This is a genomic window from Caldimonas thermodepolymerans, assembly GCF_015476235.1.
Lineage (GTDB): Bacteria > Pseudomonadota > Gammaproteobacteria > Burkholderiales > Burkholderiaceae_C > Caldimonas > Caldimonas thermodepolymerans.
On sequence record NZ_CP064338.1, the window covers coordinates 3,527,535 to 3,583,679 of the forward strand.

The window sequence follows — 56,145 nt, forward strand, 5'->3', positions numbered from 1 at the left end:
GCTCGGTGGTGGCGTAGACCACCGTGGCGTCGCTGCTGGCGAACAGGTGCGCCAGTTCCTCGCGCAGCTCCTCGCGCAGCTTGTAGTCCAGGTTCACCAGCGGCTCGTCCAGCAGCATCAGCGGCGCCTGCTTGGCCAGCGCGCGGGCCAGCGCGACGCGCTGCTGCTGGCCGCCGGACAGCTCGGCGGGCAGGCGCTGCAGGAAGGGCTCGATGTGCAGCCGCGCCGCCAGCGCGCGCACCTGCGCATCCACCTGCTTCTCGCCGCGCAGGCGCAGCGGGGAGGCGATGTTCTCGTACACCGTCATCGACGGGTAGTTGATGAACTGCTGGTAGACCATCGCGACGTTGCGCTGGCGCACCGGCATGCCGGTGACGTCGCGCCCGTCGACGCTGACGCGCCCGCGCGTGGGCGCGTCGAGCCCGGCCATCACCCGCATCAGGCTGGTCTTGCCGGCCTGCGTCGCGCCGAGCAGCACCGTGACGGCGCCCGGCTGCAAGGCCAGGTCGATCGGATACAGGTGGGTCTGCGCCCCGACCTGTTTTTCGATGCCTTCGAGCACCAGCTGCATGTCCCTCGTCTCCTCCTCTTGTCGCCGGGCCGTCTCGTCGTCCTATCGCTGGAACGCCGCCAACGTGACCGGCTGGGTGGTCTCGTGCGCGCGCTCGAACCAGCGCGCCACGGCCTCGCGCTCTGGCGGGCCCATGTGCAGGCCCAGCTTGGTGCGCCGCCACAGCACGTCGTCGCCGGTGCGCGCCCACTCGTGCTGGCCCAGGTAGTGCAGCTCGGCCTCGTAGAGCTGCGGCGCGACCTCCTCGCCCAGGTCCGACAGGCGCTGCGCGCGGCCGAGGATGAGGTCGACGCGGCTGCCGTAGCAGCGCGCCAGGCGCCGGCGCAGCGTCGCGGGCAGCCAGGGGTGGCGCGCGGCCAGCGCCTGGTCGAAACGCTCGAAGTCCGCGTCCGGGCGCTGCGGCGCGCCGATGTACGCGCTCAGGTCGCCGCCGGGCAGCGTCTCGTGGCGGGTCCAGCCGATCGACGGGTGCCTGAGCGCGGGGCACAGCAGGTCGGCGGCTTCCTCGGCCAGCTTGCGGAAGGTGGTGATCTTGCCGCCCCACACCGACAGCAGCGGCGCGGCCGGGCGCCGCTGCCCGTCGTCGCCGGCCTGCTCGGCGCTCAACTCGAGCAGGTAGTCGCGCGTGACCGCCGAGGGGTCGCCCGAGGCATCGTCGAGCAGCGGGCGCACGCCCGAATAGGTCCACACCACGTCCTCGCGCGTGACGGGCCGCGCGAAGTAGCGGCTCGCCTGCTCGCACAGGTAGGCGATCTCGCTGTCGTCGATCTGCGCCTGCCCGACCGGCCCGCGGTGCTCGACGTCGGTGGTGCCGATCAGCGTGTAGTCCTGCTCGTAGGGGATCGCGAAGATGATGCGCTTGTCCGGGTTCTGGAAGATGTAGGCCATCGGGTGGTCGAACATCCTGCGCACCACGATGTGGCTGCCCTTGACCAGCCGCAGGCTGCGCGTGTCGTGCTGGCGCGCCTGCTCGCGCAGGAACTGCTCGGTCCAGGGACCGGCGGCGTTGACCAGCGCGCGGGCGCTGACCGTGGTGCGCTGCCCGCCCGGGCCCTCCAGCACCGCCTGCCAGCTGTGCGTGCAGCGGCGTGCCTCGATGCAGCGCGTGCGGGTGAGGATGCGCGCGCCGCGCTGCTGGGCGTCGAGCAGGTTGAGCACCACCAGGCGCGCGTCGTCGACCCAGCCGTCGGAGTAGACGAAGCCCTTGGTGTAGGCCGGCTTGAGCGGCTGCCCGGCCTCGTGGCGGCGCAGGTCGATGGTGGCCGAGCCCGGCAGCACCTCGCGGCGCGCCAGGTGGTCGTAGAGGAACAGGCCGAGCCGGATCATCCACACCGGGCGCAGCGAGCGGTCGTGCGGCATCACGAAGCGCAGCGGCCGCATGATGTGCGGGGCGCTGCGCAGCAGCACCTCGCGCTCGATCAGCGCCTTGCGCACCAGCGAGAACTCGTAGTACTCGAGGTAGCGCAGCCCGCCGTGGATCAGCTTGGTGGACGCCGAAGAGGTGTGCTGCGCGATGTCGTCCTTCTCGCACAGCAGCACGCGCAGGCCGCGGCCGGCCAGGTCGCGCGCGATGCCGGCACCGTTGATGCCGCCACCGACGACCAGCACGTCGCAACTGGCGTCAACCGCTGCCGGGGCAGGGCCCGCGGACCGCGTCTGCTTGACGGAAGGCTCGCTCACCTTCGCACTCCTTGTGTCGCCCATGCGCCCGACGGTGCGGCAGCCGGCCCCGCCCGCAGTGCGCTCCACGCATTCGTTTGTGTTCGATTTTGATCTATTTTTTTCGTTTTAGTCCAGCCTTGTGACAAGTTCAACGCATGGGAAACCCTGATTTGTTTTCGTTTGGGTTCGCTTAAGGTCGCGTCCGGAAGGGACCGGGGGAAATCGGCTACAACGCCGGCCATGAGCGTTTTTCCCCGGCCGATGCCCGCGATGACCCCCAACCCCCGACAGTCCCAGTTGCTCGAGGAAGTGCGCGCCAACGGCGTGGTGTCCGTCGAGGCGCTCGCCGAGCGCTTCGGCGTCACGCTGCAGACGGTGCGGCGCGACGTGAAGATGCTGGCCGAAGCCGGCCTGCTGGCGCGCTTCCACGGCGGGGTGCGGGTGCCCAGCTCGACGGTCGAGAACATCGCCTACCGCCAGCGCCAGAGCCTCAACGCCGAGGCCAAGCAGCGCATCGCCCGCGCGGTGGCCAAGGCGGTGCCCGAAGGCTGCTCGCTGATCCTCAACATCGGCACCACCACCGAGGCGATCGCGCGCGAGCTGCTGCGCCACCGGGGCCTGCGCGTGATCACCAACAACCTCAACGTGGCGGCGATCCTGAGCGACAACCCGGACTGCGAGGTGATCGTCGCCGGCGGCGTGGTGCGCCACCGCGACCGCGGCATCGTCGGCGAGGCGACGGTGGACTTCATCCGCCAGTTCAAGGTCGACATCGCGCTGATCGGCATCTCGGGCATCGAGGCCGACGGCACGCTGCGCGACTACGATTTCCGCGAGGTGAAGGTCTCGCGCGCCATCATCGAGCACGCCCGCCAGGTGTGGCTCGCGGCCGACCACAGCAAGTTCAACCGGCCGGCGATGGTGGAACTGGCCCACGTCAGCGAGCTGGACATGCTGTTCACCGACGCCCCGCCCCCCGACCCCTATCCCCAGCTGCTGGCCGACGCCGGCGTGCAATGCGAAGTGGCCTGAACCGGGAGCTATCGATGACCTACCTGCTCGCCCTCGACCAAGGAACCTCCAGCTCGCGCAGCATCGTCTTCGACGCGCAGGGCAACCTCGTCGCGATGTCGCAGCGCGAATTCCGCCAGATCTATCCCCAGCCCGGCTGGGTCGAGCACGACCCGCGCGAGATCTGGAGCAGCCAGCTCGACACCGCGCGCGAGGTGCTCGCCAAAGCCGGCCTGAAGGCCGACGACATCGCCGCGCTGGGCATCACCAACCAGCGCGAGACCACGGTGCTGTGGGACCGCCGCACCGGCGTGCCGGTCTACAACGCCATCGTCTGGCAGGACCGCCGCGCCGAGCCGATCTGCGCCGCGCTGCGCGCGCAGGGCCTGGAGCCGCTGGTGCGCGAGAAGACCGGCCTGGTGATCGATGCCTATTTCTCCGGCACCAAGATCCAGTGGATCCTCGACCACGTGCCCGGCGTGCGCGAGCGCGCCGAGCGCGGCGAACTGGCCTTCGGCACGGTGGACAGCTGGCTGGTGTGGCAGCTCACCGGCGGGCGCCTGCACGTCACCGACGTCACCAACGCCTCGCGCACGATGCTGTTCGACATCCACCGCAACCAGTGGGACGACGAGCTGCTGGCCGCGCTGCGCATCCCGCGCAGCCTGCTGCCCGAGGTGCATCCGTCGGCGCACGTCTACGGCGAGACCGACGCCGCGCTGCTCGGCCGCAGCCTGCCCATCGGCGGCATCGCCGGCGACCAGCAGGCCGCGCTGTTCGGCCAGGCCTGCTTCCAGGCGGGGCTGGCGAAGAACACCTACGGCACCGGCTGCTTCATGCTGATGCACACCGGCACCCGCACCCAGCTGTCGACCAACGGCCTGGTCAGCACCTCGGCCGCGCAGCCCACGGCCACGCCCGAATTCGCGCTGGAAGGCAGCATCTTCATCGGCGGCGCGGTGGTGCAGTGGCTGCGCGACGGGCTGCGCGCGATCAAGGCCTCCAGCGAGGTCGAGGTGCTGGCCGCCTCGGTGCCGAATTCGGGCGGCGTGATGTTCGTGCCGGCCTTCACCGGCCTGGGCGCGCCGTACTGGAAGCCGCACGCCACCGGCACCATCGTCGGCCTGACGCGCGGCAGCGGCGCGGCGCACATCGCGCGCGCGGCGCTGGAGTCGATCGCGTTCCAGAGCGCGGCGCTGCTGCAGGCGATGAGCCGCGACGCGGTGGCCGCGGGCGGCTCGCCGGTGGCCGAGCTGCGCGTCGACGGCGGCGCCTGCGTCAACAACCTGCTGATGCAGTTCCAGGCCGACCTGCTGGGCATCCCGGTGGTGCGCCCCAAGGTCATCGAGACCACGGCGCTGGGCGCGGCCTACCTGGCCGGGCTGAGCTGCGGGGTGTACCGCAGCCTGGACGAGCTGAGCGCGCAGTGGCAGGTGGAGCGGCGCTTCATGCCGACCATGCCGCGCGAGCGTGCCGAGGAGCTGATGCAGCGCTGGGAGCGCGCGGTGCGGCAGGCCACCGTGGAGTGACCACCGCACCGGCGGCGGTCTTGCCCGGCACTGCCCCTGTCAGGTTCCTGCCACCACGCTGTCAAGAGCCTGTTCGCACCATGGCGACTCCATTCACCTGACCCGAGGAGGCTCACATGGCTCAGACCCAAGGCAGTGCCATCAACTGGTTCGAGATCCCGACCCGCGACATCGAGCGCGCGCAGCGCTTCTACGAAGCCATCCTCGAGACCCGGCTGACGCGCAACGACATGGGTGGCTACAGGATGGCGATGTTCCCGGCCGAGCCACCCGGCGTGGGCGGCTGCCTGGTCCAGGGCGAGACCGCGATCCCCGGCGCGCAGGGCGGCACCATCGTCTACCTGAACGCCGAGCCTTCGCTCGATGCGGTGCTCGCGCGCGTCGAGCGCGCCGGCGGCCGCATCGTGGTGCCGCGCACCGAGATCGAAGGCGGGCACGGCTTCTTCGCGATCATCGCCGACCCGGAGCACAACCATGTCGGCCTGCACGCCATGAACTGACGCCCCGGCACCCGCCGCGAGACCGCCATGCGCCGCGCCGAACGCCTGTTCGAGATCGTCCAGCTCATCCGCAGCCGGCGTCTTTCCACGGCTGCCTGGCTGGCCGAGCGGCTGGAGGTGTCGGAGCGCACCATCTACCGCGACATCAGCGACCTGCAGGCGCAGGGCGTGCCGATCGAAGGCGAGGCGGGCATGGGTTACCGCATGCGCGCCGGCTTCGACCTGCCGCCGATGATGTTCACCAGCCAGGAAGCGCAGTCGCTCGCCGCGGCGGTGCGGCTGGCGCAGGGCTGGCTGGACCCGGTGCTGGCGCGGCACGCGGAAGTGGCGCTCGGCAAGATCATGGCCGTGCTGCCGACCGCCGCGCGCGTGGCCGCCGAAAGCGTCGCGCTGTATGCGCCGCCGGTCGGCGACCCCGCCGCGCGCGACCGGCTGGCGCGCGTGCGCGAGGCGATCGAGTCGCGCCACAAGCTGCGCATCGACTACGAAGACGTGCAGGGGCGCGTCACGCAGCGCGTGATCCGCCCGCTCGGCTGCTTCTACTGGGGCAAGGTCTGGACGCTGGGCGCCTGGTGCGAACACCGCGGCGACTTCCGCAACTTCCGCATCGACCGCATCCGCGCCGTCGAGACGCTGGACCAGCGCTTCCAGGACGAACCCGGCCGCACGCTGGCCGACCTGTTCCGCAGGACCGAGGCGGAGGCCCGGGAGTACGAGCGCAGCCTGCGCAGCTAGGCGGCCGGGCAGGCCGGCCGGCACGGGGCCCGCGAACGACCCCGCCCCATGCACGCACCTTGGGTCATCCACCATGACGCGCATCATCTATTTCGTCGCCGCTTCGCTGGACGGCCGCATCGCCGGCCCCGAGGGCGAACTCGACTGGCTGCCCCCGGTGGATCCCGCCGGCGAGGACGACTGCGGCTACCGCGCCTTCCTCGACGGCGTGGACGCGGTCGTGATGGGACGCCGCACCTACGAAAGCTGCCGGCGGCTCCCGGCCTGGCCCTACGCCGGCAAGCCGTGCTGGATCATGAGCCGGCGCGCCGACCTCGGGCCGCTGCCGCCGGCCGCACACCTGGGCGCCGAGGGCCCGGCGCAGCTGTACCGGCACTGGTGCTCGCTCGGGCTGCGCCGCGTCTTGCTGGCCGGAGGCGGCGAGGTCGCGCGCGCCTTCCTGGACGCCGAGCTGCTGCACGAGCTGGTGCTGTGCACCGTGCCGGTCGTGCTCGGCGGCGGCACGCCCGTGTTCGCGCCACGCCCGGGCACCGGCGCCAGCTGGCGCCTGAAGCACTGCACCTGCCTCGCCAACGGGCTGACGCAGGCGCGCTACGTACTCACGGCAGCCTGGCAGGTCGCGGGCGAACAACGCACTTGCGTGGCGCCGCACTGACGCGGCGTTGTGCCGGCGAGACGGCCGGCGCAGGCGGGCCCGGACAGGGATTTCCCGGTCTGTCACAAAGTCGGGCACTGCCCCTATAGTTCGCCCCAATCTCGAACGATCGTTCGTTCTTTTCGGAAAGGACCCCCATGCATCTGCCCCGACTCCACCCGGCCGCCCAGGCCGCCGCACTTGCCGTCTCCGTGCTCCTGGCCGCCTGTGGCGGCGGTGGCGATGACGATCCGCCGTCGCAGCGCGGCGCGATCCTCTCCGGCCACCTGGCCGGCCATGCCGACGCCGCGGTGATCGACGCCGGCACCCAGGCCAGCGGGCTGCAGGCCTTGTCCGGCCCGGCGCGCTGCAGCGTGGACGTGCGCTACGTGATGTACGTGACCCGCGATCCGGCTGGCCAGCCGGCCACCGCCTCGGCCGGCGTGCTGGTGCCGCAGGGCGAGGACGCGGCCTGCCAGGGCGAACGCCCCGTGGTGCTGTACGCGCACGGCACGACCACCGCGCGCTCGAAGAACATGGCCGACGTGGTGAACGACACCGAGGCCAGCCTGGTGATGGCGATGTTCGCCGCGCAGGGCTACATCGTGGTCGCGCCGAACTACCTCGGCTACGACCGCTCCAGCCTGACCTGGCACCCCTACCTGAACGCCGAGGCGCAGGCCACCGACATGATCGACGCGCTGCGCGCGGCCAAGGCGCACCTGAACGAGCAAAGCCCGGTCAAGCCCTCGCAGCACCTGTTCATCACCGGCTACTCGCAGGGCGGCCACGTCGCGATGGCCACGCACCGCGAGATCCAGACCCGCTACGCCGACGAGTTCACCGTCACGGCCTCGGGCCCGATGTCCGGCCCGTACAACCTGCTGCAGTTCGCCCAGGTCATCAACGGTCCGGGCCCGATCAACGCCGGCGCAACCATCTTCACGCCGATGCTGCTGACCTCCTACCAGCGCAGCTACGGCAACGTCTACCGCGCGCCGGCCGAGATCTACCAGGCCCCGTACGCGGCCACCGCGGAGACGCTGTTCCCGACCGACACCCCGGTGGCGGACCTGGTCGCGCAAGGCCGGCTGCCGGCCGACCCGACCTTCACGGCGCTGTTCGGCCCCGGCGGCCTGCTGACCGACGCCTTCCGCAACGACTTCCTGACCAACCCGGACAACGGCTTCGTCCAGGCCCTGGAACGCAACACGCTGCTGGGCTGGACGCCCACGCGGCCGATGGCGCTGTGCGGCGGCGCGGAGGACCCGACCGTGTTCTACGGCGTCAACACCCCGGTGGCGCAGGCCGACTTCAACTCGCGCCTGCCGGCGCAGCTCGCGGTGCCGGCCTTCGACCTCGAGGACCGCAACACCCTGCCCGCCGGCCAGGCCGGTGACCAGATCTACGGTGGCTTCCAGCTCGCCAAGAATGCGGCCGGCAGCGACGTGCTGGCGCAGTACCACGGCGGGCTGGTGCCGCCGTTCTGCACCGCGCTGATCCGCGGCTTCTTCGAGCAGGTCATGCAGCAACCCAACCAGTAATCCGGCCGCCTCGCGACAGACAACCTTCAACTGACCATGACGCAACCCCTGACCACCGCCCTGGCGGCCGCCGTGCTCGGCCTGGCCAGCACCGCCGCCCTCGCCCAGAGCCAGTCCGTCTACATCGGCGGCGGCTTCCTGGAAATCCACTCCAAGGCCGATCCGCTGCGCGGCCCGGCGACGCCGGACGACGCACGGCTGGACGTCGGCGACGCCCGCACCATCGTGTTCGGCTACCAGCGCTACTTCACCGACAACTGGGGCATGGACCTGGTGCTGGGCATCCCGCCCAAGCACAAGGTCTACGGCCGCGGCGCGCTGGAAGGCTTCGGCCAGATCGCCTCGTCCAAGCAGCTCGCCCCGACCGTGTTCGCGACCTACCGCTTCGGCCAGGCCGGCGACCGGTTCCGCCCCTTCGTCGGGCTGGGCATCAACTACACCCACTTCACCGACACCAGGAGCACCACGGGCGGCAACTGGGCCAGCGGTGGCCCGACCCGCCTGAAGCTGTCCGACTCGATCGGCCCGGCCGCGCAGGTGGGTGCCAGCTACATGCTCGACGAACGCTGGTCGATCAACGCCTCGGTCGTGGCGGCCAAGGTCAAGAGCGACCTCAAGGCCACGACCGACACGCCGCAAGGCCGCGTGGTGCGCCGCACCGAGATCGACTTCCGGCCCCTGGTGTTCACGGTGACCGTGGGGTACCACTTCTGAGCCACCCGCCTGGCGGCTGACACCTGCGGGACCTCCTGCACGGCGGCCCCGAAGGGGGCCGCGCCGGTCCTGAGGCCTTGCGCAGCCAGAGGCGGGGCAAGAACCGCTTGCGGGTAACGCACCGGGTTGCAGTGGCCCTGCAACCGCACGGTTCGTGGTGTCGTGGTGCGTGGGTGACCTGGGTGCGGATGCACCCAGGTCTTTTTTGCCTGCGTGGACACCGCAGGCGGGGTCAGCGCAGCCCGGCGCAGTTGGCATAGAAGGTGGTGGTGGCCGGCCAGTCGGAGAACACGCCCAGCACGCCGATCTGGCGACCGAGGACGTCGAGCACGCGCATCACGTCGCCTTCGCGGCCGATCGCAGGGTCGATCGTCTGGTAGTAGAAGCCGTTGTTGCCGTCGGCCAGGATGCCGGAGCGTTCCAGCGTCCAGGTGATGATGTCCAGCCCCGCGGCCCTGGCGTTGCGGGCGTAGGCCGAAGGCACGATGTTGCCGTTGCCGTCGTGCGACAGCAGCGCGAACAGCGGCGGGGCGACGATGCGGATGCCCTGCGCACGGTAGGCCTGCAGCTCGCCGAAGCCGGGCAGCTCGCCCACGGTGTTGGCGTCGTCCAGGTACACCGCCTGCCGGCCGTAGGCCGGCTCGTGCCTCACCCAGTACAGCACGTCGCGGATGTCGAACGATTGCGGGTAGACGTCGCGCGGCGGCACGCCGGCCTGCTTGTACTCGTCGATCAGCTTCTGCGCGAAGTCTTCCTGCGTGAAGCCGTCGAAGGGCATGGGCACGACCGGGGTCTTGAGCTCGGGCGTCATCTTCACACCCAGGCGCCTGAACAGCTCGATGCTCTCGCGGTGCGTCAGCAGCGTGCCGCTGGTCGGGCCCGCATAGAGGTCGGTGCGCCAGGGCGTGCTGCTCTGCAGGTACTCCTCGACCGTGCGGGCGCGCGGGTTGAAGTCGTCCATCTTGCCGCGCAGCGTCTTGAACTCGGCCAGCGTGATGTCGGTGGTGCGGCACTCGGCGCTCGCCGGTGTCACCAGGTTGCCGTCCGCATCGAAGGTGGCCGGCGTGAACGGCCGGGTGCACTTGGCCGCCAGCGGCGTGGCCAGGATGTTGGTGGTCGTGTGCAGGTCGTTCTGCGCATGGCGGCAGACCAGTTCCTTGTCCTTCGTGAAGGTCACGTCGCATTCCAGGATGCCCGCGCCCATGCGGGCCGCGGCCCGGTAGGACTCCAGCGTGTGCTCGGGAAACTGCAGCGCCGCGCCGCGGTGGCCGATCGAGAACTCGGCGCTGCGGAAATGGCCGCGCCGCGCGCAGGCCTGCAGCTCGCGCTTGAGCGGGCCGTCGGCCATGTCCTCGACCAGGAAGAACGGGCGCGGGCCGAGCTGCACCGCGCCGCCGGCACCGGGTCCGTGCGCAGGGGGATGGCCATGCGGCGGATGCACGCCGTGCGGGCCGCCGGCATGGGCGGACAGGCTGACCAGACAGGCCGCAAGGCCTGCCACCAGGGGAAGCAGGGCTGGACGCATGGGGGTGTCTCCACTGGGTTCTGGTGGGTGGATGTCGTCGGGTGCGGGTGGCGGCGCCACCCTGCTGCACAAGGTAGCGGTGCAGGATGTCCGGAACGTGACGAGCGGTAAACGCCAACCTGTCGCACACTGCGGCCCATGCCCGTCCCCCACCTGCTGCTGGCCCTGGCGGTCGTGTTCGTCTGGGGCACCAATTTCGTCGTCATCAAGCTGGGCCTGGCCGAACTGCCGCCCTTCCTGTTCGCGGCGCTGCGCTTTGCGCTGTCGGCGTTTCCGTTCCTGCTGTTCATCCGCCGGCCCGCCACGGCCTGGCGCACGCTGGCAGCCTTCGGCGTGCTGCTCGGTGCCGGGCAGTTCGGGCTGCTGTTCCTGGCGATGCGCGCGGACATCTCGCCGGGGCTGGCCTCGCTGGTGATCCAGGTCCAGGTGTTCTTCACGATCGGGCTGGCCATCGCGTGGCGCGGCGAGCGCGTCCGGCCCCTGCAATGGGCCGCGCTGGCGCTGGCCGTGGCCGGCATGGCCGTCATCGCCTGGCGCACCGACGGCTCGGTCACGCCGCTCGGCCTGGGCCTGGTGCTGGCCGCCGCGTTCTGCTGGGCCTGCGCCAACCTGGTGGTGCAATCCGCCGGGAAGATCGATATGCTGGCCTTCATGGTCTGGTCCAGCCTGTTCGCCGTCCCGCCGCTGGCGCTGCTGAGCCTGGTCTTCGAGGGGCCTGCCGCGATCGGCACGGCCCTGCAGTCGGCCAGCCCCGCGGCCTGGGGCGCGGTGGCCTGGCAGGCGGTGGGCAACACGCTGTTCGGCTATGGCGCCTGGAACTGGCTGCTGTCGCGCCACCGGGCGGCCACCGTGACGCCCAGCGCGCTGCTGGTGCCGGTGTTCGGCATGGCGGCCTCGGCCTGGTGGCTGGCCGAACCGCTGCCGGGCTGGAAACTGGCCGCCGCCGCGCTGGTGATCGCCGGGCTGGCACTCAATGTGCTGGCCGGACGCAGGGCCGCCGCGCAGGCGGCCGTCGCGACCACCACGTCCTCCTCCCCTTCCCCGTGACCCTGTCGAGGCTGCCATGATCGAGCTGTACCACTACCCCAGCACGGCGAGCATGGTGCCGCACCTCCTGCTGGAGGAACTGGGGGTTCCCTACCGCCTGCAGCTGGTGGACCGCCAGCACAACGCCCACCAGTCGCCCGAGTACCTCAAGCTCAACCCCAACGGGCTGATCCCGGTACTGGTCGACGGCGACCTGGTGCTCTACGAAACCGCCGCGATCTGCCTGCACCTGGCCGACACGCACCCCGAGGCGAAGCTGGTGCCGCCGCTCGGCACGCCCGAGCGCGCGCATTGCTACAAGTGGTTGATGTGGCTGACCAACACGCTGCAGGCCACGCTGAACGTGTACTTCTATCCGGAACGCTGGGCCGAGACGCCCGGCGCGGTCGCCGAGGTCAAGGCGCAGGCGCAACGCAAGGCGGGCGTGCTGCTGGACCGGCTGAACGCCGAGTTCGCCCGCCATGGCCAGCCCTGGCTGCTGGGCGAGCAGTACACGCTGCTGGACCCCTACGCGCTGACGCTGTGCCGCTGGACCCGCCTGTTCCCGCGCCCGGCGCGCAGCCTGCCGCACCTGGGCGGCTTCCTGCAGCGCATGCTGGCGCGGCCGGCCGTGCAGCGCGTGTTCGAGCAGGAAGGCATCCGCGAGATGCTCGTGTGAGCGCGGCGATGCACCTGGTCGCCCAGGTGCCCCGCGGCCCGCTGGCACGCCCGGGCACGTCCTGAGCGCGCCTTCCGGTTCCTGCAAGACCGCTGTCCCGGCACGCGGCACGATGGGTGCTGGACACGGGGATCGGCACCGGGCCCATGCCACGGCCTGGTTCCCGTCGTGAACGCAACGCAAGGAGACGACATGCCTGCTGCAGCCTACCGGCCCGAGGGCTGTCCCGACGTGTCACCGTATCTGATCGTGCACGGTGCGGCCGCCACCATCGGGTTCCTGAAACAGGCGCTGGGAGCCACCGAGCTGCGCCGCCACCTGGCCGCCGACGGCCGCATCCGCCATGCCGAGGTGCGCATCGGCGACGGCGTGGTGATGCTGGCCGACGCCGCGCCGCAGCAGCCACCGGTCCCCGCCCACGTGCACGTCTACGTGCCCGACGTGGATGCCGCCTACCAGCGCGCCTTGCAGGCCGGAGCCGAACCGCTGCAGGCGCCGATGAAGAAGGCGGACCCGGACCGGCGCGCCGCCGTCCGGGACGCCGGCGGCACCACCTGGTGGATCGCGACGCTGGCGGGGTGAGGCTCAGTCCAGCCGCACGCCGAGCCGCCCGGCCCAGTGACGGGTCAGCGGCGTCACCGGCTTGGCCAGCTGCCGCTCGTGCACCAGCGCGCGCCCGCCCGAGGTGAGCCCGCCGCGCGCGGCGGCGGCCAGCAGCGTCTGGTCCACCACGTCGCGCTGCGCATGGCTGCCGCCGAGGCGCTGCAGCGCCGGGCGCAACGGGTACAGCAGCCGCCAGGCCGCCTCGTCCTCGCCGCGCGCGTAGGCCAGCAGCCCGCGCAGCAGGGCCAGCCCGGTCGCGGCGGCCAGCTGCCGCTCCTGCGGCAGCGCCTGCGCCGCGGTGCGCTGCTCGACCTGGTCCAGCCATCGTGCCGCCGCGTCCACGTCGCCGCTGCCGGCCAGCGCCAGCATCACGTGCAGGTCGTTGAAGGCCGACCAGCCGGCGGCCTCGGGCGAGCGGTCCCAGCCCTGCGCCAGCGCGGTCCAACGGTCGCCGCCGTCGACGCCGAGCAGCTGCAGCCGCCACAGCAGTGCGGTGGCGTCCAGGCGCTGGAAGGCGATCTGCACCGTCTCGCCGCTGCAGCGGGTGTCGTACAGGCGCAGCGCGCCCTCGGTGTCGAGCCGCTCGAGGCGGAACAGCCCGAGGTGCCACCACAGGTGCACCGCCAGCCCGTTGTCCACCCATTGCGGCTGGTGCCACGCGAGCCAGGCCGCGCCTTCGTCGACGCGGCCCTGCATCTCCATCACGTGCGCGACCGCATGCACCGCCCAGGTCACCGGGGTGCCGCCTTCCAGCGCGCGACGCCCGACCGCCTCGGCCTCGGCATGGTGGTGGCTTTCCTCCAGCCCGAAGGCGCGCATGCCCAGCACGTAGGGGTACAGCGGGTCGGCCGCGTCCCACTGCGGCAGCACGCGCGCGACGCGCTGGCGCAGCTGCCAGGCGTCACCGCGGTGGAAGTCGAACAGGTGCGCCCACAGCAGCGCGAGCAGGTCGCGCGGATGCTCGAGCAGGATCTCGTCCCAGCGCGCGCAGGCGCCGGCCCAGTCGCCTTGCCAGCCCAGGCGCACCGCGTCCAGGTGCGCCTGCTCGCGCGGCGGGGCGCCCTCGCGCCGCGCCAGCGCGCGCTCGAGCAGCGGCTGCGCCTGGGCACGCAGCGGGGCCTCGGTCAGGCTCAGCAGGAAGCCGGCCTGCATCACCGGCGGCAGCATCCAGTGCGGGTCGGCCTGCGCGGCGGCCTCCAGGTCGGGCAGCGGGTCGCCGAAGAAGGACACCATGCGCCACAGGCCCTGCTCGGCATGGCGCAGCGCCTCGGCCGAGCGGGTGCCCACCGGCACGCCGCGCGGGTCGCGTGCCGGCGCGCTCATGCCGGCGGCTGCGGCCAGGGCCGTTGCGCCGGCCGCATGCGTTCCCAGGCCCGCGCCACCTGCAGCACGCCCAGGTCGTCGAAGCGGCGCCCGGCGATCTGCAGGCCGATCGGCAGGCCTTCGCGGGTGTAGCCGCAGTTGACCGAGGCCGCCGGCTGCTCGCTCATGTTGTAGGCCAGCGTGAAGGCGATGTGGTCGAACGGCCGCGTCACGTCGTTGGTCGGGCACGGCAGCTCGGCCGGGAAGGCCGGCATCGGCGAGGTGGGCGACAGCACGTAGTCGTACGGCTGCGTGGCCGCCACCGTCGCGGCGCGGATGTGCAGCGTCTGGCTGTAGCCCTCGAACACGTCCTCGCCGCTCAGGCCCGCCGCGCCCTCGGCCCAGGCGCGGATGAACGGCAGGATGCGGTCGCGCCGTCCGGCCGGCAGCTTGCGGATCTCGATCAGGAAGCGCATGCGCCAGAAGCGGTCCACGCCCTCGATCATCGAGCGCTCGCACCACGGCCGCATCGGCTCGACGATCGCGCCGGCGGCCTCGAAGGCGCGCGCGGCCGCCTCCACCGCCTCGCGCACGTCGGGCTGCACCGGCGTGCCCCAGCCGGCGTCGAGCAGCAGGCCGATGCGCAGCCCGCGCACGTCGCGGTCGAGCCGCATCCAGTCGATCGGCTGGTACGGCAGGCTCATGTGGTCGCGCGGGTCCGGACGCGACAGCACCTCCATCAGCCGCGCCGCGTCGGCCACGCTGCGCGTCATCGGCCCGGCCACGCGCGCCGGGTACGGCGGGTCGATCGGGATGCGGCCCAGGCTCGGCTTGAGCGTGAAGATGCCGCACCAGCCGGCCGGCAGCCGCACCGAGCCACCGATGTCGGTGCCCACGTGCAGCGGCCCGTAGCCGGCCGCCACGCCGGCCCCCGCGCCGGAGCTGGAGCCGCCCGGGTTGCGCGTGAGGTCCCACGGGTTGCGGGTGAGCGGATGGAAGCTCGACAACCCCGAGGACAGCATCCCGTAGTCGGGCATGGTGGTCTTGCCGAGGAACACCGCCCCGGCCTCGCGCAGGCGCGCCGCGGGCGGCGCGTCCTCGGCGGCGGGCACCAGCTCGGTGGCGGCGGTGCCCAGCGGCACCGGCACGCCGCGCGTGGCGATGTTCTCCTTGATCATCGTCGGCACGCCGTCGATCGCGCTGGCCGGCTCGCCACGCCGCCAGCGCGCCTCGGAGGCGCGTGCCATCTCGAGCGCGGCGTCCGCATCCAGCGCGTAGGTGGCCTTCAGGTGCGGTTCCCAGCGCTCGATGTGGCGCAGCACGGCGCGCGTGGCCTCCACGGGCGAGACCTCGCCGCTGCGGTACAGCGCGGTCAGCTCGTCCGCGCCCAGTTCGTGCAGTTCGGCCATGCGCGCTCCTTCACTGCCAGTGGACCACGCTCATGTCGTTGGCGAACACCGGCGAGCTGCTCCACAGCCCCTTGAGGCGCTTGTTCGACACCGACACCTGCGGCAGCTGGAACAGGAAGGCGTTGACCGCGTCCTCGGCCAGCATGCGCTGCGCGTCGGCGATCAGCTTCGCGCGCTCCTTGGGGTTGATGCTGGCGTTGTACTTGGCCATCAGGTCGCGGAAGGCCCGGGAGTCGTAGCCGAAGTAGTACTCCGGGTTCGCGTAGATCATGATGTCCAGCGGCTCGACGTGGCTGATGATGGTCAGGTCGAAGTTGCCCTTGAAGGCGCCGGACAGCCACTGCGCCCATTCGACGTTCTCGATCTTCACGTTGATGCCGACCTTGGCCAGCTGCGCGGCGACGATCTCGCCGCCCTTGCGCGCGTACTGCGGCGGCGGCAGGGTCAGCGTGAAGTTCAGCGGCGTGGTCACGCCCGCTTCCTTGAGCAGCGCCCTGGCGCGCTCGGGGTCGTAGGGGTTGACGCCGGTGAGGTCGACGTAGCCCTCGTCGCTGGGCACCATGTGGCTGCCGATCGGCGTGCCGAAGCCGTCCATCGCGCCGTCGATCAGCGCCTTGCGGTCGATCGCCGCGGCGATGGCGCGGCGCACCCGCACGTCGTCCAGCGGCTTGCGCCGGTTGTTGATCGCCAGGATGGTCTTGCCCTCGGTGCCGCCCACGCGCACCTCGAAGCGCGGGTCGTTGCGGAACTGCTGCACGCTCTGCGTGGCCTGGAAGCGCGGGATGGCGTCCACGTCGCCGGCCAGCAACGCCGCGACCTGCGCGGCCGGGTCGTTGATGAAGCGGAACGTGACGCGGCGCAGCTTGACGTTGCGCGCGTCGCGGAAGCCGTCCCACTTGGTCAGCGTCACCGCCGAGCCCTTGGCCCAGCTCTCGAAGCGGAACGGGCCGGTGCCGATCGGCCGGGTCGCCGCGCTGTCGGAGCTCTTGGGGTCGAGGATCACCGCGGTGCTCTCGCCGAGGCGGAACAGCAGCGTGCCGTCAGGCTGGTCGAGCGTCAGGATCACCGTGTGGGGATCGGGCGTGTCGATGCGCGAGATGTTGTCGAACACCGCCTTCTTGGCCTTGTTGGTCGAGCCCTCGGCCTTGGCGCGCTCGAAGCTGAACTTGACGTCCGAGGCGTCGAAGTCCTCGCCGTCGTGGAACTTGACCCCCTTGCGCAGCTTGAAGGTGTAGCTCCTGCCGTCCGGCTCGATGTGCCAGCTCTCGGCCAGCAGCGGCGAGACGGTGCCGTCCTCGTGGATCTTGGTCAGGCCTTCCAGGACGTTGTAGTGGACGATCTCGCCGATGGCTGCCGCGGCGCCGGTGGTCGGGTCCAGCCCCGGCGGCTCCAGGGTCATGCCGATCACGGCGGTCGTCTTGCCGGCCTGGGCGTGGGCGGCCGGGACAGCGGCCGCCAGCGCGACGACGCCGGCGGCGATGAGCGGGATCAACTTCATGGGTGCGGTCTCCTCTGGGAAGGGGGTGACTGGGGCGATTGCACCATGTTTTGCGCCCGGCCGGCACCGGAGCGGTGCCAGTGACCGATTGCGCCATTCCGGTGCCCGCCGACGTGAAGAACAGAAACCCGGATCGATTTGTGTGCGTTTCGCACCCTAAAATGTGCATGTTTTGCCCATCGACGCCCCTTCTTGGTGCGTTTTCTTCAGTCCTGACCTTCCCCTCTGACCGGAGACTTCGTTGAGATACGGTTCCGTTGCCGATTTCCTGCGTGCCGTCGAAGCACGTGACCCCCACCAGCCCGAGTTCCTTCAGGCCGTCAAAGAGGTCATGACGAGTCTCTGGCCCTTCGTGCAGCAGCACCCCCGCTACGCCGACCAGGCGCTGCTGGAACGCCTGGTCGAACCCGAGCGCGTGATCCAGTTCCGGGTGTCCTGGGTCGACGACAGCGGCCAGGTGCGCGTCAACCGCGCCTGGCGCGTGCAGCACAGCTCGGCCATCGGCCCGTTCAAGGGCGGCATGCGCTTCCACCCGACGGTGAACCTGTCGATCCTGAAGTTCCTGGCCTTCGAGCAGACCTTCAAGAACGCGCTGACCACCCTGCCCATGGGCGGCGGCAAGGGCGGCTCGGACTTCGACCCCAAGGGCAAGAGCGACGGCGAGGTGATGCGCTTCTGCCAGGCGCTGATGCTGGAGCTGTACCGCCACCTCGGCTCGGACACCGACGTGCCCGCCGGTGACATCGGCGTGGGCGCGCGCGAGGTCGGCTTCATGGCCGGCATGATGAAGAAGCTGTCCAACGACGCGTCCTGCGTGTTCACCGGCAAGGGCATGTCCTACGGAGGCAGCCTGATGCGCCCGGAAGCCACCGGCTACGGCACGGTCTACTTCGCCCAGGAGATGCTGCACCGCCAGGGCCGCGACTTCGAAGGCCTGCGCGTGTCGATCTCCGGCTCGGGCAACGTGGCGCAGTACGCTGCCGAGAAGGCCCTGGACCTGGGCGCGCGGGTGGTCACGCTGTCCGACTCGGACGGCACGCTGGTCGTGCCCGGGGGCATCGGCGAGGACCTGCTCAAGCAGATCATGGAGTGGAAGAACGTGCAGCGCGGCCGCCTGGCCGCCTTCGCCGACAAGCACGGCCTGCAGTTCGAGGCCGGGCGCCGTCCCTGGCACGTGCCGGTCGACGTCGCCCTGCCCTGCGCGACGCAGAACGAGCTGGACGGCGAGGACGCCCGCACGCTGGTCAAGAACGGCGTGGTCTGCGTGGCCGAAGGTGCCAACATGCCGAGCACGCTGGAAGCGGTGGACGTGTTCCTGGAAGCCGGCACGCTGTACGCCCCGGGCAAGGCCAGCAACGCCGGCGGCGTGGCCACCTCGGGCCTGGAGATGACGCAGAACGCGATGCGCCTGTCGTGGACCCACGCCGAGGTCGACGAGCGCCTGCACGCGATCATGAAGGACATCCACAGCCACTGCGTGCGCTACGGCACCCGCCCGGACGGCACGGTCAACTACGTCGACGGCGCCAACATCGCCGGCTTCGTGAAGGTGGCCGACGCGATGCTGTCGCAAGGCGTGATCTGAGCGCCATGCGCGCTGCGCCCCCAGGCGCCGGGAGCCGCTGGCCCCGGCGCCTTTTTGCTGGCGCCCGCCTCAGGCCCCGGCCGCCTCCAGGCGCGGCACCGCGGCGAGCAGCGCCTGCGTGACCGGGTGGCGCGGGGCGCGGAACACCTCGGCGACCGGCCCGTGCTCGACCATGTGGCCGTGCTGCAGCACCAGCACCTCGTCGCAGACGTACTCGACCACCGCCAGGTCGTGGCTGATGAACAGGTAGGTCAGCCCGAAGGCGTCCTGCAGGTCACGCAGCAGGTTGAGCACCTGGGCCTGCACCGAGACGTCCAGCGCGCTGACCGGCTCGTCGGCGACGATCAGCCGCGGCCGCGTGACCAGCGCGCGCGCGATCGCGATGCGCTGGCGCTGCCCGCCGGAGAACTCGTGCGGGTACTTGTCGGCATCGCCCGGGCGCAGGCCCACCGCCTCCAGCGCCTCGGCCACGCGCGTGCGGCGCGCCGCGGCATCGATCTCGGGCAGCATCGCCAGCGGCTCGGCGACGATGCGCCCGACGCGCTGGCGCGGGTCCAGCGAGCCGTAAGGGTCCTGGAACACCATCTGGAAGTCGCGCCGCGCCAGCCGCAGCTCGCGCGGCGACAGCCGGTGCAGGTCGCGCCCGAGCAGCGTCACGCGGCCCGAGGTCGGCGCCTCCAGCGCCATCACCAGGCGCGCCAGCGTCGACTTGCCCGAGCCGGATTCGCCGACCACGCCCAGGCTGCGCCCGGCCTCCAGCGTGAAGCTCACCCCGTGCAGCACGCGCTGCGTCTCGGGCGCGCGCCACGGCGCCTCGCGCGGCAGGCGGTAGTCCTTGACGAGGTGGTCGACGTGCAACAGCGGCATGGGCGCCTAGCTTACCCAATGCCGCGCTCGTTCACCCGCCGTGGTCCCAGCCGCCGCCGAGCGCCCGGATCAGGCCCACGGTGGATGCGTACTGCGCGCCGCGCAGCTGCACGGCCAGGCGCCGGTTGCGCAGCTCGCTGCGCTGCGCGTCCAGCAGTTCGAGCTGGCTGACCAGGCCGTTGCGGTAGCGCGAGGCCGACAGCGCGGTCGCGCGTGCCGCGGCCGCCACCGCGCGCGACTGCGCCCGGGCCTGTTCGGCCAGCAGCCGCAGCGTGGCCAGCTCGTCCTCCACCTCGCGCAGCGCGACCAGCACCTGCTCGCGGTAACCGGCCACCGCGGCGTCGAACTCGCCAAGCGCCGCCTCGACCGCCGCCGCGCGCCGGCCACCGTCGAAGATCGGCAGCGCCAGCAGCGCCCCCACGCCCCAGGCACGCGCGGACCACCGGAACAGGTCGGACACCTCGGGCGACGCCACGCCGCCGGAGGCGGTCAGCGCGATGCGGGGGAACCAGGCCGAGCGCGCCACCCCGACGCGCGCCTGGGCGGCGTGCAGGCGCGCGATCGCGGCCGAGACGTCCGGCCGGCGCGCCAGCACCGTCGCCGGCACGCCGGGCGGCACCCCGGGCAACGCGGCCGGCAGCGGTCCCGGCGGCAACGCGAACTGCGAGGCCGGCTCGCCGACCAGCACCGCGAGCGCATGCTCGAGCAGCACGCGGCGCCGCGACAGCGCGTGGTCCTCCGCCTCGGTGGCGGCCAGCTCGGCGCGGGCGCGCGCCACCTCCAGCTCGGCCACGTCGCCGGCGCGCTGGCGGCGTTCGGTCAGGTCCAGGGTGTCGCGGTAGGTGCGCACCGTGTCCTGCACGATGGCCTGCTCGGCCTCGGTGGCGCGCAGCGCCAGGTAGGCCTGTGCCACCTGGGCCTGCACCAGCAGGCGGGCGCTCTGCAACAGCGCGGCCTGGGCCTCGGCGTCGAGGGCGACAGCGTCCTGGGCGCGGGCGAGGCGCCCGAACAGGTCCACCTCGTAGCTCAGGTCCGCGCCCAGCCGGGTCAGCGTGGCGGCGCGCCCGCGCGCGCCGGGCTCGGCCTCGCGCACCACGCCCGCGCCGGCGTCGAGCTGCGGCGCGCGTTCGGATGCGGCGCTGCGCACCAGCGCACGGGCCTGGCGCAGCCGGGCCGCGGCGACCGCGATGCCGGCGTTGCGCTCGTCGGCACGCGCGACGAGGTCGTCCAGCACCGGGTCGCCGAAAGCGCGCCACCACTGGCCGCGCGGCTGGGCTTCGGCCGGCGCGGCCTCGGTCCAGCGCGTGCCCTCGGCCTCCTTGAACATGGCGGGCGTGACCGGCAGCGCCTCGGCGGCGGGCTGCGGCAGCGCCGCGCACCCGGCCAGCACCAGGGCAGCCGCCAGCGTCGTCCATCGCAGGGATCGGGTCTTCATCGTGCGGCTCCGGTTCATTTGGCAGGCAGCAGTTCGTTCGTGCCGGCAAAGGCTTCCTGGTCGTGCGGCACCTCGCCGTGGCGCTTCAGCGGCCGGTTGCCCGACAGGCGGCGCAGCAGCACGTAGAACCCCGGCGTGAGAAACAGGCCGAACAGCGTCACGCCGATCATCCCGGCGAACACCGCGACACCCATGGCCTGGCGCATCTCGGCGCCCGCGCCGCTGGACAGCACCAGCGGCAGCACGCCCATCACGAAGGCCAGCGAGGTCATCAGGATCGGCCGCAGGCGCAGCCGGCTGGTCTCGATCGCCGCCTGCACCGGCGAGCGCCCGGCGAACTCCAGCTCGCGGGCGAACTCGACGATCAGGATGGCGTTCTTGGCCGACAGGCCGACCAGCACGACCAGCCCGATCTGCGTGAACACGTTGTTGTCGCCGCCGGACAGCCACACCCCGGTCATCGCCGCCATCAGCCCGGTGGGCACGATCATCACGATGGCCAGCGGCAGCGCCAGGCTCTCGTACATCGCGGCCAGCACCAGGAACACCAGCAGGATGGACAGCGGGTACACCCACACCGCCGAGTTGCCGGCCAGGATTTCCTGGTAGGTCAGCTCGGTCCATTCGAAGCCGATGCCCGGCGGCAGCGTCTGTGCCGCGATGCGCTCGACCGCGGCCTGCGCCTGGCCGGACGAGTAGCCCGGCGCGGGGGCGCCGTTGATGTCGGCCGAGAGGTAGCCGTTGTAGCGCATCGCGCGCTCGGGCCCGTAGCTCGGGCGCACCGTCAGCAGCGCCGACAGCGGCACCATCTCGCCGCTGGCCGAGCGCACCTTGAGCTGGGCGATGTCCTCGGCGCGCGCGCGGTACGGCGCGTCGGCCTGCACGCGCACCGAGTAGGTCCGGCCGAAGCGGTTGAAGTCGTTGACGTACAGGCTGCCGAGGTAGATCTGCAGCGTGTCGAACACGTCGGTCACCGCCACGCCGAGCTGGCGCGCCTTGGTGCGGTCGATGTCGGCGTACAGCTGCGGCACGTTGACCTGCAGGCTGGAGAACAGCCCCGTCAGCTCCGGCGCCTGCGCAGCCTGCGCCATGAAGGCCTGCGTCGCGTCGCTCAGTGCTGCATAGCCCAGCGAGCCGCGGTCCTGCAGCTGCAGCTTGAAGCCGCCGGTCGTGCCCAGGCCCAGGATGGGCGGCGGCGGGAACATCACGACGAACGCCTCGTCGATCTGCGCGTACTGCGCGTTGAGCCGCTGCGCGATCGCCCCGGCGCTGAGCGAGGGATCGCGGCGCTGCTCGAACGGGTCGAGCATCGCGAACACGATGCCGGAGCTGGAGCTGTTGGTGAAGCCGTTGATCGACAGCCCCGGGAAGCCCAGGGTCGCCTCGACGCCCGGCGTCTTCATCGCGATCCCGCTCATGCGCTGGATCACCTGGTCGGTGCGGTCCAGCGTCGCGCCGTCGGGCAGCTGCGCGAAGCCGATCAGGTACTGCTTGTCCTGCATCGGGACGAAGCCCGAGGGCACGGCGCGGAACAGCACCGCGGTCAACGCGACCAGCCCGAGGTACAGCGCCATCATCAGCGCCCGGTGGGAGATGACGCGCTGCACGCTGCCCGCATAGGCGCCGGAGCCGCGCCTGAACAGCCGGTTGAAGCCCCGGAACACCGGGCCCAGGGCGCGCTCCATGCCGCGCGTCAGCGCGTCCTTGGGCGCGTCGTGGCGGCGCAGCAGCAGGGCCGACAGCGCAGGCGACAGCGTCAGCGAGTTGATCGCCGAGATCACCGTCGAGATCGCGATGGTCAGCGCGAACTGGCGGTAGAACTGCCCGGACAGCCCGCTGATGAAGGCCAGCGGCACGAACACCGCCACCAGCACCAGCGCGATCGCGATGATGGGCCCGGCCACCTCGCGCATCGCGCGGTAGGTGGCCTCGCGCGGACTCAGCCCCGCCTCGATGTTGCGCTCGACGTTCTCGACCACCACGATGGCGTCGTCCACCACGATGCCCACCGCGAGCACCAGCCCGAACAGCGTCAGCGCGTTGATCGAGAAGCCCGAGGCATACATCACCGCGAAGGTGCCGACGATGGACACCGGCACCGCAAGCAGCGGGATGATCGAGGCGCGCCAGGTCTGCAGGAACAGGATCACCACCAGCACCACCAGCGCGACCGCCTCCAGCAGCGTCTGGACCACGGCCTTGATCGAGGCGCGCACGAACTGCGTGGTGTCGTAGGCGATGCGGTAGTCCACGCCCTCGGGCATCTGCTGCTTCAGCTCCTCCATCGTGCGGCGCACCGCATCGGAGATGCTGATCGCGTTCGAGCCCGGCGCCTGGAACACGCCGATGCCCACCGCCGGCTTGTTGTCCAGCACCGAGCGCAGCGCGTAGGCGGACGAGCCCAGCTCCAGCCGCCCGAGGTCGCGCAGGCGCGTGACCGCACCGTCCGCGTCGGTCTTGACGATGATCTCGCCGAACTCCTCCTCGGTCTGCAGGCGCCCCTGCGCGTTGACCGACAGCTGCAGGTCCACGCCGGGCAGCCCGGGGGAGGCCCCGACCACGCCGGCGGCGGCCTGCACGTTCTGCTCGCGGATCGCGCGCACCACGTCGGTGGCCGACAGCCCGCGCTCGGCCACCTTGTGCGGGTCCAGCCACACGCGCATCGCGTAGTCGCCCGAACCCCACATGTCGACCATGCCCACGCCCGGCACGCGCGCGAGCCGGTCCTTGATGTTCAGCAGCGCGTAGTTGCGCAGGTAGGTGACGTCGTAGCGCTCGTTGGGCGAGATCAGGTGCACCACCATCGTCAGGTCGGGCGAGCTCTTGACGGTGGTCACGCCCAGGCGGCGCACCTCCTCGGGCAGCCGCGGCTCGGCCTGCGCGACGCGGTTCTGCACCAGCTGCTCGGCCTTGTCCGGGTCGGTGCCGAGCGCGAAGGTGACGGTGAGCGTCATCAGCCCGTCGCTGGTGGCCTGGCTGCCCATGTAGAGCATGTTCTCGACGCCATTGATCGACTCCTCCAGCGGCGTGGCCACCGTCTCGGCGATGACCTTGGGGTTCGCCCCCGGGTACTGCGCACGCACCACGATCTGCGGCGGCACCACTTCCGGGTACTCAGAGACCGGCAGCCCGCGCAGCGCCAGCAGCCCGGCGATCAGCACCAGCAGCGACAGCACGCCGGCGAAGATGGGCCGGTCGATGAAGAATCGGGAAAGGTTCATGGAGGGCTCCGTGGATGCGGCTTCAGGAGGCGTCGGCCGCCTCGCGGCGCACCTGCAGCTCGGGCTTGGCGTCCATCGCCACCGGCTGCGGCGCGATGCGCGTGCCGGGGCGCACGCGGTGCAGGCCGCTGACGACGATGCGCTCGCCCGGCTCCAGCCCGCGGGTGACGACGCGCAGGCCATCGACCGCCGGGCCCAGCGTCACCTCGCGGTAGGCGGCCTTGTCGTCCGGGCCCACCACCATCACGAAGCGCTTGTCCTGGTCGGTGCCGACCGCGCGCTCGTTGACCAGCAACGCCGGCATCGGTTGCGCCTGCCCCATGCGCAGGCGCGCGAACTGCCCCGGCATCAGGCGGCCGTCACGGTTGTCGAACACCGCGCGCACGCGCACCGTGCCGCTGCCGGTGCGCACCTGGTTGTCGACCAGCTGCAGCCGCCCTTCGTACGGGAAGGCGCCGGTGCTGTCGATCGTGCCCATCTGCACCGGGATGCGTTCGATCGACGCGAGCGCGCCCGCAGCGCCCAGCTGCTGCAGGGCACGCGCCACGACGCGCTCGTCGGCGTCGAAGCTGGCGTAGATCGGGTGCACCGAGACGATGGTGGTCAGCACCGGCGCACCCGGGCCGGCCGCGACCTGGTTGCCCACCGTCACCTCGACGCGCCCGATGCGCCCGTCGATGGGCGCGCGCACCTGGGTGTAGCCCAGGTTGAGCTGCGCCGACCGCAGCGCCGCCTCGGCCGCGCGCAGGTGGGCCTGCGCCTCGCGCAGCGCGTTCTCGCGCTCGTCGAGTTCGCGGCGCGCGATCGCGTTTTCCTCCCACAGGCGCTGCGCGCGCACCTGCTCGTTCTGCGCATGCGTCAGGCGTGCCTGCGCGGCGGCGACCTGGGCCTGGGCCCGTTCCACCTCCGCGGCGTAGGGCGCCGGGTCGATCGTGAACAGCAGGTCGCTGCGGCGCACCAGCCCGCCTTCGCGGAAGTGCACCGCCTGCACGGTACCGGCCACGCGCGCGCGCAGCTCGACGCGCTCCACCGCCTCCAGGCGGCCGGAGAACTCGTCCCAGGCCATCACCTCGCTTTGCGTGACCGTCGCGACCGGCGCCGGCACGGCCGCCGGTTCCGCCGACGCGGGCACGGGCTCGGCCTGGGTGCGGCCGGAGCCGAACAGGATGGCGGGCACGGCAGCCGCCAGGGTCAGCAGGGCCGCCGCGGCCAGCAGGCCGGGGCGGGTGCGCAGCGTCTTCTTGTGCATGGGGTTCCTCGCTCTGAGAAAGTGGACGGGATGACAGCGTGATGAATGGAATGGCGCAGGCCCCTGCGTCCTCAGGCGGACGCACAGGCCAGGAAACGTTGCAGACGGGAGTGCAGTGGCCGCGCCCAGGGTGCCTCGGCCGCGGCCGGGTCGAGGTAGCTCGACGGCCAGGCGGTCGCCAGCGACAGCACCGCCTCGTCGACCGGCACGCCGGCGGCGCGCAGGCGCTGCGCATAGGCCCGCGTCTCGTCGCGCAGCGGGTCGTCCTGCGCGGTGACGACCAGCGCGCGCGGCAGCCCCGCCAGGCGCATCGCGCGCGCCGGCGCCGCGTACGGATGCAGCGCGTCGGCCGCCTCGGCCAGGTACGCGCGCCAGCCGCCGGCCCACGGGCAGCCGGCCTCGCCCGCCCCGGCCGCGCGCAGCGAGGCGGTGGCCACGCACACGTCCAGCATCGGCGACAGCAGGATCTGCCCGGCCAGGACCGGCCCGCCGCGGTCGCGCGCCATCAGCGCGAGCGCCGCCGCGAGGTTGCCGCCCGCCTCCTCGCCCGCCACGTACAGCGGTGCACGCGCTGCGGCGAGCCGGCGGCGCTGCTGCTGCGCCCACACCAGCACCGCGTAGGCGCTTTCCAGCGGCCGCGGGAACGGGTGGGCCGGCGGGCGCGGATAGTCCAGCGACAGCACCGCCGCCCCGGCCTCGCACAGCAGCCGGGCCACCGGCACGTCGTGCGCCGGCAGCCCCTGCACGAAGCTGCCGCCGTGCAGGTGCAGCACCAGCGGGCAGGCCGCACCGGGCCATCCGGGGCTTGCGTAGTAGCGCGCCGCCAGCTCGTGGACGCGGTCGACGGCGATCGCCATCGGCCGGCCCAGGCCGGGCAGCACGGCAGGAACAGCGGAAACGGAAGAAACAGGCCGCATGGCGACAGCGCCGACGGACGGTGCCCGGATTTGTTGCGATGCGGCAAAAGATAGGAGGGGCGGCCCGCCACATAAATTGCTGCACCGCTCATGCTTCATTTCAGGAGGACTAACAATCGCGGCCTGGTCTTGCGTTCCAATCACCCCATGGACAGATTCCAGGCCATGCAGGTCTTCGTGCGCGTGGTGGAGGCCGGCACCTTCAGCAAGGCGGCAGACTCGCTGCAGCTGCCCAAGCCCACGGTGACGCGGCTGATCCAGGCCCTCGAGGCGCACCTGGAGACCAGGCTGCTCAACCGCACCACGCGCCGCGTCACCGTGACCGCCGACGGTGCGGCCTACTACGACCGCGCGCTGCGGCTGCTCAGCGAGCTCGACGAGCTGGAGTCGAGCATGTCGCGCGCACGGCGCAACCCCAAGGGCCGGCTGCGCATCGACGTCGCCGCGCCGGTGGCGCAGCTGCTGCTGATCCCTGCGCTGCCCGACTTCCACGCCCGCTATCCCGACATCCAGATCGACCTGGGCGTCACCGACCGGCCGGTGGACCTGATCGGCGAGAACGTCGACTGCGTGCTGCGCGCCGGCGAGCTGACCGACCAGTCGCTGGTGGCGCGGCGCATCGGCGAGTTCCACAGCATCGTCTGCGCCTCGCCCGAATACCTCAGGCGCCACGGCACGCCCCGCCACCCGACCGACCTGGAAAGCGACCGGCACGTCGTGGTCAACCACTTCTCGCACCGCAGCGGGCGGATCTTCCCGTTCCAGTTCACCGACGAGAAGGGCGAGCGGCTGGAGATCCGCGGGCGGCACGTGCTGTCGGTCAACGACGCCAGCGCGCTGCTTGCCGCGGGGCTGGCGGGACTGGGGGTGATCCGCACCTCCACCTTCATGGCGCAGATGCACATCGGCGCCGGCCACCTGGTGCCGCTGCTGCTCGACTGGTGCGCCGATGCGGTGCCGATCTACGTGGTCTACCCGCCCAACCGGCACCTGAGCGCCAAGGTGCGCGTGTTCGTCGACTGGGTGGCCGACCTGTTCGCACGCAGCGACCTGATCCACCGCAAGTGCAGCCTGCCCAAGCCGCAGCCCAACGCGGCGATGCCGGCGGCCGCGGACAACGGGGCGGTGGCGATGTCGGTCTGAAGCCGGCTGCCCGCGAATCCCCGCGTGCCGGACAGGCGAAAAACCGTCTACAGTGCGCCGTGAAATTTCACGCGCTCCCTGGAGGACCCATGCTCAGACTCACCCGCCGCCTGTTCGCCGGCTCGCTCGCCCTTGCGGCGCTTGCCCTGTCGGCGCCGGCCTGGTCGCAGGCCCAACCCATCCGCATCCTGGTCGGCTTCCCGGCCGGCGGCGGCACCGACGCGATCGCGCGCATGCTGGCCGAGCGCCTGCGCGAGGAGCTGGGCCGCCCGGTGATCGTCGAGAACAAGCCGGGCGCCGGCGGCCAGCTGGCCGCGCAGGAGCTCAAGGCCTCGCCGCCCGACGGTCGCACCTACTTCATCACGCACGACCACACCATCTCCATCCTGCCGCTGGTGTCCAAGCAGCCCGGCTTCGACCCGGCCAAGGACTTCGTGCCGGTCGCCGGCTTCGCCAGCTTCGTCAACGGCCTGGCGGTCTCGGGCGGCACGCCCGCGAAGTCGCTGCAGGAATACATCGAATGGGTGCGCACCCAGCAGGGCGGCAAGGGCACCATCGGCGTGCCGGCGCCCGCCTCGACGCCGGAGTTCCTGGTCGGCGTGCTGGCGCAGACCTACAAGCTCGACCTGGTGGCCGTGCCCTACCGCGGCAGCGCGCCGATGATGGGCGACATGATGGGCAACCAGATCGCCGCCGGCATCGGCTCGGTGCCCGACTTCATCGAGAACCACAAGAACGGCCGCATCCGCATGGTCGCCGTGCTGGGCGGCCAGCGCCAGGCCATCCTGCCGGACGTGCCCACCTTCGCCGAACTGGGCATCAAGGGGCTGGAAGACCTGCCGTACTACGGCTTCTTCGCGCCGGCGGGCACGCCCAAGGCCGCGATCGACGAGTTCTCCAAGGCGCTGGCCAAGGTACTGGCCGTGCCCGAGGTGCGCGAGCGCCTGACCGCGCTGGGGCTGACCGTCGAGTTCATGAACTCGCAGCAGCTCGCGCAGCGCGAGCGCACCTACGCGAAGGTCTGGGCCGAGATCATCCGCAAGAGCGGCTTCCAGCCGCAGTGAGGCCCGCGGCGCGGCGGGCCGCGGCCCGGCCGCTCAGAAGATCGAGCGGCCCGTCAGCGTCGTGAACATCTCCAGCGCCAGCGAGCCGGCGTGCGAATTGCCGGCTTCGTCCAGCCGCGGCGACCACACGCAGATCCCGCAGGTGTCCGGGATCACCGCGACGATGCCGCCGCCCACCCCGCTCTTGGCCGGCAGCCCGACGCGGAACGCGAAGTCCCCCGCCGCGTCGTAGGTGCCGCAGGTCAGCATCAGCGCGCTCAGGCGCTTGGACAGGCTGGCCGTCAGCACCCGCTCGCCGTTGAGCGGGTTCACGCCCCGGTTGGCGAGGAACAGCATCGAGCGCGCCAGGTCCACGCAGTGCATCTCGATGGCGCACTGGTGGCAGTAGACGTCCAGCACCTTGTCGACCGGGTTGCGCAGGTTGCCGAAGCTTTTCATGAAGTGCGCCATCGCCGCGTTGCGGTCGGCGTGCATGCGCTCCGAGCGGGCCACGCGCGGGTTCCAGGTCACCTCGGGGTTGCCGGACAGCCGGCGCAGCAGGCCGGTCACCACGTGCTCGGGCACCGCATGGCGCGAGCACAGGATGTCGGTGACCACCAGCGCGCCGGCGTTGATGAACGGGTTGCGCGGCCGGCCGCATTCGGCCTCCAGCTGCACCAGCGAGTTGAACGGCGTGCCCGACGGCTCGCGCCCGACACGCTCCCACAGCGCATCGCCTTCGGCCTGCAATGCCAGCACCAGCGCGAACAGCTTGGAGATGCTCTGGATCGAGAACGGCACGCAGGCGTCGCCCACCGCGTGGACCTCGCCGGCCAGCGTGACGACCGCCATGCCGAACTGGCGCGGCGGCACGCCGGCCAGCTCCGGGATGTAGGTCGCGACCTGTCCGCGCTCCAGCTCGGGCTGGATCGCGGCGTGGATATGTTCGAGAACGGAAGGGTAGTCCATGCGGGTGCAGCGGTAGGCTCGCCACCCGCATTGTGAGCGGCTTGGCGGCCGCAGGGGGCCCGAGCCCCCTTGCACGCCGTCAGGTGGTGCCGTCGCCCTCCTCCTCGCCGGGCGGGCCGCCGGGCACCGGGTCGTTGCCGACCTGCGGCGACGGCCGCACCCGGCTGGCAGCGCTGCCGGTGCGCTTGACCTGCCCGCGGGCGGGGTTCAGCGTTTCGAGGATCTGTTCGCCTTCGCGAACGAGGTCGCGGCGCTCGACACGAGGCCGACCCGGGCCGGCCGGCCTGGATGCATTGGGCATGGCGTCTCCTCCAGTGCTGCTGTGAGCCTGAGCCGCGGCGGCCCACGACGGACCGCCGCCCCCGCCGGCCCGGCAATCACCGTGCCGCGGCCGGCACCTCCTGCCAGCGCGCGCAGCGCAGCTCGTGCCCGGCCGTGACGGCCTCGACGGACGGCAGGCGCGGGTCGCAGGTGGCCGCCACCTGCCAGGCGCAGCGCGGCGCGAACGGGCAGCCTGCCGGCAAGTCTGCCAGTTCGGGCACGCGGCCGGCAATGGTGGGCAGGCGCCGGTCGCGCGGCGCGCCCAGGCGCGGGCGGGCCGCCAGCAGGCCCTGGGTGTAGGGATGCCGCGGGTGGTGCAGCACCTCGCCGACCGGGCCGCTTTCGACCGCCACGCCGCCGTACATCACCATCACCCGCTGCACCGTCTGCGCGATCACGGCCAGGTCGTGCGAGATCAGCATCAGCGCCATGCCGCGGCTGCGCACCAGCTCGTCGATCAGCAGCAGGATCTCGCGCTGCAGCGTCACGTCCAGCGCGGTGGTCGGCTCGTCGGCGATCAGCAGCGCCGGCTCGCAGGCCAGCGCCATCGCGATCACGACGCGCTGGCGCTGCCCGCCGCTGAGCTCGTGCGGGTAGGCGTCGAGCCGGCGCGCGGCCTGCGGCAGCCGCACCTGCTCGAGCAACTGCAGCGCCTGGGCGCGCGCCGCGCGCGCATCCAGCCCGCGGTGCAGGCGCAGCGGCTCGGCCAGCTGCCGGCCGATGGTGTGCACCGGGTTCAGCGCGGTCATCGGTTCCTGGAACACCATCGCCAGGCGCGCGCCGCGCAGGCGGCACAGCTCGCGGTCCGGCAGGCCGACCAGCTCGCGCCCTTCCAGGCGGATCGAGCCCTCGACGCGCGCGCCCTCGGGCAGCAGGCCCATCAGCGCCAGCGCCAGCATGGACTTGCCGCAGCCCGACTCGCCCACCACGCCCAGCGTCTCGCCGCGCCGCAGCGCGAAGGACAGCTCGCGCAGCGCGCGCGCCGGCCCGCGCGCGGTGGGCAGGGTCACGCGCAGGTCGCGCACCTCGAGCAGCGGCGCGCTCACCGGCGTCCCCTCGCGACCTTGGGATCGAGCAGGTCGCGCAGCCCGTCGCCCAGCAGGTTCAGCCCCAGCACCGACAGCGCGATCGCCACGCCGGGGTAGATCGCCAGCTGCGGAGCCTGGAACAGCTGGGTCTGCGCCTCGTTGAGCATGCGGCCCCAGGACGGCTGCGGCGGCTGCGTGCCCAGGCCCAGGTAGGACAGCGCCGCCTCGGCGAGGATCGCGGTGGCGAACTGGATGGTCGCCTGCACGATCAGCACCGGCGCGATGTTGGGCAGCACGTGCTCGAGCGTGATCCGCCACGCCCCCTTGCCGCAGGCGCGCGCGGCGAGCACGTAGTCGCGAGCCCACACCGCGTTGGCCGAGCCGCGCGTCACGCGCGCGAACACCGGGATGTTGAAGATGCCGATCGCGACGATCGAGGTCAGCAGCCCCGGGCCGTAGATGGCCGACAGCATCAGCGCGGTCAGCAGCGCCGGGAACGCGAAGGTGAAGTCCGCCAGGCGCATCACCACCTCCTCGATCCAGCCGCGCCGCGCGGCGGCCAGCGCGCCCAGCGAGACGCCGAACGCCAGCCCGATGCCCACCGCGACGATGCCCACCAGGATGGAGTTCTGCGCGCCCACCAGCAGCAGCGTGCCGACGTCGCGCCCCAGGCTGTCGGTGCCCAGCCAGTGCTGCGCCGACGGCGGCTGCAGCTTGTTGGGCACGTCGATGTCGTGCGGCGGGTACGGCGTCCACACCAGCGACAGCGCCGCCGCCGCCAGCAGCAGCGCGACCAGCACCGCCCCGGCGACGAAGGCCGGGTGCCGGCGCGCCTGCGCCGCGAAGCCGGGGGCGATGGCCTGCGTCGTGCTCATGAGGTCCGCCGGCGCAGGCGCGGGTCGATCAGCACGTACAGCAGGTCGACCGCGAAGTTGATCAGCACCACCGCCGCCGCGAGCAGCATGATGACGTCGCGCACCACGACCACGTCGCGGTTGGCGATGGCCTGGAACACCAGCCGCCCCAGGCCGGGCAGGTAGAAGACGTTCTCGACCACGATGGTGCCGGTCAGCAGGTTGCCGAACTGCAGGCCCATGATCGTGACCACCGGGATCATCGCGTTGCGCAGCACGTGCTTCCACAGCACGGCGCGCCGGGACAGGCCCTTGGCGCGGGCGGTGCGCACGAAGTCCTCGCGCATCACCTCGAGCACCGCCGAGCGCGTCACGCGCGCCAGGATCGCCGCCTGCACCACCGCGAGCGCGACCGCCGGCAGCAGCAGCGACCTCAGGCCCGGCCACAGCCCGCCGCCGTCCTCCTCGCGCCAGCCGGGAAAGCCGCCGGCCGAGAACCACTGCAGCTTGACCGAGAACAGCAGGATCAGCAGGATCGCGAACCAGAAGTTGGGGATCGCGATGCCGACCTGGCTGGCCGCCATCACGCCCACGTCGCCGAGCCGGTTGTGGTGCGAGGCCGCGTACAGGCCCGCGGCCAGCGCGAGCACGGTGGTCAGCACCATCGCCATCACCGCCAGCGGCAGCGTGACCTGCAGGCGCTCGGCGATCAGCTCGGCGATCGGGGTGTCGTAGGCATAGCTGGTGCCCAGGTCGCCGCTCAGCAGCCCGCCCACCCAGTGCAGGTAGCGCGGAAGCGGCGGCTGGTCCAGCCCCAGCTTCCGCGCCAGCGCCTCGACCGCCTCCGGCGTGGCGGTGGCGCCCAGCATCACCTGCGCCGCGTTGCCGGGCAGGATCTCCATCACCGCGAAGATCGCGACGGAGGCGAACAGCAGGGTGGCCAGCAGGCTGGCGGCGCGTTGCAACAGGTACAGGGGCATGGGTCGCGGCAAGGCTAACGGCCCCCGGCAGGCTTGACAAGGGCGGCTTCCCGGCGCCGCCCGTGCCGCGCGGCCGACCCGCTCAGGCCAGCACCGCCGCCATCGCGACCGCGACGGCCTCGACGTTGTTCTGGTTCAGCCCGGCCACGCACATGCGGCCCGAGCGCACCAGGTAGACGCCGTGCTCCTCGCGCAGGCGGTCGACCTGCTCCGGCGACAGCCCGGTGTAGCTGAACATGCCGCGCTGCCGGATGAAGTAGTCGAAGTTGCGCCCGGGGAGCTTGGCGCTCAGCACCTCGTGCAGCCGCGCGCGCATGGCCTTGATGCGCTCGCGCATGCCGCCCAGCTCGGTGGCCCAGCGGTCGTACAGCGCCGGGGTGGTCAGCACCCGGGCGACGATCTGCCCGCCATGGGTCGGCGGGCTGGAGTAGTTGCGGCGCACCGCGGCCTTGAGCTGGCCCAGCACGCGCTGGAGTAGTTGCGGCGCACCGCGGCCTTGAGCTGGCCCAGCACGCGCTCGGCCTGCCCGGCATCGGGGCACACCACGCTCAGCGCGCCGCAGCGCTCGCCGTACAGCGAGAAGCTCTTGGAGAAGGAGCTGGCGACGAAGAAGCAGATCCCCGCATCGGCCAGCGCGCGGATCGCGAAGGCGTCCTCCTCGATGCCGTCGCCGAAGCCCTGGTAGGCGATGTCCACGTAGGGGATCAGCCGGCGCTCGCGGATCACGGGGATCAGCTCGGCCCACTGCTCGCGCGACAGGTCCACCCCGGTCGGGTTGTGGCAGCAGGCGTGCAGCAGCACGATGCTGGCCGCCGGCAGCTGCCTGATGGTGGCCAGCATCTCGTCGAACTTCACCCCGCCGGTGGCCGGGTCGTAGTAGGGGTAGGTGTGCACCGGGAAGCCCGCCCCCTCGAACATCGCGCGGTGGTTGTCCCAGGTCGGGTCGCTGACCCAGACATGCGAGTCGCCGAAGTAGCGCTTCAGGAAGTCGCCGCCCACCTTCAGCCCGCCCGAGCCGCCCAGGGTCTGCACCGTGCAGATGCGGCCGCTGCGCACCGCCTCGTGGCCGGCGCCGAACAGCAGGTGCTGCACCGCCTGGCGGTAGTTGGCCGCACCTTCCATCGGCTGGTAGGGACGCGGGCCGATGTGCTGCAGCATCGCGGCCTCGGCCTCGCGCACCGCCTCCATCACCGGCAGGCGGCCGGCGTCGTCGAAGTACATCCCGATGCTCAGGTTGACCTTGTGGGGACGCGGGTCCTTCTGGAAGTCCTCGTTCAGGGTCAGGATCGGATCGCCGGCATACGGTTCGACGTGCTGGAACATGCGCTACTCCTAGGCTGAAACCCGGCGATTATCCCGCCCGCTCAGGCCGCCTGCAGGGCCCGCTCGATGTCCGCGCGCAGCGCCTCGGGCTTGTCGGTCGGCGCGTAGCGGCGGATCACCTGCCCGTCGCGCCCGACCAGGAACTTGGTGAAGTTCCACTTGATCGCGCGGGTGCCCAGCACCCCGGGCGCCGCCTCGGTCAGCCAGCGGTACAGCGGGTGGGCGTTCGGCCCGTTGACCTCGACCTTGCTCATCATCGGGAAGCTGACGCCGTAGTTCAGCGCGCAGAACGAGGCGATCTCGGCCTCGCTGCCCGGGTCCTGGTGCCCGAACTGGTTGCAGGGAAACCCCAGCACCACCAGCCCGCGGTCGCGGAAGTCGCGCCACAGCTGCTCCAGCCCGGCGAACTGCGGCGTGAACCCGCAGCGGCTGGCGGTGTTGACGATCAGCAGGACCTTGCCGCGGTGGTCGGCCAGCGAGACCGGCGTGCCGTCGATCCCGGTGGCCTGGAAGTCGTAGATGCTGGCCATGCAAGCGCTCCGCGTGGTGGATGGCGGCGATGTTAAGCCGCATCCCGCGCGCGCTGCTGCCGCCCCTGCGCCCGGTGCGGCATCCCCTGAGTGTGGGCTTGACGCTCGGCCGGACGCCGCCTCAACATGCTGTTACATGTGTGTCCGCGCGTGGCGGACGCGTGCGTCCGTGTCGACGCGGGAGTGGGTGAATGAGCGCTTCCTACCGGGTGGCCGTCCAGGGTTTCAGTGCATTCGAGAAGGCGACCTTCGAGTCCTTCTTCCGTCTGGCCGCCCGCCGGACCCCGGCCTATGAATATGTGAGCGAGCCGGGCCAGGCCGATTTCGTGATCGCCGACGCGGACCAGCCCGAGGCGGTGCGCGCCGCGCAGGAGCAGGGGCGGCTGGCGCGCTCGGTGTGCATCGGCGCGCGCCCGGTCGCCGGCGCAGCGGTGCAGATGCCGCGGCCGATCAACCTGATGCTGCTGCTGCGCACCCTGGACGAGCTGGTGCACCAGTCCCGCGACACTCCCGACGAGCCCCCCGTCGCGGCGGCCGTCGCCGCCGCCGCGCCCGCCCTGGCCGAGCCGGTGGCCGCGCCGCCCGTGATCGCCGCGCCGCCGCCGCGCCCGCCGGGCGTGACCGACTTCCGCGACAGCAGCACCTTCAGCAACTCGGTGCTGGTGGAGGGCGACGAGAAGTTCGACCACATCCTGGTCGTCGACGACAGCGACGTCGCGCTGCGCTTCATGCAGAGCCGGCTGCGCCGCTTCGGCTTCAAGGTGCACCTGGCGCGCAGCGGCGAGGAGGCGCTCGAGCGCCTGATGGAACGCCAGTTCGAGTTCGTCTTCCTGGACGTGATGATGGAAGGCATGGACGGCTACCAGACCTGCAAGCGCATCAAGCGCATGCTGCTGCCGCCGGGCCGCCGCGCGCCGGTGGTGGTGATGCTGACCAGCCGCACCAGCGCGGTGGACAAGATCCGCGGCACGCTGGCCGGCTGCGACGCCTACCTCACCAAGCCGCTGGTCGAGGACGAGCTGGTGCGCGTGATCGGCGAGCACGACGCGGTGTTCCAGCGCGGCTTCGAGAACACCGTCGCCAGTGTGGCCACCGCCACGCGCCAGGGCGCCGAGGGCTGAGCGTGGCCGCGGCCCCGTGCCGCCGACCGGCCCTCGCCGCCAGCGCTTGCCCCTACACTGCGGGACACCCCTCCCGCCGGACCGACGCCGTGGACCCGACCGTACCGCCGCCCGCCTCCGACCGCCCGCCGGCCGATGCCGCACCCGAGCCGCCCGCCCCGCTGGCGCAGGCGGTGCAGTGCGGCCCCTGGGCGCTGGCCTTCCCGTTCAGCTGGGCGCGCAGCATCGTCGAGGAGTTCGAGCTCACCGAGGTGCCGCATGCGCCGGCCTGGCTGCTGGGGGCGGCCAACGTGGACGGCAAGGTGGTGCCGGTGATCGACCTGGCGCGCTACCTGGACCCGCAGGCGCCGGGCGTGCCGGACGCCGAGCGGCGCCTGCTCGTCGGCGGCGCGGGCGAGGACGCCGCCGGCTTCGTGTTCAGCGGCCGGCCGGTGCTGGTGCGTCCGCTGCCCCGGCTGCCGGCACCGGGCGTGCCCGCCGCACTGGCCGAGTTCGTCACCGGCGCGGCCGCCGGCGACGACGGCCGCGGCTGGGCGCTGGTGGACGCGCCGGCGCTGCTGGAGGCGCTGTCCGCCGAGCTGGCGCTGGCCTGAGGGACGCACGAGACGACCGCAAGAACGACGACGAGGGAACGACCGATGAACGTCCGCCAGAAACTGCTGCTGGCCGGCGGCGGGCTGGGCCTGCTGGGGGCGGTGGTGGCCGCCGTGGTGCTGGCCTTCAGCGCGCGCGACCTGGCCGGCGCGCGTGCCGACGAGCGGGCGCTGCAACAGCTGACCGCGCGGCGCGACCTGCAGGCGCGGGCGGTGCAGCAGGAGTTCGCGCACCGCATCGCCGCGCTGCGCACGCTGGCCGCCCAGCCGGCCACGGTCGAGGCGCTGAAGCAGTTCCGCCAGGCGATCGCGGCGATGCGCGAGGCCGCGGCCGCCAGTGCCGGCGTCAACGCCCCGGCGCTGCGCGAGGAGATGCTGACCTGGGTGGGCCAGCAGTTCGAGACCGAATGGGCGCGCCACAACGTCGACCGGCTGCCCGACCTGACCGCCCAGTTCAATGCCCGCCCGCTGGTGACGGCCCAGCTGCAGCAGGCCTACATCGTGCGCAACCCGCAGCCGCCCGGCCGCAAGGACGACCTGCTGATGCCCGAGGCCGCCGGGCCCTACGCCGAGGTGCACCAGCGCCACCACCCCGCATTGCGCCGCGCACAGGACCAGTTCGAGCTGCAGGACCTGCTGCTGATCGACAGCGAGCGCGACCTGGTGGTCTACACGGTGGCCAAGGACCTGGACTTCGCCGCCCCGGTCAACGACGGCCTGGTGGCCGGCACCCCGCTGGCCGAGGCCTACGCCCGCGTGCGGCGCGCCGCCTCGCCCGACGCACTGGCGCTGAGCGATGCCGCGCCCTACCTGCCGGCGGCCAACCGCGTCGTGATGTTCGCGGCCGTCCCGGTGTTCGACGGCCCCACGCAGGTCGGGGTGCTCGCCTGGCGCGCCGGCATCGAGCGCCTGACCGGCCCGCTGCTGGCCGCCGGCCAGGACACGCCCGCCGCCACTCCCGCGCTGCCGGTGCCCGACACCTACCTGGTCGGCGCCGACCGGCGCCTGCGCAGCGACCCGCCGGCGCTGCGCGCCAACCCGGCCGCCTACGTGGACGCCCACGCCGGGCTGGACGCCGGCCTCAAGGCGCTGGCGCAGCACCGTGGCAGCGGCGTCGCGCTGCTGCCGGCCGACTCGCCCGCGGCCGATGCCGCCCTGGCCGGGCAGACCGGCACCGTGGCCTACACCGACGCGGCCGGCCGCGAGGTGCTGGCCGCCTACGCGCCGCTGGCGGTCGACGGGCTGCGCTGGGCCATGGTCTCGACGCTGCCGCGCGAGCGCGACGCAGCGCAGGCGCTGATGGAAGGACTGGCCGGCCACGCGCTGCTGGCCGCGATCGCGGCGCTGCTGCTGGGCGCGGCGCTGATGGCCGCGTTCGGGCGCCGGATGCTGCGGCCGGTCGCGGTGCTGCAGGCCACGCTGGAGCGGCTGCACGGCGGCGACCTGCAGGCACGCACGCAGCTGGCGCCGCGCGACGAGCTGGGCGAGGTCGGCCATGGGCTGGACCGCCTGCTCGACGCGCGCCTGAGCCAGCTGCACCACGTCGCGCGCGAGAACGAGTCGCTGAACCAGTCGGTCGTCGCGCTGCTGCAGACGGTGTTCCAGATGTCCAACAAGGACCTCGCCGCCCGCGCCGAGGTGACCGAGGACATCATCGGCACGCTGGCCTCGTCGATCAACCAGCTGGGCGACGAGATGAGCGTCACGCTGGCCGAGGTGCAGCGCATCGCCGAGCAGGTGCGCGTGGCCTGCGAGTTCGTCGGCGAGCAGGCGGTGCGCGTGGACGACACCGCGCAGCAGGAGCGCGCCGCGCTGGAGGCGATGGCGAGCAACCTCAACCAGGCCACCTACCTGCTCGCGCAGGTCGCGGCGCTGTCGCAGAACGGCAGCGAGGCGGCCGAGCACGCCAGCGGCGCCACCGAGAGCGCGCTCGCCGCGGTGCAGGACACCACGCGCGGCATGGAGCTGCTGCGCGAATCCATCGCCGAGACGGAGAAGCGCTTCAAGCGCCTGGGCGAGCGCAGCCAGGAGATCTCCACCGTCGTGAACCTGATCAACTCGATCTCCGAGCGCACCCACGTGCTGGCGCTCAACGCCTCGATGCAGGCCGCCGCGGCCGGCGAGGCCGGGCACGGCTTCGCAATGGTGGCCGAGGAGGTGCAGCGCCTGTCGGAGTCGGCGCGCCAGGCCACCGCGCAGATCGCCGAGCTGGTGCAGAGCATCCAGGTCGAGACCGGCGACACGCTGCTGACGATGAACCGCCTGATCTCGCAGGTGGTGCGCCAGTCCGAACAGGCGCAGCAGGCCGGCGTGCAGATGGCCGCCACGCGCGACGCCACCGGCGAGCTGGTCAACCTGGTGCGCCAGATCGCCGCGTTCTCCGAGCAGCAGGCCACGCTGGCGCGCGACCTGCGCCTGGGCGTGGAGCAGCTCAACCGGGGCTCGGCGCAGACCATCCTCGCGATCGAGCAGCAGACCGAATCGACCGCCACGCTGGTCGAGTTTGCGCACCGGCTGTCCGAAGCCGTCGGCCAGTTCAAGCTGCCCGAGCCACCGCCCGCCCCCGAGGGGCAGCCACCCGCCGCGTGAGCCCCGCCCTGCCGGAGACCGCGATGACGCAACTCGACCAGTTGTTGCAGGTGCTGCAGGAGGAGTTCAGCCTGGCCGCGCCGGAGATCGACGCCGCGCTGATGCACTGGCTCAGCGACGGCCCCGCCGGCGTGCCGCACGCCCAGGCCGCCGCGACGCTGTACGGCCGCCTGGCCCAGGCCTGCCGGCTGGTCGGCCTCGAAGGCGCGGGCATCGTGTTCGACCTGCTGCGCGACACGGCCGAGCTGGGCGGCGAGCTGGAAGGCGAGGAACTGGGCCTGGTGCTCGGCTGGCTGTCGGGCTGGCAGCCCCCGCTGGCCGGCTACATCGACCGCCCGGCCGACGCGGCGGCGCTGGAGCCCCTGCTCGCCTTCCTCGCGCGCAGCCCGGCGATGCTCAGCGAGGAACAGCTCGGCCAGCTTGACACGCTGCTGCGCCAGCCGCCGGCGCTGCCGCCGGAACTGCAGGCCTGCACCACGCCCGATTCCGGCCTCGCGACGCTGTCGGACGAGGACGTCTCGCTCACCGTGCCGGGCGACGTGGATCCGGCGCTGTTCGACGCCTTCCTGCAGGACGCCCCCGGCCAGCTCGAGACGCTGGGCAACGCGGTGCGCGCGCTGGCCGAGGGACGCGTCGACCTGGACGCGCTGCAGGAGGCGCGCCGCGCGGCGCACACCTTCAAGGGCAGCGGCAACATCATCGGCATCCGCGGCGTCGGGCGCCTGGCGCACCGCATCGAGGACGTGCTCGACCACGCCGTGGCCTGCCGCGGCGAGGTGCCGCCGGCGCTGGCACGCGACCTCGAACAGGCGGTCGCCTGCCTGGACCAGATGGTCTACGCGCTGCGCGGCGAGGAAGCCGCCCCCGACAACGCGCTGGCCTGGCTGGACCGGCTCGGCCAATGGGTGCGCGCGATCAAGCAGGACGCGGTCGAGACGCTGGCGCCGCAGACCCTGCCCACGCCGCTCGACCCGCCGGCGGCCGCCGTGCCCGCCCCGGCCGCGCCCCGGCCTGCCGGCGAGGGCACGCCCGCCGCCGTCACCCCGCCCAACCCGGCGGCCCCGACGCTGCGCATCGGCGTCGACCGCCTCGACCGGCTGATGCGCCATGCCACCCAGTCGCTGGTGCACCACGGCCGGCTCGAGGAACACATGCGCCGCATCGAGGAGCGCCTCGCGCAGCTCGAGTCCAGCAACCGCCAGCTGCGCGACCGGCTGCGCGACCTCGAGATCGCGATCGACCGCCAGGGCGTGAGCCTGCAGGCCCACGCACAGGCCGAAGGCTCGCAGTTCGATCCGCTCGAGATGGACCGCTACAACGAGCTGCAGACCCTCTCGCGCTTTGCCGGCGAGACCGTCGCCGACGAGGTCGAGCACGCCCGCGCCGCGCGCGCCGAAGCGCAGCAGGCGCTGCAGGCGCTGCGCAAGCAGGGACAGGAGCTGGTCGGCCAGCACCGCGAGCTGCTCGGCGCGCGCCTGGTGCCGGTGCGGCAGGTGGTGGCGCGCCTGCGCCGCAACGTGATCCAGACCGCCGCGGCCACCGGCAAGGAAGTGCGGCTGGAGATCGAGGGCGAGCACGTGCAGGTCGACACCGACGTGCTGGACCGCCTGACCGAGCCGCTGCTGCACCTGCTGCGCAACGCGGTGGACCACGGCATCGAGCCGCCCGACGAGCGCGAGGCCGCCGGCAAGCCGCGCACCGGCACCGTGCGGCTGCGCTTCACCCGCGAAAGCCAGGTCATCCGCGTGGAATGCCGCGACGACGGCCGCGGGCTGGACCACGCCGCGATCCGCGAGCGTGCCGCCGGCCTCGGCCTGGTCGAGCGTGACGCGCAGCTCGACGAGACGGAACTCGCGCGCCTGATCCTGCTGCCCGGCTTCTCGACCCGCACCGAGGTGACCGAGATCTCCGGCCGCGGCGTCGGCCTGGACGTGGTGGCCGACCGCCTGCGCGGCATGAAGGGCCGCATCGACATCCACAGCGTCGCGCGGGCGGGCACCACCTTCGTGCTGCAGGTGCCGGCCACCACCGGCGTGCAGCATGCGCTGCTGGTCCAGGTCGACGAGCAGGTCTACGCGCTGCCCAGCGATGCGGTGGTGATGGCGCTGGCCGCCGGCCAGGGCACGGTGGCGGTGGGCGCCCAGGGCCCGGTGTTCCGCTACGGCGGGCGCGAGCTGCGCTACCAGAAGCTCGCCGCCTGGCTCGGCCTGCCCGTGGGCGACGGCGGCACCGGCGCCCGCCCGGTGGTCATCGCGCGTGGCGCGCACGGCGAGGTCGCGCTGGAGGTGGACCGCATCGTCGACTCGCGCGACCTGATCCTGCAGGACATCGGCCGCCTGCTGCGCCGCGTGCGCGGCCTGGCCGGCGGCGCCTTCCGCCCCGACGGCCGCCTGCTGCTGCTGCTCGACCTCGAGGCACTCGAGCACGCCTCGGCCTCGCCGGTGCGGCGCGAGGCCTCGGCGCAGCTGCGCCGGCGCATGACGATGGAGCGCAAGCACGTGCTGGTGGTCGACGACGCGATCTCGGTGCGCCAGACGCTGCAGCAGCTGCTGCACGATGCCGGCTACGACGTCACCACCGCGCGCGACGGCTTCGATGCGCTGGACGCGCTGATCCGCCGCAAGGCCGACGTGGTGCTGACCGACCTCGAGATGCCCAACCTCAACGGGCTGGAGCTGACGCGCCGGCTGCGCGAGTCGCGCCTGTGGAAGGACCTGCCGGTGGTGATGATCACCTCGCGCGCCACCCACAAGCACCTCGGCAGCGCCGAAGCGGCCGGCGTCGACGTGTTCCTGACCAAGCCCTACGCGGACGAGGAACTGCTCGCCGAAGTGCGCCGCCTCACCACCGAGGCGCGCTGACGCGCGGCGTGGCTGCCCCTTGCCGCGCTGCACGCGAGTGCGCCAGGCGCACCATCGCGTGGCATAAATCAAACATCAGAGGGAAAAACCTAAGATCAGAAGAATTACCGCACGATATCGGCCCGAATTTTCCGCAACGCGTTGTTGCGGTGCGGCACGCAGCACCAGAATGGCGCCTGCTTGCGCCCCCGGCCCGGGGCGGAGCACCGCCTGTTCGCCTGATCCGTCCCCTGCTGCACGTGTCCGCGTCCCCCGTCCTCCCCTCTGCCGAGTCGGCCCACGTCTACGAGAGCCACGCCGTCCTGAGCGTCCAGCATCTCGGGGTGGCGTTCGGCACGCGGGTCATCCTGGCCGACGTGGATTTCGAACTCGAGGCCGGAGGCCTGCACGTGCTGATGGGCCCGATGGGCACCGGCAAGTCCACGCTGCTGCGCTCGCTGGCCGGCCTCAACCGCCGCAGCACGCGCTTCGCGGGCTGGGGCAAGGTGGTCTGCCTGGGCCGGCAGCTCGCGCCCCATGAATGGGGCAGCGACGAACGGCTGCAGCTGGTCCAGCAGCAGCCGCGCTTCCTGATGCTGACCGTGCTGGAGGTGCTCGCCGAGGCGCTGCGCGCGCAGCATGGCCCGCTGACGCCGGCGCAGACGGCCGAGCAGTCCGAGCAGCTGCTGCGCGAACTCGACCAGACCGCGCTGCTCGCACACCTGCGTCGCCGCGTCGTCGACCTGGACACCAGCCTGCAGCGCGCCGTCGCGATCCTCGCCGCCGCCGCGCGTCGCCCCAAGATCCTGATGATCGACGAGCCGGCCACCGGCCTGTCGGACTACGACGCGCACGGCCTGTTCGACCTGATCCGGCGGCTGCGCGCCGACGCCACCGTGATGGTGGTGCTGCACAACCTGCGCCATGCGCGCTCGCTGGCCACCCACATGATGCTGCTGGCCGGTGGACGGATCCAGGCCAGCTGCAGCGTCGACGAATTCTTCGACCGCCCGCCCAACGCGGTGGTGCGCCAGTTCGTCACCACCGGCAGCTGCCACCTGCCTGCCCCGGACGCCGACCCGAGCACGCTGGCCGACGACGCCACGCCACCCCCGCCGCTGCCCGAGGCAGCGCTGCACGCCATCGCCGCCGCGCGCCGCCAGGACGAGGAGGCCGCCGCCGCGCCACCGGCACCTGCCGCCGCAGCCGCACCGCCTCCGGCCGTCGCGACCCCGGCGCCGGCCCCCGCGGTGCCCGCACCGCCGGTGCGCCGCTACAAGGTGCTGCAGACCAACAACGGCTTCGAGCTGGCCAACAGCATCGCCGCCACGGCCCTGCCCAGCTCGCTCGCGCCGCGCGGCTTCTCCTGGGTGGTGCCCGGGCGCCTGGCCGGCTGCCCGATGCCGGGCGCGGTGGCCGACATCGACTACGACCTTGCGGCGCTCAAGCGCGTGGGCATCACCAAGCTGATCACGCTGACCGAGCGCGACCTGGACCAGGCCGCGCTGCGCCGCCACGGGCTGACCAACCTGCACCTGCCGATCCGCGACCGCGAACCGCCCACCGTCGCGCAGACCCACATGCTGCTGACCCACATGCAGCGCCTGCTCGACAAGGGCGAGTCGCTCGCGGTGCACTGCCTCGCCGGCCTCGGCCGCACCGGCACCGTGCTGGCCGCCTGGCTGATCCGCGAAGGCGGCCTGGCCGCCGACGAGGCGCTCAAGCGCATCCGTCGCATCGACCCGGCCTTCGTGCAGAGCCAGGAGCAGGAGCAGTTCCTGTTCGCCTACGAGCAGGCGCTGACGCAGCAGCTGCTCTGAGGCGCCCCGCTTTCCCCTCTTCCATCCACTTCCACATCCATATCAAGGGAGCCCTTCCATGAGCCTCGAGTCCGCCCTGCAAACCGCCGTGTCCAGCATCCCCGAATGCGTTGCCGCCGGCTTCGTCGACGTGTCCTCCGGCATGCTCATGGCGATCAAGACCGTCGATTCGCACCCGCGCGAGGTCATCGACCTGGTGGCGGCCGCGACGGCCGACCTGTTCAACGGCCCCAACGTCTCCCTGATCGAGAAGCTGTTCAAGCGCTCCCGCGGCGTGGCCGACGACGGGCACCACTACTTCCAGGAAATCATCGTCAACAGCGACAACCTGATCCACGTGTTCATCCGCGGCAAGGCCAACCCGGAATACGTGGCGGTGTTCGTCTGCCGTCGCTCGGCCAACCTCGGCATGGTGCTGACCAAGTCGCGCCTGGCCATGCCCCAGCTCGAATCCGCGACCTGAACTCCGCCCCCGCGACGCGGCCCTCGCCGCGTCGTGCCCCGGCCTGCGGCACCCCGCCCTAGGCCGGACCGGAGCGCTGCGCGCCCGCTGCCTTCGCGCCCAGGCGGGCCGGCCCCAGCGCCGCCAGCAGCGCGGCGCCCACGATCAGCGCCCCGCCGGCCAGTGTCTGGCCCCTGAGCACCTCCCCGCCCCACAGCACCGACGAGATCGAGGCGAACACCACCTCGGTCAGCATCACCACGGCCGTCACCTGCGCCGGCAGGCGCGCGGCACCGAACTGGTAGGCCATGTTGGAGCACACGAAAGTCAGCGCCAGCCCCACGGCGATCGCCAGCCAGCCCCACTGCGGCACGGGCGGCGGCGTCACGCCGCGCGCCGGCCCCAGCCCGGTGGCCAGCACCAGCGCCATCGCCACGCAGCCGGTGAGCATCGCCAGCGCACGCCCTTCCTCGCGCGTGCGCCCGGCCAGGCGGCGCAGCATCACGCTGTTGGTCGCGAAGGCCAGGCCCCCGAGCAGGGCCAGCCAGTCCGCCAGCCCGTGCGGCACCGGCCACGGCGCGCCCTCGGGCTTGAGCACGATGGCCGCGCCGGCCAGCGCCAGCACCACGCGCAGCAGCCCGTGCAGCGTGAAGTGCTCGTTGAGCAGCACGCGCGCCAGCAGCACCGACCACAGCGGCATCAGGTAGAACAGCAGCACCACGCGCACCACCTCGCCGATGCTGACGGCCCAGTTGAACGCCGCGTTGGTGGTGCCCGAGGCCACCGAGAGGATCCACAGCTGCGGCTGGCTCAGCAGCTGACGCAAGCCCTGCGGACGCCAGGCCAGCAGCGCCAGCGCCGCGATGGCGTAGACGATGACGGTGCTCCACAGGGGGTGCAGCCCGCGCGCATGCAGCTCGCGCAGCGGCCACCAGGACAGGCCCCAGACCAGGGCATTGAGCAGCAGTGCAGGAATCGACCAGGGGGAACGCGTCGGCATCCCACCATTGTCGCGGAGCGGCAATGTCCGCTCCGGTGTGCGCCCACCGGCACGACCTCGGCCGGTGCGCCATGCGGGCGAAGGAAATCAGTGGTGGTCGCTGCGCGCCAGTTCCAGCAGCTTCTCGACCTCGTCGGCGTGGCGCTCGAGGTTGCGCTCGTGCCAGTGCTTGATCAGCCACATGGTGCCGGCCACCACCAGCCCGAACATCGTGATCGCGCCGAAGGCCGACAGGCCGAACTTGGTCAGCGCCGCGTAGAAGGCGCCCAGGCCCAGGATGCAGGCCTGCTCGTTGAAGTTCTGCACCGCGATCGAGCGGCCCGCGCCCATCAGGTTGTGGCCGCGGTGCTGCAGCAGTGCGTTCATCGGCACCACCAGGTAGCCACCCAGCCCGCCCAGCAGGATCAGGAAGGGCGCGGCCAGCCAGGCGTTGGTGATGAAGTTGAGCACGATGACCAGCAGCCCCATCGCGATGCCCAGCGGGATCACGCGCGTGGCCACGTCCAGCCGCATGTGCAGCGAGGCGATCACCGCCCCGACGGCGGTGCCCACCGCGACCACGCCCACCAGCGACGAGGCCTCGGTGGTGCCGTAGCCCAGCGCCACCGCGGCCCAGGCCAGCACGATGTAGCGCAGATTGCCCGACACGCCCCAGAACAGCGTCGTGGTCGCCAGCGAGATCTGGCCCAGCTTGTCGCGCCACAGGCGGCGGTTGCAGGTGCGGAAGTCGCGCACCATCTCCAGCAGCGTGCCCGGCAGCGGCTGCAGCGGTGCGTCGGTGCGCGGGATGTAGAGGTTGAACAGCGCCGCGACCACGTACAACAGGATGATCGACGCGATCGCCGCCTCAGCCGGCGTGTCGATGCCCAGGTGCACGCCCGGCAGCTCGATCGCGAGCAGGTACGGCGCCACCGCCGGGCCGACCAGCTGGCCGCCCAGCAGCACGCCCAGGATGATCGAGGCGATCGTCAGCCCCTCGATCCAGCCGTTGGCCTTGACCAGTTGCGACGGCGGCAGCAGCTCGGTGAGGATGCCGTACTTGGCCGGCGAGTAGGCCGCCGCGCCCAGCCCGACGATCGCGTACGACATCAGCGGGTGCGTGCCGAACAGCATCATCAGGCACCCCACGACCTTGATCGTGTTCGAGATGAACATGACCTTGCCCTTGGGGATGAAGTCCGCGAAGGCGCCGACGAACGGGGCCAGCACCACGTAGAACAGCGCGAACATCGGCACCAGCGCGGCGCGCTGCCATTCGGCTGCGCCGGACGTGCGTAGCAGTTCCACCGCCGCGACGAACAACGCGTTGTCGGCCAGCGAGCTGAAGAACTGCGCCGACATGATGGTGTAGAAGCCTTTTTTCATTCAAATCACTGCAAGCACTCGGCTTCTTTCGGCGGTCGTGTGGGCTTTTCGTGAACTTCTCGCGATCAGGTCGCGGCGTGCGCCAGGGGGGCGCCCGCCCGGCGCGCCCGGCTTTATAGCACGCTCAATCCCGTGATCCGGGCACAAATCCCGCACTTGTTCGGCGTGGCCGCTGGCAGAATCGGCGTTCATGCCGCGCCCGATCCAAGCCCTCATCCATCCCGACGCATTGGCCCACAACCTGGCACGCGCCCGCGCCTGTGCACCCGGCGCCAAGGTCTGGGCGGTCGTCAAGGCCAACGCCTACGGCCATGGCATCGAACGTGCCTACCCCGGGCTGCAAGGCGCCGACGGGTTCGCGCTGCTGGACCTGGCCGAGGCCGAGCGCATCCGCGCGCTGGGCTGGCGGGGCCCCATCCTGCTGCTCGAGGGCTGCTTCGAGCCGCGCGACCTGGAGGTCTGCTCCCGACTCAACATCTGGCACGTGGTGCACTGCAACGAGCAGATCGACTGGCTCGCCACGCACAAGACCACCTGGCCGCACCGCGTGTTCCTGAAGCTCAACACGGGCATGAACCGCCTCGGCTTCACGCCCGGCGCGTTCCGCACCGCGTGGATGCGGCTGTCGGGCCTGACGCAGGTGGACGAGATCTCGCTGATCACCCACTTCTCCGATGCCGACACCGACACCGGCATCGAGCACCAGGTGGCCGCCTTCAACGCCGCCACCGAGGGCCTGCCCGGCGAGCGCTCGCTGGCCAACAGCGCCGCGGTGCTGCGCTTTGCCGCCGCGCGCCCCGACGTGCGCGGCGACTGGGTGCGCCCCGGCATCCTGGTCTACGGCAGCTCGCCCGACTTCCCCGTGCGCACGATTGCCGACTGGAACCTGCGCCCCGCGATGACGCTGCGCTCGCGCGTCATCGGCGTGCAGCAGCTGCAGCCCGGCGACACGGTCGGCTACGGCAGCACCTTCCGCGCCGACGCGCGGACGCGCATCGGCGTGGTCGCCTGCGGCTATGCCGACGGCTACCCGCGCCACTGCGGCACCGGCACCCCGGTGCTGGTCGACGGCGTGCGCACCCGCCTCGTCGGGCGCGTCTCGATGGACATGATCACCGTGGACCTCACCCCCGTGCCGCAGGCCGGCCTGGGCAGCGAGGTCACGCTGTGGGGCCACGGCCCGCGCGGCAGCCTGCTGCCGATCGACGAGGTCGCCCAGGCCGCCGGCACCGTGGGCTATGAACTGATGTGCGCGGTGGCGCCGCGCGTGCCGGTGGCGGTGCAGGAACTGCAGTCCGACTGACGCCCCGCGCCCACCCGGCATGACGGCCGCACTGCTGACGCTGCTGTTGCTGTCCCCGCTCTTCGCCGGTTTTCTCTGGCTCGTCTACCGGCAGTGGCGCGACCACGGCCTCGCGCCGCCCGGGCCGCAGCAGGCCGCCGCGCTGGTCGTGCTGCTCGGACTGTACGCCGCGATGGCCCTGCTCGACTGGGCGGATCCCTGGACGGCGTGGCTGAACACCCTGCCCTCGCCGGCCGCCCACCGCATCCTGCCCGCCGTGTGGGCGGTGTACAGCCTGCCGCTGTGGGCCACGACGCTGGTCTGCTGCCCGCAGGCGGCACGCGACGGCGGCGCCTGGCTGTCGCCCCGGCTGGGTGCGGTGTCGCTGCGGGGCTACCGGATGGTCGGGTGGGGGTTGCTGGGCTGCAGCGTGGTCGTCTTTGGTGTGCTGGTGGGGGCGGGTCATTGAGGTGGCCAGAGGCCGGCCCCACCCGCAGGCAGCCATCCCCCATCCGACACCGGCCGTCCGCGTCCCCCGGTCAGGGGGCGTGGGCCAGCCATCACTGACGCGAGCGCAATCGATCCAGCAGGCTCACGAAGTCAAACGGTTGCTGCAATTCGGGGATGCTTTCCAGCTTCTGGCGAAGCTCCTCGCTCAAGTTGGCGTAGTCGGACACCTCCCGTTCCAGCGCCATGCGTTCCCGCTCAAGAAGCTGTGCGACGTAACGTTCGCTCTTCGGGTCCACAGAAACGCCGGCGCGTTGCGCGACATCCCGGTAAACGCCATAAGCAACCATCAGTTGCCCTTTGGCAGGTGCTTCGCAGGCACTGACGGCACGAACAGAAAGAACGAAGGCCGCAACCTCCTGTTGTTTTTGGCTGAGGCCCATCCTGTTGAATACGTCGGCCCGGACTTCACGCCGTTGCGCCTGCATGCAGAGATCCACGCGCCTTTCAAATTCGCTGCGTGCTGCCTGGTATCGCTGGTAAGCGTGGTGCACTGCCCGCCCGGAGAGGCCGTCTCGCTCTTGCTGGGCTGCGAACACGGCGGTTGCCCCGAAGAGCGCCAACGTCAACACCGGGCACTTAATGCGTCGCCGCAGCGCATCCATGCAATATGCCTCGTGCAAACTCCCTCCAGAACGTCGACTCTTGTCCCACGGTGTCCAGCGCAGCGAGCTGCGCAATACGAACAATGACGGCGCGCTCGATCGTCGGCACCGCCGCCATGGCTCGCGCCATCATCTCAAAATCCGTCGACTGGATGTTATAGGCTGCTTTCAGTGCATCATTGCCGAGAAAGATGTTCACGAACGCGCCTGCAGGAACCATCACCTGCAGCATCGTCGCCAGATGATGCTTTTTTCGTATCTCCTCGATCGCGGCCTTGCTGCGAGGCCCGAACGTGACGCCAGTGACGGTTCGGCACTGCACTCGCCCCTCCCCTTGGTATCCGTGTCAGTGCAGGATTATCTGGATCGGCGAAGAGTCTTTATGTATCGGTCAGTTTCCAGACCTTTCCATGCACAGCCGCGAATCCCACCACTCCTGCTCGGCAGGGCGCTTCCGCGCAAAGTCATTCCAGCAACGCTGTCGAATTCCGGCGGCTGGAAGCCCTGACGCTTTCAAACGAGCGAGCCGACACCTGGCTGCACCGGCCGTGCCCGCAAAAAAGGGGCACGGCAGCCAGAACGTCCCTTAGTTGTACGCGCACATGTTCGCCGCGATCGCCGAAATCACCGAGTTCCCGTCCAGCACGAAGTCGGACTTGCTGACCTGCTGGCCGCTGAAGTCGAGCTCGTGGACGGTGCCGTAGCCGCGCCGGCAGTCCGCCAGCGGCACCACGAATTCGCCGTAGTCGGTGGTGTCGGCCGTGACGTCCTCGAACGCGAACAGCACGTGCAGGGCCTGCTGGCCGTCGTAGGGGGCCTTGCGCACGGTGTCGGTCTTCAGCGAAAAGCGGTTGCCCGTGCCCTTGGCGGTGGCGACGACCTTCCAGGTGCCTTCGGCCTCCACGCGCGAGCGCTTGCCGGTCTCGCTGTCCCAGCTGGCGCAGGCCGCGCTGCCCAGCGCATCGACCACGGTGTCGCCGAAGCGCACGAACTGACCCTTGTTGACGTACTGGCCCTGCGTGTCGTTGTAGTAGACGTAGCCGTAGCCCTTGGGGCAGGACTCGAGCAGCACCACCACCTGCCCGTAGCTATAGGTGTGCTTTTTCTTGTCCTCGAGCTGGTAGACATAGGCGTAGCCGTTGCCCTTCTTGCCGTCCACGTTCGTCACGCGACCGCTGCCGGTCTTGCCGTACCAGGCGGCCGCATCGGTGGCCGCCAGCTCCACCCACCTGGCGTCGGCCTCCTCGGCGATCGCCGCCCCCATCAGGCTCACCCCGGCCACCAGCGGCCACACGCACTTCGCAATCACGATTGGGTCCTTCTTCGGTCAGTCCAAACAGAAAAGGCGCCGGCTCGAACCGGCGCCCTGCCCCCCCTGCTTTCGGCAGGCAACGGCCTGCCCTTGAGGGTACAACACCCCTGCGGTGCGGCCGCGCACGCCGCCGTCCGTGCGAAACGTCCGCCCGCCCGGGCCCGCGGCCGCCAGCGGCGGGCCCCCGCCCCCTGCCCCGGGCCGGACGGGGCTGGCATCATGACGCCCTGGGCACCACCTTTCCCGCATCCCATGGAGCACCTTCCCTCCCACCAACTGACCATGACCGTGCTGATGACGCCGGACATGGCCAACTTCTCGGGCAACGTCCACGGCGGCACCATCCTCAAGCTGCTGGACCAGGTGGCCTATGCCTGCGCAAGCCGCTATGCGGGGCGTTACGTGGTGACGCTGTCGGTGGACCAGGTGATGTTCCGCCAGCCGATCCATGTCGGCGAGCTGGTGACGTTCCTGGCCAGCGTCAACTACACCGGCACCTCGTCGATGGAGGTGGGCATCAAGGTGGTGGCCGAGAACATCCGCACGCAGGTGGTGCGGCACGCCAACAGCTGCTTCTTCACGATGGTGGCGGTCGACGACGCCGGCAAGCCGGTGGCGGTGCCGCCGCTGCAGCCGCGGACGCCCGACGAGAAGCGCCGCTTCGAGGCGGCCAAGGTGCGCCGCCAGCTGCGGCAGGAACTGGAACAGCGCTACAAGGAGATGCGCGGCAGCTGAAGCCGCGCGCATCGAGGAGCCCGACATGGCAATCAGCTGGATCACCGCATTCAAGGTCATCCCCTGGGGCGACGTGATCGAGGCCACCCCGGCCATCGTGCGCGGAGCCAAGCAGCTGTGGAGCAAGGTGCGCAGCGAGCCGCCTGCACCGCCTGCCGAGGCGATCGCCGACGGCACGCCCGAGCAGCGCCTGGCGGCGCTGGAAGCGCGCGTGCAGCATCTGTCCGACGAGCTGCACGCCTCGTCGGAGCTGATCGAGCAGCTGGCGCAGCACAACGCGCGGCTGGTCGATGCGGTGCAGACGCTGCGCGTGCGCACCTGGGTGCTGGCCGCGCTGGTGGTCGTGCTCGGCCTGGGGCTGGTGGCGCTGGCCGTCGTGCGCGCGGGCGGGTGAGACGCGCCGCCCGGTGACAATCGCGCCATGGCCAAGGAAAAGACCGTCTACACCTGCACCGAATGCGGCGGCACCAGCCCCAAGTGGCTGGGCAAGTGCCCGCACTGCAACGCCTGGAACACGCTGGAGGAAACCGTCGCCGAAAGCGCCGCGAAGCACCGCTTCCAGGCGCTGGCCAAGTCGGCCCCGGTGACGACGCTGTCGGAGATCGAGGCGGTCGACGTCGCGCGCACGCCCACCGGCATCGACGAGCTGGACCGCGTGCTGGGCGGCGGCATCGTCGCCGGCGGCGTGGTGCTGATCGGCGGCGACCCGGGCATCGGCAAGTCCACGCTGCTGCTGCAGGCGCTGGATGCGCTGAGCCACCAGGTGCGCACGCTGTACGTCACCGGCGAGGAGTCCGGCGCGCAGGTGGCGCTGCGCGCGCGCCGGCTGGGGCTGGACGGCTCCAGGGTGCGCGTGCAGGCCGAGATCCAGCTGGAGAAGATCCTCGCCACCATCGAGGACGAGAAGCCCGCGGTCGCGGTGATCGACTCGATCCAGACCATCTATTCCGACCAGCTCACCTCCGCCCCCGGCTCGGTGGCGCAGGTGCGCGAGTGCTCGGCGCAGCTGACGCGCACGGCCAAGGCCACCGGCACGGCGATGGTGCTGGTGGGCCACGTGACCAAGGAAGGGTCGCTGGCCGGCCCGCGCGTGCTGGAGCACATCGTCGACACCGTGCTGTACTTCGAGGGCGACACCCACAGCGCCTTCCGCCTGGTGCGCGCGTTCAAGAACCGCTTCGGCGCGGTCAACGAGATCGGCGTGTTCGCGATGACCGAGCGCGGCCTCAAGGGCGTGGCCAACCCGAGCGCGATCTTCCTGTCCACGCACGGCGAGCCGGTGCCGGGCTCGTGCGTGCTGGTCACGCTGGAGGGCACACGCCCGATGCTGGTGGAAGTGCAGGCGCTGGTGGACAGCTCGCCCATCCCCGCGCCGCGGCGCCTGTCGGTGGGGCTGGAACAGAACCGGCTTGCGATGCTGCTGGCGGTGATGCACCGCCATGCCGGCATCGCCTGCTACGACCAGGACGTGTTCGTCAATGCGGTGGGCGGCGTGCGCATCAGCGAGCCGGCCGCGGACCTGGCGGTGATGCTCGCGATCCAGAGCAGCCTGCGCGGCAAGCCACTGCCGCGCGGGTTCCTGACCTTCGGCGAGGTGGGCCTGGCCGGCGAGATCCGCCCCGCCCCGCGCGGCCAGGAGCGCCTGAAGGAAGCGGCCAAGCTGGGCTTCAGCGTCGCGGTGGTGCCCAAGGCCAACGCGCCCAGGCGACCGATCGAGGGGCTGACGATCCACGCGGTCGAGCGGGTCGAGCAGGCCATCGAGCTGGTGCGAGGGTTGTAACCGAGACACCGGGCAAAGTCTCACCGCGATACTGCGGCATTGCGCACGGCCATGCGGCCGGCGCACGGCTTGCGCTTTAGGATGCGCTCCTTTTTCCGCGAAGGAGACGCCGATGCAACTCATCCTCTCTGCGGGTGTGATCCTGGTGGTGGTGCTGTGGGGCCTGGTGGCCCCGCAATCGCTGGCCCAGGCCTTCACGATGGCGCTCGACGCCGTGACCCGCAACTTCGGCTGGTTCTACCTGTGGGTGGTGCTGGGCCTGGTGCTGATGGCACTGCTGCTGGCCTTCAGCCGCTACGGCGACCTCAAGCTCGGCGGCGAGGACGACGAGCCCGAGTTCTCGCTCGGGGCGTGGTTCGCGATGCTGTTTGCCGCCGGCATGGGCATCGGCCTGGTGTTCTGGGGCGTGGCCGAGCCGATCTCGCACTACACCAGCCCGCCGCCCAGCGTGGCGCCGCACACGCCCGAGGCCGCCAACGCCGCGATGCGCTACACCTTCTTCCACTGGGGCCTGCACCCGTGGGCGGTGTACAGCGTCGTGGGCCTGGCGCTGGCCTTCTTCCAGTTCCGCCGCAACAAGCCGGCGCTGATCAGCGCCGCCACCGACTCGCTGCCCTGGCATGCAGTGCAGCGCCTGTCACCGCTGTTCAACGTGCTGGCCATCGTGGCAACGGCCTTCGGGGTGGCCGCTTCGCTGGGCATCGGCTCACTGCAGATCAACAGCGGCCTGCACAAGGTGTTCGGCGTGCCGGTGGGCATCGGCTGGCAGCTGCTGATCATCGCGGTGACCACGGTGGCCTTCCTGACCTCGGCCATCAGCGGGGTCGAGCGCGGCATCAAGTGGCTGTCCAGCGCGAACCTGGTGCTGGCCGCCGGGCTGGCGCTGCTGGTCACCCTGGTCGGGCCGACGGTGACCATCATCGACACCTTCACCAGCACGCTGGGCGCCTACATCAGCGAGTTCGTGCGCATGAGCCTGCGCATGACGCCGTTCCGCGACAGCACCTGGGTGGGCAGCTGGACCATCTTCTACTGGGCCTGGTGGGTGTCGTGGTCCCCGTTCGTGGGCCTGTTCATCGCGCGCGTCTCGCGCGGGCGCACGATCCGCGAGTTCGTCGTCGGCACCGTGCTGGCGCCCACGCTGGCCGGCTTCCTGTGGTTCGCGGTGTTCGGCGGCACGGCGCTGCAGCTGGAGATCTTCCAGGGCGTGCCGCTGTCGGAGGCGGTCTCGGCCGACGTGTCCACCGCGATGTTCGCGATGTTCGACGCGCTGCCGCTGGGCCTGCTGATGTCGGTGGTCGCGACGGTGCTGGTGGTGGTGTTCTTCGTCACCTCGGGCGACTCGGCCACGCTGGTGCTCGGCATGATGAGCAGCGGCGGCAACCCCGACCCCGGCATGCGGGTGAAGCTGGTCTGGGGCCTGCTGATCGCGGGCATCGCGGCCAGCCTGCTGCTGACCGGCGGCGTGCAGGCCGTGCAGACCGCCACCATCGTGTTCGCGCTGCCGTTCGCGCTGGTCATCGTGCTGATGGCGCTGGCGCTGTGGCTCGGCGTGCGGCACGACTGGCGCGAGGAGCAGCGGCGCGAGCGCGAGCTGCGCCGGCGCATGCGCGAGATGGTCTCGCGCTGAGGGGTGCACGGTGGGGGGCTTTCGTGGTGCAATGAGGCCCCGCCCGCCTGCTCCGCAACGACGATGAGCCAGCCCGCGCGCACGCCCGAGCCGCCCTACTATGCGGTCATCTTCACCAGCCTGCGCACGCCGGGCGACCACGGCTACGCCGGGATGGCCGAGCGCATGGTGGAGCTCGCCGCGCAGCAGCCGGGCTTCCTTGGTGTGGAAAGCGCCCGCGGTACCGACGGCCTGGGCATCACGGTGTCGTACTGGCGCTCGCTGGAGGACATCGCCGCCTGGAAGGCGCACGCCGAGCACCGCGAGGCGCAGCGGCTGGGCCACCAGCAGTGGTACAGCGCCTTCGAGCTGCGCATCGCCAAGGTGGAACGCGCCCGCAGCAAGCGCTGACCGGGCTGGCCGGCAGCCGCCCGCGCCGGTAAAGTGGGCGGGTCGACCCGCTGCCTGCGAGCTGCCATGCGACTGGCCCTGATCTCCGACATCCACGGCAACCTGCCCGCGCTCGACGCCGTGCTGGCCGACATCGTCGCCACGGGCGTCGACGCGATCGTCAACCTGGGCGACATCCTGTCCGGCCCGCTGTGGCCGGCCGAGACGGCCGAGACGGCCGAACGCCTGATGCCGCTGCGGCTGCCCACGGTGCGCGGCAACCACGAACGCCAGCTGCTGCAACCGCTGGAGCAGCTGGGCCGCACCGACCGCCACACGGTCGAGCGCCTGCAGCCCGGGCACCTGGCCTGGATCGCCGCGCTGCCCGCGACGCTGCGCTGCGCCGAAGACGCGGTGCTGTGCTGCCACGGCACGCCGGGCAGCGACCTCACCTACGGCATGGAATCCCTGGAGCCCGCGCGCCAGCCCGGCGGGCGGGCCGCGGTGCGCGCCGCCACCGAGGAGGAGGTGCGCACCCGCATGGGCGACGTGGCCGCGCAGGTGATCGTCTGCGGGCACAGCCACGTGCCGCGCGTGATGCAGCTGGCCGACGGGCGCCTGGTGGTGAACCCCGGCAGCGTCGGGCTGCAGGCCTACGACGACGACCACGGCCAGCCACACCGCATCGAGACCGGCGCCCCGCATGCCCGCTATGCGGTGATCGAACGCGAGATGGCCGGCTGGTCGGTGCAGCTGCGCGCCGTGGCCTACGACTGGGAGGCCGCCGCGCGGCAGGCCGAGGCCCACGGCCGCCCCGACTGGGCGGTCGCCCTGCGCACCGGGCGCATGGCCCGCTGAGCGCGTTGCGGGCATCCACATCGCGGCCGGGCGCCAACCTCACTACCATCGCGGGCATGAATCCGGTGATCGGCTGGGCGCTGGCCATTGCAGCGCTGGTGGTGGGTTGGGTCGGCTACGGCTGGCAGGGTGTGGTGTTCGCGTTCACGTTCATCGTGTTCTGGCTGCTGCTGCAGTTCAACAAGGCGGTGCGCGTGATGCGCAGTGCGGGCCACGCGCCGGTCGGCTACATCGGCAGCGCGGTGATGCTCAATGCCCGGCTGAAGCCCGGCATGAGCATGATGGAGATCGTGACGATGACGCGCAGCCTGGGCCAGAAGCTCGGCGATGCCCCCGAGCAGTATCGCTGGACCGACCCGGGCGGCTCGCACGTGACGGTCGAGATGCGCCGCGGCAAGGTCGCGCGCTGGTCGCTGTGGCGCCCGCCGCAGGCGGACGACGACACGCCGGCCCCGGACGCGTCGGCGTCCTAGGCGAACTGCGCGCCGCGCTCGGCCAGCAGCGCGCGCAGGATCGAGCGGTGGCAGCGCGATTCGTCCTCGCAGTAGCAGCCCACCGAGAAGTTGGTCTGGTGCGACAGCGCCGCCAGCAGGTCCAGCGTGCGGCTGGGGTCCGGCGCGGCCAGCTCGGCGCGGAAGCGCTTCTCGAACGCCTGCCAGGCGCGCGCGTCGCCCGAGCGCTGCGCCTCCTGCGCCAGCTTCATCGTCTCGACGCTGGGCGCCAGGTTGGGATACCAGAGGTCGTACCAGTCCTGCGCGGCGTACTCGCTCTTGGGCACCCCGCGCGGCGGCCGGCGCACGGTGCCCAGCCGCAATCCTTCGTCGGGCGCGCGCGGCGTGCCCAGCCTGACCACTCTCACAGCCATCGGCGTCTCCTCGCCATCGCGGACG

The 56,145-nt window shown here is 71.8% G+C and carries 53 protein-coding genes (1 of these 53 cut by a window edge); 28 read left to right on the forward strand and 25 right to left on the reverse strand.

The annotated features are described in order from the left end of the window. Both IS481_RS16695 and glpD read right to left on the reverse strand, forming a co-directional pair. On the reverse strand, window positions 1–571 hold the 5' portion of the coding sequence (locus tag IS481_RS16695; protein WP_104356297.1) for an ABC transporter ATP-binding protein. Its footprint begins 497 nt before the window's first position; 571 of the gene's 1,068 nt are visible here — the first part of the coding sequence; its start codon is at window positions 569–571; its stop codon lies beyond the left edge, outside the window. A gap of 42 nt (window positions 572–613) precedes the next feature. Next, window positions 614–2,275, reverse strand: a complete 1,662-nt coding sequence (gene glpD, locus IS481_RS16700) for a glycerol-3-phosphate dehydrogenase (RefSeq protein WP_104356426.1) — start codon at window positions 2,273–2,275, stop codon at window positions 614–616. Window positions 2,276–2,503: 228 nt separating this feature from the next. Here glpD and IS481_RS16705 point away from each other — a divergent pair, with 228 nt between their 5' ends. The 7 genes from IS481_RS16705 to IS481_RS16735 all read left to right on the forward strand — a co-directional run bounded on the left by IS481_RS16705 (window position 2,504) and on the right by IS481_RS16735 (window position 8,900). Then, complete coding sequence (locus IS481_RS16705) at window positions 2,504–3,265, forward strand: DeoR/GlpR family DNA-binding transcription regulator (RefSeq protein ID WP_104356427.1); 762 nt, start codon at window positions 2,504–2,506, stop codon at window positions 3,263–3,265. 14 nt (window positions 3,266–3,279) lie between these two features. Further along, entirely contained in the window at window positions 3,280–4,773 is a 1,494-nt protein-coding gene (glpK, locus tag IS481_RS16710) for a glycerol kinase GlpK (RefSeq protein WP_104356298.1), read from the forward strand. Between the two features lie 116 nt (window positions 4,774–4,889). Next, the gene (locus tag IS481_RS16715) at window positions 4,890–5,273 is read left to right on the forward strand and encodes a VOC family protein (RefSeq protein WP_104356299.1); all 384 of its coding nucleotides are present in this window, start codon (window positions 4,890–4,892) and stop codon (window positions 5,271–5,273) included. A 27-nt stretch (window positions 5,274–5,300) separates the two neighbouring features. Further along, complete coding sequence (locus tag IS481_RS16720) at window positions 5,301–6,008, forward strand: helix-turn-helix transcriptional regulator (RefSeq protein ID WP_104356300.1); 708 nt, start codon at window positions 5,301–5,303, stop codon at window positions 6,006–6,008. Window positions 6,009–6,081: 73 nt separating this feature from the next. Further along, window positions 6,082–6,663: a dihydrofolate reductase family protein gene (locus IS481_RS16725; RefSeq protein ID WP_104356301.1), complete on the forward strand. Its 582-nt coding sequence runs from the start codon at window positions 6,082–6,084 to the stop codon at window positions 6,661–6,663. 137 nt (window positions 6,664–6,800) lie between these two features. Further along, a complete protein-coding gene (locus IS481_RS16730) occupies window positions 6,801–8,186 on the forward strand; it encodes an alpha/beta hydrolase family protein (RefSeq protein ID WP_104356302.1) in 1,386 nt (461 codons plus the stop codon). A 36-nt stretch (window positions 8,187–8,222) separates the two neighbouring features. Next, window positions 8,223–8,900, forward strand: a complete 678-nt coding sequence (locus IS481_RS16735; RefSeq protein ID WP_104356303.1) for an OmpW/AlkL family protein — start codon at window positions 8,223–8,225, stop codon at window positions 8,898–8,900. A 232-nt stretch (window positions 8,901–9,132) separates the two neighbouring features. Here IS481_RS16735 and IS481_RS16740 read toward each other — a convergent pair whose 3' ends face one another. Continuing rightward, complete coding sequence (locus IS481_RS16740) at window positions 9,133–10,425, reverse strand: glycerophosphodiester phosphodiesterase family protein (protein ID WP_104356304.1); 1,293 nt, start codon at window positions 10,423–10,425, stop codon at window positions 9,133–9,135. A 138-nt stretch (window positions 10,426–10,563) separates the two neighbouring features. Here IS481_RS16740 and IS481_RS16745 point away from each other — a divergent pair, with 138 nt between their 5' ends. The 3 genes from IS481_RS16745 to IS481_RS16755 all read left to right on the forward strand — a co-directional run bounded on the left by IS481_RS16745 (window position 10,564) and on the right by IS481_RS16755 (window position 12,712). After that, on the forward strand, window positions 10,564–11,472 hold the full coding sequence (locus IS481_RS16745) for an EamA family transporter (RefSeq protein ID WP_104356305.1): 909 nt from the start codon (window positions 10,564–10,566) through the stop codon (window positions 11,470–11,472). Window positions 11,473–11,488: 16 nt separating this feature from the next. Beyond that, entirely contained in the window at window positions 11,489–12,130 is a 642-nt protein-coding gene (locus tag IS481_RS16750) for a glutathione S-transferase family protein (protein WP_104356306.1), read from the forward strand. Between the two features lie 192 nt (window positions 12,131–12,322). Beyond that, window positions 12,323–12,712, forward strand: coding sequence for a VOC family protein (locus IS481_RS16755; protein WP_104356307.1), 390 nt, complete (start codon window positions 12,323–12,325; stop codon window positions 12,710–12,712). A gap of 3 nt (window positions 12,713–12,715) precedes the next feature. Here IS481_RS16755 and IS481_RS16760 read toward each other — a convergent pair whose 3' ends face one another. The 3 genes from IS481_RS16760 to IS481_RS16770 are packed head-to-tail and all read right to left on the reverse strand — an operon-like array spanning window position 12,716 to window position 16,942. Continuing rightward, the gene (locus tag IS481_RS16760; protein ID WP_104356308.1) at window positions 12,716–14,056 is read right to left on the reverse strand and encodes a tetratricopeptide repeat protein; all 1,341 of its coding nucleotides are present in this window, start codon (window positions 14,054–14,056) and stop codon (window positions 12,716–12,718) included. Further along, window positions 14,053–15,444, reverse strand: a complete 1,392-nt coding sequence (locus IS481_RS16765) for an amidase (RefSeq protein ID WP_104356309.1) — start codon at window positions 15,442–15,444, stop codon at window positions 14,053–14,055. The genes IS481_RS16760 and IS481_RS16765 overlap by 4 nt, the downstream gene beginning before the upstream one ends. Window positions 15,445–15,454: 10 nt before the next feature. Continuing rightward, complete coding sequence (locus IS481_RS16770) at window positions 15,455–16,942, reverse strand: ABC transporter substrate-binding protein (RefSeq protein ID WP_104356310.1); 1,488 nt, start codon at window positions 16,940–16,942, stop codon at window positions 15,455–15,457. A 241-nt stretch (window positions 16,943–17,183) separates the two neighbouring features. On the opposite strand from IS481_RS16770, the gene gdhA reads away from it, so the two are divergent. Continuing rightward, window positions 17,184–18,527, forward strand: coding sequence for an NADP-specific glutamate dehydrogenase (gdhA, locus tag IS481_RS16775; RefSeq protein WP_104356311.1), 1,344 nt, complete (start codon window positions 17,184–17,186; stop codon window positions 18,525–18,527). Between the two features lie 69 nt (window positions 18,528–18,596). Here the strand turns inward: gdhA and IS481_RS16780 are convergent, their stop codons facing one another. The 5 genes from IS481_RS16780 to IS481_RS16800 form a co-directional block, all read right to left on the reverse strand. Beyond that, window positions 18,597–19,394, reverse strand: a complete 798-nt coding sequence (locus IS481_RS16780) for an ATP-binding cassette domain-containing protein (protein ID WP_104356312.1) — start codon at window positions 19,392–19,394, stop codon at window positions 18,597–18,599. Between the two features lie 31 nt (window positions 19,395–19,425). Further along, window positions 19,426–20,829, reverse strand: a complete 1,404-nt coding sequence (locus IS481_RS16785; protein WP_104356313.1) for an efflux transporter outer membrane subunit — start codon at window positions 20,827–20,829, stop codon at window positions 19,426–19,428. Window positions 20,830–20,843: 14 nt separating this feature from the next. Continuing rightward, window positions 20,844–24,050 carry an efflux RND transporter permease subunit gene (locus IS481_RS16790; RefSeq protein ID WP_104356314.1) on the reverse strand — a complete coding sequence of 1,069 codons (3,207 nt, stop codon included), beginning with the start codon at window positions 24,048–24,050 and terminating at the stop codon, window positions 20,844–20,846. 22 nt (window positions 24,051–24,072) lie between these two features. Then, entirely contained in the window at window positions 24,073–25,299 is a 1,227-nt protein-coding gene (locus tag IS481_RS16795) for an efflux RND transporter periplasmic adaptor subunit (protein ID WP_104356315.1), read from the reverse strand. 71 nt (window positions 25,300–25,370) lie between these two features. Further along, on the reverse strand, window positions 25,371–26,216 hold the full coding sequence (locus IS481_RS16800) for an alpha/beta hydrolase fold domain-containing protein (protein WP_104356316.1): 846 nt from the start codon (window positions 26,214–26,216) through the stop codon (window positions 25,371–25,373). 147 nt (window positions 26,217–26,363) lie between these two features. On the opposite strand from IS481_RS16800, the gene IS481_RS16805 reads away from it, so the two are divergent. Both IS481_RS16805 and IS481_RS16810 read left to right on the forward strand, forming a co-directional pair. After that, complete coding sequence (locus IS481_RS16805; protein WP_104356317.1) at window positions 26,364–27,359, forward strand: LysR family transcriptional regulator; 996 nt, start codon at window positions 26,364–26,366, stop codon at window positions 27,357–27,359. A gap of 89 nt (window positions 27,360–27,448) precedes the next feature. Continuing rightward, entirely contained in the window at window positions 27,449–28,423 is a 975-nt protein-coding gene (locus IS481_RS16810; RefSeq protein WP_104356318.1) for a Bug family tripartite tricarboxylate transporter substrate binding protein, read from the forward strand. Between the two features lie 33 nt (window positions 28,424–28,456). On the opposite strand, the gene IS481_RS16815 is transcribed toward IS481_RS16810, so the two are convergent. The 8 genes from IS481_RS16815 to IS481_RS16845 form a co-directional block, all read right to left on the reverse strand. Then, the gene (locus tag IS481_RS16815) at window positions 28,457–29,371 is read right to left on the reverse strand and encodes a glutaminase (protein WP_104356319.1); all 915 of its coding nucleotides are present in this window, start codon (window positions 29,369–29,371) and stop codon (window positions 28,457–28,459) included. Window positions 29,372–29,450: 79 nt separating this feature from the next. Beyond that, window positions 29,451–29,672: a hypothetical protein gene (locus tag IS481_RS16820; RefSeq protein WP_104356320.1), complete on the reverse strand. Its 222-nt coding sequence runs from the start codon at window positions 29,670–29,672 to the stop codon at window positions 29,451–29,453. 76 nt (window positions 29,673–29,748) lie between these two features. Next, window positions 29,749–30,738: an ABC transporter ATP-binding protein gene (locus IS481_RS16825; RefSeq protein WP_104356321.1), complete on the reverse strand. Its 990-nt coding sequence runs from the start codon at window positions 30,736–30,738 to the stop codon at window positions 29,749–29,751. Next, window positions 30,735–31,595, reverse strand: coding sequence for an ABC transporter permease (locus IS481_RS16830; RefSeq protein ID WP_104356322.1), 861 nt, complete (start codon window positions 31,593–31,595; stop codon window positions 30,735–30,737). The genes IS481_RS16825 and IS481_RS16830 overlap by 4 nt, the downstream gene beginning before the upstream one ends. Beyond that, window positions 31,592–32,554: an ABC transporter permease gene (locus IS481_RS16835; protein WP_104356323.1), complete on the reverse strand. Its 963-nt coding sequence runs from the start codon at window positions 32,552–32,554 to the stop codon at window positions 31,592–31,594. The genes IS481_RS16830 and IS481_RS16835 overlap by 4 nt, the downstream gene beginning before the upstream one ends. Window positions 32,555–32,636: 82 nt before the next feature. Continuing rightward, complete coding sequence (locus tag IS481_RS18595; RefSeq protein WP_419469234.1) at window positions 32,637–32,996, reverse strand: aminotransferase class I/II-fold pyridoxal phosphate-dependent enzyme; 360 nt, start codon at window positions 32,994–32,996, stop codon at window positions 32,637–32,639. Continuing rightward, window positions 32,936–33,877, reverse strand: a complete 942-nt coding sequence (locus tag IS481_RS16840; protein ID WP_419469235.1) for an amino acid aminotransferase — start codon at window positions 33,875–33,877, stop codon at window positions 32,936–32,938. Before IS481_RS16840 ends, IS481_RS18595 begins: the two co-directional genes overlap by 61 nt. A gap of 41 nt (window positions 33,878–33,918) precedes the next feature. Further along, window positions 33,919–34,407 (reverse strand): glutathione peroxidase, encoded by a 489-nt coding sequence (locus IS481_RS16845; RefSeq protein ID WP_104356325.1) that lies wholly within the window; start codon window positions 34,405–34,407, stop codon window positions 33,919–33,921. A 191-nt stretch (window positions 34,408–34,598) separates the two neighbouring features. Here IS481_RS16845 and IS481_RS16850 point away from each other — a divergent pair, with 191 nt between their 5' ends. The 6 genes from IS481_RS16850 to IS481_RS16875 all read left to right on the forward strand — a co-directional run bounded on the left by IS481_RS16850 (window position 34,599) and on the right by IS481_RS16875 (window position 43,833). Continuing rightward, window positions 34,599–35,528 (forward strand): response regulator, encoded by a 930-nt coding sequence (locus tag IS481_RS16850; RefSeq protein WP_104356326.1) that lies wholly within the window; start codon window positions 34,599–34,601, stop codon window positions 35,526–35,528. A gap of 89 nt (window positions 35,529–35,617) precedes the next feature. After that, window positions 35,618–36,121, forward strand: a complete 504-nt coding sequence (locus IS481_RS16855; protein ID WP_170067437.1) for a chemotaxis protein CheW — start codon at window positions 35,618–35,620, stop codon at window positions 36,119–36,121. Between the two features lie 45 nt (window positions 36,122–36,166). Then, window positions 36,167–38,710, forward strand: a complete 2,544-nt coding sequence (locus IS481_RS16860) for a methyl-accepting chemotaxis protein (protein ID WP_104356327.1) — start codon at window positions 36,167–36,169, stop codon at window positions 38,708–38,710. Between the two features lie 23 nt (window positions 38,711–38,733). Next, complete coding sequence (locus IS481_RS16865) at window positions 38,734–41,571, forward strand: hybrid sensor histidine kinase/response regulator (RefSeq protein WP_104356328.1); 2,838 nt, start codon at window positions 38,734–38,736, stop codon at window positions 41,569–41,571. A 323-nt stretch (window positions 41,572–41,894) separates the two neighbouring features. Beyond that, window positions 41,895–43,370, forward strand: a complete 1,476-nt coding sequence (locus IS481_RS16870; RefSeq protein ID WP_232529346.1) for a phosphatase domain-containing putative toxin — start codon at window positions 41,895–41,897, stop codon at window positions 43,368–43,370. Between the two features lie 58 nt (window positions 43,371–43,428). Further along, window positions 43,429–43,833: a roadblock/LC7 domain-containing protein gene (locus IS481_RS16875; RefSeq protein ID WP_104356329.1), complete on the forward strand. Its 405-nt coding sequence runs from the start codon at window positions 43,429–43,431 to the stop codon at window positions 43,831–43,833. Window positions 43,834–43,891: 58 nt separating this feature from the next. Here the strand turns inward: IS481_RS16875 and IS481_RS16880 are convergent, their stop codons facing one another. Next, window positions 43,892–44,812, reverse strand: a complete 921-nt coding sequence (locus IS481_RS16880; protein WP_104356330.1) for a DMT family transporter — start codon at window positions 44,810–44,812, stop codon at window positions 43,892–43,894. 87 nt (window positions 44,813–44,899) lie between these two features. Beyond that, window positions 44,900–46,177, reverse strand: coding sequence for a lysophospholipid transporter LplT (lplT, locus tag IS481_RS16885; protein WP_104356331.1), 1,278 nt, complete (start codon window positions 46,175–46,177; stop codon window positions 44,900–44,902). A 190-nt stretch (window positions 46,178–46,367) separates the two neighbouring features. On the opposite strand from lplT, the gene alr reads away from it, so the two are divergent. Together alr and IS481_RS16895 are read left to right on the forward strand one after the other, a co-directional pair. Beyond that, complete coding sequence (gene alr / locus IS481_RS16890; protein ID WP_104356332.1) at window positions 46,368–47,480, forward strand: alanine racemase; 1,113 nt, start codon at window positions 46,368–46,370, stop codon at window positions 47,478–47,480. Between the two features lie 46 nt (window positions 47,481–47,526). Further along, window positions 47,527–47,928 (forward strand): hypothetical protein, encoded by a 402-nt coding sequence (locus IS481_RS16895; protein ID WP_147280039.1) that lies wholly within the window; start codon window positions 47,527–47,529, stop codon window positions 47,926–47,928. Between the two features lie 91 nt (window positions 47,929–48,019). Here the strand turns inward: IS481_RS16895 and IS481_RS16900 are convergent, their stop codons facing one another. From IS481_RS16900 to IS481_RS16910, 3 genes are all read right to left on the reverse strand, one after another. Further along, the gene (locus IS481_RS16900; RefSeq protein ID WP_146079509.1) at window positions 48,020–48,571 is read right to left on the reverse strand and encodes a hypothetical protein; all 552 of its coding nucleotides are present in this window, start codon (window positions 48,569–48,571) and stop codon (window positions 48,020–48,022) included. After that, window positions 48,546–48,893, reverse strand: a complete 348-nt coding sequence (locus tag IS481_RS16905) for a hypothetical protein (RefSeq protein ID WP_146079510.1) — start codon at window positions 48,891–48,893, stop codon at window positions 48,546–48,548. Before IS481_RS16905 ends, IS481_RS16900 begins: the two co-directional genes overlap by 26 nt. Before the next feature lie 264 nt (window positions 48,894–49,157). Next, window positions 49,158–49,880, reverse strand: coding sequence for a hypothetical protein (locus IS481_RS16910; protein WP_104356335.1), 723 nt, complete (start codon window positions 49,878–49,880; stop codon window positions 49,158–49,160). Window positions 49,881–50,135: 255 nt separating this feature from the next. On the opposite strand from IS481_RS16910, the gene IS481_RS16915 reads away from it, so the two are divergent. From IS481_RS16915 to IS481_RS16945, 7 genes are all read left to right on the forward strand, one after another. Further along, window positions 50,136–50,618 carry an acyl-CoA thioesterase gene (locus tag IS481_RS16915; protein WP_104356336.1) on the forward strand — a complete coding sequence of 161 codons (483 nt, stop codon included), beginning with the start codon at window positions 50,136–50,138 and terminating at the stop codon, window positions 50,616–50,618. A 25-nt stretch (window positions 50,619–50,643) separates the two neighbouring features. After that, on the forward strand, window positions 50,644–51,012 hold the full coding sequence (locus tag IS481_RS16920; RefSeq protein ID WP_104356337.1) for a hypothetical protein: 369 nt from the start codon (window positions 50,644–50,646) through the stop codon (window positions 51,010–51,012). A 27-nt stretch (window positions 51,013–51,039) separates the two neighbouring features. Next, a complete protein-coding gene (radA, locus tag IS481_RS16925; RefSeq protein ID WP_104356338.1) occupies window positions 51,040–52,398 on the forward strand; it encodes a DNA repair protein RadA in 1,359 nt (452 codons plus the stop codon). Window positions 52,399–52,510: 112 nt separating this feature from the next. Next, window positions 52,511–54,028, forward strand: coding sequence for a BCCT family transporter (locus IS481_RS16930; RefSeq protein ID WP_104356339.1), 1,518 nt, complete (start codon window positions 52,511–52,513; stop codon window positions 54,026–54,028). 63 nt (window positions 54,029–54,091) lie between these two features. Beyond that, window positions 54,092–54,418, forward strand: coding sequence for an antibiotic biosynthesis monooxygenase family protein (locus IS481_RS16935; protein ID WP_104356340.1), 327 nt, complete (start codon window positions 54,092–54,094; stop codon window positions 54,416–54,418). A 66-nt stretch (window positions 54,419–54,484) separates the two neighbouring features. Beyond that, the gene (locus tag IS481_RS16940) at window positions 54,485–55,255 is read left to right on the forward strand and encodes a metallophosphoesterase family protein (RefSeq protein WP_104356341.1); all 771 of its coding nucleotides are present in this window, start codon (window positions 54,485–54,487) and stop codon (window positions 55,253–55,255) included. 56 nt (window positions 55,256–55,311) lie between these two features. After that, window positions 55,312–55,728 (forward strand): hypothetical protein, encoded by a 417-nt coding sequence (locus IS481_RS16945; protein WP_104356342.1) that lies wholly within the window; start codon window positions 55,312–55,314, stop codon window positions 55,726–55,728. On the opposite strand, the gene IS481_RS16950 is transcribed toward IS481_RS16945, so the two are convergent. Beyond that, entirely contained in the window at window positions 55,725–56,120 is a 396-nt protein-coding gene (locus IS481_RS16950) for a DUF488 domain-containing protein (protein ID WP_104356343.1), read from the reverse strand. The two genes, IS481_RS16945 and IS481_RS16950, sit on opposite strands and share 4 nt — an antisense overlap. Window positions 56,121–56,145 lie beyond the last annotated feature (25 nt).

Coding starts and splice junctions, on each gene's coding strand:
- glpD (WP_104356426.1), bottom strand. CDS start 2,275: ATGGGCGACACAAGGAGTGCGAAGGTGAGCGAGCCTTCCGTCAAGCAG.
- IS481_RS16705 (WP_104356427.1), top strand. CDS start 2,504: ATGACCCCCAACCCCCGACAGTCCCAGTTGCTCGAGGAAGTGCGCGCC.
- glpK (WP_104356298.1), top strand. CDS start 3,280: ATGACCTACCTGCTCGCCCTCGACCAAGGAACCTCCAGCTCGCGCAGC.
- IS481_RS16715 (WP_104356299.1), top strand. CDS start 4,890: ATGGCTCAGACCCAAGGCAGTGCCATCAACTGGTTCGAGATCCCGACC.
- IS481_RS16720 (WP_104356300.1), top strand. CDS start 5,301: ATGCGCCGCGCCGAACGCCTGTTCGAGATCGTCCAGCTCATCCGCAGC.
- IS481_RS16725 (WP_104356301.1), top strand. CDS start 6,082: ATGACGCGCATCATCTATTTCGTCGCCGCTTCGCTGGACGGCCGCATC.
- IS481_RS16730 (WP_104356302.1), top strand. CDS start 6,801: ATGCATCTGCCCCGACTCCACCCGGCCGCCCAGGCCGCCGCACTTGCC.
- IS481_RS16735 (WP_104356303.1), top strand. CDS start 8,223: ATGACGCAACCCCTGACCACCGCCCTGGCGGCCGCCGTGCTCGGCCTG.
- IS481_RS16740 (WP_104356304.1), bottom strand. CDS start 10,425: ATGCGTCCAGCCCTGCTTCCCCTGGTGGCAGGCCTTGCGGCCTGTCTG.
- IS481_RS16745 (WP_104356305.1), top strand. CDS start 10,564: ATGCCCGTCCCCCACCTGCTGCTGGCCCTGGCGGTCGTGTTCGTCTGG.
- IS481_RS16750 (WP_104356306.1), top strand. CDS start 11,489: ATGATCGAGCTGTACCACTACCCCAGCACGGCGAGCATGGTGCCGCAC.
- IS481_RS16755 (WP_104356307.1), top strand. CDS start 12,323: ATGCCTGCTGCAGCCTACCGGCCCGAGGGCTGTCCCGACGTGTCACCG.
- IS481_RS16760 (WP_104356308.1), bottom strand. CDS start 14,056: ATGAGCGCGCCGGCACGCGACCCGCGCGGCGTGCCGGTGGGCACCCGC.
- IS481_RS16765 (WP_104356309.1), bottom strand. CDS start 15,444: ATGGCCGAACTGCACGAACTGGGCGCGGACGAGCTGACCGCGCTGTAC.
- IS481_RS16770 (WP_104356310.1), bottom strand. CDS start 16,942: ATGAAGTTGATCCCGCTCATCGCCGCCGGCGTCGTCGCGCTGGCGGCC.
- IS481_RS16780 (WP_104356312.1), bottom strand. CDS start 19,394: ATGCCGCTGTTGCACGTCGACCACCTCGTCAAGGACTACCGCCTGCCG.
- IS481_RS16785 (WP_104356313.1), bottom strand. CDS start 20,829: ATGAAGACCCGATCCCTGCGATGGACGACGCTGGCGGCTGCCCTGGTG.
- IS481_RS16790 (WP_104356314.1), bottom strand. CDS start 24,050: ATGAACCTTTCCCGATTCTTCATCGACCGGCCCATCTTCGCCGGCGTG.
- IS481_RS16795 (WP_104356315.1), bottom strand. CDS start 25,299: ATGCACAAGAAGACGCTGCGCACCCGCCCCGGCCTGCTGGCCGCGGCG.
- IS481_RS16800 (WP_104356316.1), bottom strand. CDS start 26,216: ATGCGGCCTGTTTCTTCCGTTTCCGCTGTTCCTGCCGTGCTGCCCGGC.
- IS481_RS16805 (WP_104356317.1), top strand. CDS start 26,364: ATGGACAGATTCCAGGCCATGCAGGTCTTCGTGCGCGTGGTGGAGGCC.
- IS481_RS16810 (WP_104356318.1), top strand. CDS start 27,449: ATGCTCAGACTCACCCGCCGCCTGTTCGCCGGCTCGCTCGCCCTTGCG.
- IS481_RS16815 (WP_104356319.1), bottom strand. CDS start 29,371: ATGGACTACCCTTCCGTTCTCGAACATATCCACGCCGCGATCCAGCCC.
- IS481_RS16820 (WP_104356320.1), bottom strand. CDS start 29,672: ATGCCCAATGCATCCAGGCCGGCCGGCCCGGGTCGGCCTCGTGTCGAG.
- IS481_RS16830 (WP_104356322.1), bottom strand. CDS start 31,595: ATGAGCACGACGCAGGCCATCGCCCCCGGCTTCGCGGCGCAGGCGCGC.
- IS481_RS16835 (WP_104356323.1), bottom strand. CDS start 32,554: ATGCCCCTGTACCTGTTGCAACGCGCCGCCAGCCTGCTGGCCACCCTG.
- IS481_RS16840 (WP_419469235.1), bottom strand. CDS start 33,877: ATGTTCCAGCACGTCGAACCGTATGCCGGCGATCCGATCCTGACCCTG.
- IS481_RS16845 (WP_104356325.1), bottom strand. CDS start 34,407: ATGGCCAGCATCTACGACTTCCAGGCCACCGGGATCGACGGCACGCCG.
- IS481_RS16850 (WP_104356326.1), top strand. CDS start 34,599: ATGAGCGCTTCCTACCGGGTGGCCGTCCAGGGTTTCAGTGCATTCGAG.
- IS481_RS16860 (WP_104356327.1), top strand. CDS start 36,167: ATGAACGTCCGCCAGAAACTGCTGCTGGCCGGCGGCGGGCTGGGCCTG.
- IS481_RS16865 (WP_104356328.1), top strand. CDS start 38,734: ATGACGCAACTCGACCAGTTGTTGCAGGTGCTGCAGGAGGAGTTCAGC.
- IS481_RS16875 (WP_104356329.1), top strand. CDS start 43,429: ATGAGCCTCGAGTCCGCCCTGCAAACCGCCGTGTCCAGCATCCCCGAA.
- IS481_RS16880 (WP_104356330.1), bottom strand. CDS start 44,812: ATGCCGACGCGTTCCCCCTGGTCGATTCCTGCACTGCTGCTCAATGCC.
- lplT (WP_104356331.1), bottom strand. CDS start 46,177: ATGAAAAAAGGCTTCTACACCATCATGTCGGCGCAGTTCTTCAGCTCG.
- alr (WP_104356332.1), top strand. CDS start 46,368: ATGCCGCGCCCGATCCAAGCCCTCATCCATCCCGACGCATTGGCCCAC.
- IS481_RS16900 (WP_146079509.1), bottom strand. CDS start 48,571: ATGGATGCGCTGCGGCGACGCATTAAGTGCCCGGTGTTGACGTTGGCG.
- IS481_RS16915 (WP_104356336.1), top strand. CDS start 50,136: ATGGAGCACCTTCCCTCCCACCAACTGACCATGACCGTGCTGATGACG.
- IS481_RS16920 (WP_104356337.1), top strand. CDS start 50,644: ATGGCAATCAGCTGGATCACCGCATTCAAGGTCATCCCCTGGGGCGAC.
- radA (WP_104356338.1), top strand. CDS start 51,040: ATGGCCAAGGAAAAGACCGTCTACACCTGCACCGAATGCGGCGGCACC.
- IS481_RS16930 (WP_104356339.1), top strand. CDS start 52,511: ATGCAACTCATCCTCTCTGCGGGTGTGATCCTGGTGGTGGTGCTGTGG.
- IS481_RS16935 (WP_104356340.1), top strand. CDS start 54,092: ATGAGCCAGCCCGCGCGCACGCCCGAGCCGCCCTACTATGCGGTCATC.
- IS481_RS16940 (WP_104356341.1), top strand. CDS start 54,485: ATGCGACTGGCCCTGATCTCCGACATCCACGGCAACCTGCCCGCGCTC.
- IS481_RS16945 (WP_104356342.1), top strand. CDS start 55,312: ATGAATCCGGTGATCGGCTGGGCGCTGGCCATTGCAGCGCTGGTGGTG.
- IS481_RS16950 (WP_104356343.1), bottom strand. CDS start 56,120: ATGGCTGTGAGAGTGGTCAGGCTGGGCACGCCGCGCGCGCCCGACGAA.